We start from the raw sequence: 57671 nt of genomic DNA, 5'->3' as shown, positions 1-57671 counted from the left end.
TCTTTGATTATCATATTCTCTATATGAAATCTCTATATCTAAAAGATCAATATCTTTCTCATTTAAAACTTCTTCTTTTAATAAAAATTCTAAATATTTGATATGTTTATATACATTCCCTTGATTATCTTTTTCATATTGATCTTCAATATGTATTTTTTTAATTTCTTCTCGATTTTGAAACTTTTCTTTTCCGAAAAGAAAATATTCATTGAGTAAAAATGTTACTTTATCCATAATTCATATCTTATGTACAGGTAACTTTGCATCTTGTAAAGCTTCTGTAAAACTAGACTTATTACCCTATAACCCGACGGGCTCTTTCCGCAAATAAAACCCAGTATTTGCGGCGTAGTATCTGAAACTGTCACAATAGAGTCCTGCTAGTTCCTCATCCTCATAATGACCAAGCTGCCTGAAAGGTTAGAAATGTTTATTGTAAAAGCTATCTTCCCAGATCCTACCATAAATATCAAACACTACCTGCAAACAAGCTTTCCTTATTTATCGTAAACCTGATCGGGTCTTTCAAAATAATCAGATAGAATAAAGTAGCCGTTTTCATCCGATATTTTTAGCAGTCGGCGCGAAACTTCCATCTGCATACAATCAAGTAGTAACGTTATGGATTTATTCAGATTTATCCAAAATAAGTAATCCTAAATCATCAGGTAGAATTTAAGATCGCTCACTTAGCTCATAGCTCTATTAGGTAATAGAACATTATGCCCTCAAAAAAGGAATAAATTTTTGAATTAACAGTTTAGCCGTTCTTCTTAAAGCATCATAGGCAAAGGGAATCAATTGGCCTTTAGGATTGCGTACGGCTTTGAGCATGCCAATGTAACGAACTTACCAACAGTCATAAGATTTTAGCCTTATTAAAATCCTTATTCCCGAGGACGAACAGGAACTATTGGATAAGTTGGACAGTTAAATAAACAAAAAATCCTACTCTTTGATTTGGATTCTTCTTTTTTAAGGCATTCTCATTAGACTTTCTCTTAATCTATTAATTAAGTCTTTTGATTTAAGACATTCCAGTGGAGTTAAATAATCTAATACAGGGGCTTTATAATTTAACCATTCTTCATAATTTTTTCCAATTTTACCATATGCAACTTTAGCTAGATCGGTATGGTTGTTTAATAAAGTTAATAAATTTATCTTTTTTTCATCTAAATAATTCTTATTCCATATATCTTCAAATGAATGAACAAAACTTTCCCATTTATCTTCTATATAGTATTTTTCTAATTCATACATAATTTATAATCCATTAAATATTATAATATTATTACCTGCAATATCTTGTGCAGAAGGCGCTAGTATCCAGCAAAACCGTTAGATTTTGCAAAATCTCCAAGTTTTGAGTAACATCATAATTACCGCTTAGGGCTATAATATCATCTAAAGATACATTAAGTTTATTCCTAACATTTGGATCTATTAAATCTAATACATTCTCTAATGAAAATTCTTTTGTTACTAAAACCTTATCTCCTAATGGAAGGTAACATGTAATTTCTTTATAAGCTGTTTGTAGGCTTATCCTAGCATAAACACCACCTACTCTAGATTTAGTATCTCTATGATTAACCACAACATTCCATTGATGGCGAGTCCAAATTGAAGAAACTCTATCCGGCATATCATCTCAATATTCACTCTCTTCCACTTTTTTACCAGATAACCCACAATTTTCCAACCCGAACGGGCAACCTCGGTATTCGAGTCGAAGACATACACATATAAATTTGGGTTATTCCTACCAAGTCCTATAGGATCTTTGCTTATATTGCGATGATTCCTTTTTGTTAATGAGAAAATAATGAGCCTACGCAAGTTGTGCAATATCCTTAACAGTAAGGTAAAAATTAACGTTTTTTCATCCTAATCAGTCATCAATATGCCTCCAAATTATTGGGTTTAATGGTCAAAATAAAAAACTGCAAATGGGGCCAATGATCTTAAAACTTGCACGAATTGATAATTAGAAGAAAAGAATAGCTGACCAAGAGTTAAAACTGATAGATACATATAAAAACCATAACACTTAATTGTTGTACCCCAAAAGTAGTACAAACGATTTTTAGCAAATACATTTAACATAGTTAAGCTATGGCTGTATTAATGATTAATGTAAGTTCGCAACTCCAATAAAATTAACATCAAATCATTGGTACTACAGTTTGTTACCTGATAAGGAAAGAAAAGTCATGTAAAAAGGTATTTTTTAATTAATGTTTATTATGATTGACATTTTTTTTAATATTTTTTGACTTTAATGGACTGGTGAAATATTCTACATTTAGATTTATTTATCAGCAATTAAAATACTAGATTTTAGTTTATATTGATTTTTTAGTGAAAGGTCTAGCATTTTTTCATAAAAAAATTAATTTTAACTTAATTTTTTATAAAATATATCGGTTTCTAATACTCAAAACTAACTGGGATTAAGATGGTTAAAACATTATATTCAAGACAAAAAAGAAAAAAACTGAAATTTTATGAGGGAATTTTATTCAAATTGATTAAGCCTTCAATCATATTGTCACCCTCTATTTTAGGGTTCGTTTTAGTATGGTGTTTTTTGAGTAGTATAGATCGAGCTGATGTTTTCCAACAAATCGCTTTTGGTAATCAAGCTACCTTTATGCTTTTTATTGTTTTTTGTATCTGTATGTTCTCTATTCTTTATTTAAGCGCCATCCCGAGTTTTATGTTTGTATTTTTTCCTAAAATTCTTATTAGTAAAGATTTACCTTTTGGTTTTTCAAGTAAACGGCCATTGATAGAACAAATTATAGTACTAATTATTATACATTTTTTTGTTATTTTAATTTCTATACCAGCGATATACTATTCCTATATATATATAACCTTAGTTGTTTCCGCTTTGGTGTATTTGTTTTATTCAACTGTTTACTTTTATCTTAGATATGGGAAAAAATTGTATATAAAACTAATTTTTCTTAATTCTTTATTCGCGTATATTTCATTTTTGTTAATTACGTTTTTGTTCTTGCTTATCGCGGGTGGTAAATTTGAATCATCTAATGAGAGTTCGCTTTGGGGTTTGCTTGGGATTTTTCTTTGGCTTACATTGATTTATGCTATATTGCTAATTGTTTTATATCTTCCTGCAATTATATATTGCATGTTCTATAATTCATATAAAATAATTCTAAGTTGTTTAGCTTTTTTAAGCTTAGTTATTACGTTTGTTTTAGCTATTTTTTATAATAACCTTTTTCATAATGCATTTGAAAAATACTTAATTATAGATAGAACCCCTTATGTAGCTATTTTGAATAAAAATGATTTTGCGAAAAATATTTTTAATGATCCAATTTGGGAGCTTAAGGATTTAGATGAAGATAGTAATTTTTATCTTTTAAGAGGAGAAAAATTTTTCAATTTATCTTCATACACTCTTTTTTGCCCATTAGATACTTATAAATATTTTAAATCTAGCCCATCTAAAATAAACTTTAAAGATTATACAAAACATTGTAGAGTGCTAAATATTGATGAAGTTATGTTTGAAGAACTTAAAATAGGTAAGCTTAAACGTAGAGTGAGACATATAAGTAAATTGAAGTATTTTACTCGCTAGTTTGTTAATTTTGATAAAGTGATTTTAATATATGGATATTTGAATTATAAATATAAATTTAAGAATATATAGTCATAAATTTTATAGCCAGCTTATAGATAATAGCTGTCATAAAGTTAAATGCTTTTAATTTATAATTGATATTTTAATATGCATAATTGATCTTAAGTTAGTTTAGGTGTTTATATCAATAACTAATAACAAAATTAAAGATTATTATTGCTAATTATAGTTATTCAACTTTCTCGATTGCTTTCAATACTCACTGGAAACTCAGTTAGTCATAACTGTTTTAATGTTATAAAAATATAAAACAATTGATAAATTAGCTTCAGTCCAATTAGATACAAGCCCTAAAGTCACAATATTGTATAACAATTAAAATGAGTTACACTATTGTGAATTTAAGTCGCGTTGCTTACTACTATCAACCTAAATCGGCAGATAACACTATGATTATTTCGTATGTTGGGAATTTCCTAAGTGTTTTTATCGAACCAGAAAACTGGGATATACGTGAAATCATAAACGGGTTTATTGTCAATTAAAACTCAATACTCGCTTTAAAGGCAATATACGATTGCCCCAACATTATCTAGAGCCATTATCAGTACCAAGTCGCCTAGCAGAATGTTGGTCAATGGATTTTATGAGTAATAGTTCTCAAAACCACCGTCGTTTTAAACCTTTAATGTTTTTGATGACTTTAATCGTCAGGCATTAGGTATTGATATAACTGTGAGTTTATCGGCAGATAGAGTTACCCGTTATTTAGATAGACTAGCTCGATACCATGGTTATCCATTAAAATAGGCATTGATAATGGTGTGGAACTTACCTCAAACAGATTCACAAACTGGCAAAATCACATGGAATCACCCCAGCAGATAGTCTTTTTCAAAACCGCTTTATAGAACGATTTAACTGCACATATCGAACAGAGGTGTTAGATTTGTATTTATTTAAAAATCTGAAACAAGTAAGAAAAATAACCGAAAAGTGGTTAGTGTTGTATAACAAAGAAAAACCGCATGAAGCCTATTAAATTGAAACCATGTTTTCGTAGGAATATAGCATATCCTAGTTTAGATTTAGATACAGGAGTATTGTCTCTGATCCTCGCCAAAATATTAGACAGAGCCTACCTCTATCATTTTTTCGTTTTGGTAATATTGTTGTTGATATTGCTGCGGTGATACCCAGCCATTGGCTGAATGACGGCGTATCCGATTATAATAGATTTCAATATATTCAAATAGTGCTTAATTAGCCTGCTTCCTCGTTTTGTAGTAACAGTCATGAATAATATGTGTTTTGAGTGTATGAAAAAAACTCTCAACAACCGCATTATCAAAGCAGTTGCCTCTTCGACTCATGCTTTGCCTTAGCCCATATTGTAACAATAATTGCTTGAAATCAGCACTGCAATATTGGCTTCCTTGGTCACTATGAATGAGTACATTTTTAGGAAAGTGACACCGAAATAAAGCTTGTTTTAATGTATTACACACTAAATGGCGGTCTATGTAGCGACTGGTTTGCCTAGCAATCACTTTTCGTCCATATAAATCGATAATCACCGACAAATATAACCAACCTTCACCCGTTTTAATATAAGTAATATCGGTTACCCATGTTTTATTAGGCTTATCAGGATTAAATTGCCTATCTAACGTGTTGGGCGCAATATTGTGATGAGTCTTGTCTGTTTTATGCTTGAATTTACGTGCTGCTTTACTCCGTAATCCCAATTGTTGCAAAACACGGCTAATTGTCCTTTCTGAAACTTGATAGCCTGCTTCTCTTGCATCATGAAGCAGGCTTGGCGCACCCAAACGGGCTTTATGTTGCCAATACTGCTTTTGGATATACTCGCTGAGTTTAGCTGATTTGTTTGCTCTTTTTAACCAAGCATAATAACCCGATGAACTGACACCAAGTAATGAGCATATCCTAGTAACGGGATAGCAGGTTAAATGATTTTTCATATAAGTGTACTTCATCGACTTGGATTGTTGATGAAGTACACATGCGCCTTTTTTAGTATATCATTAGCCATTTTCAGTTCTTTAATCTCTTTTTCTAACGCCATAATCCGCTGTTGCTCAGCGGTTAACTCTCGACGGCTGGTTTTATTCGGGGAAAGTTGCCTAATCCATTTATCTAGGGTTGATTTACCCACACCTAGATGATTGGCAAGTTCGCTGATAGAAAGGTCTGCATTAGATAACGCATAATCCACTGATTGTTGTTTGAATTCGATATTAAATTTTTTGACCATGATATTTGTCTCCTATGATTTTTGTTTATATCATAGAGGCGACTTTTGTCCACTTTTTTGGCGAGGATCATGATTCAGACGGAAAATTTACAAAATTTGCATGGCCTCCAAATGATGGATTTTCAGGTGGTAGGAATACAGTAAATTTATCTGAAGGTATGTTGTTAGATAGATATGGTGGTTGGTTTGACACTGAGGGAGTTTTTAATGATAGAGGTAAATTCTTAGCAGAGTCAGGAGTTCCCTTTACAAATAGGGCTATGTTACCAGTAAAAGAAGGTACCATATTAACAACATATAGAGTTAAGAAATTATTTGAAGTTGATGCTGGAGATATAGCCCCTTGGTTTGGTGAAAAAGGAGGAGCTCAACAATTCTTTACTAAAAATAAAACAATAGGAGAATTAATTGATTCAGGGCATTTGGAAGTTGTTGATCGAAAGATAGTATGTCCTTAAAATTATAAAAATGGAAAAAGAATATATAACTTATCAAAAAGAGAAAGGCTATCCTACAGGAAAAAATATTTATTATGAATGTACATTGTGTAATACCAATGTAAATAGTTTGCCCGAAACATTTTCTGAATGTAAGTGTGGAAATATAATGATAGATGTTCCTATGGCAAGATTAATGATAAATGATAAAGAACATTTCAAAATATTTAAGTTTGTTAAAAATAAAAAATAGATATATATAATTGAAATGATCTAATTTTTTATCATGATAATGAGTATGAAGAACTATATTCAAACTCATTTTCTGAACTAATTGAAAAGAATTTATAAAAATGAGGCTATCCTTCTTTTGGGACAGCCTCTTCTGTTTAATCGTTGAGTTTATCAAGCAATTCCAATTCGTTATTAGGAACCAGGCTTTTGATAAGAGATAGAAGATTGTACATATCCCATTTGTTATGGTTGGAATATTTAGGATGTTCCATTTCAGCCAGTAAAGCCGTTTGCATAATATTACCAAGTAGATGCAGCGTATAACCTAGCTGCTGGTAATCTTCTAAATGTTTAAAATGGTTTAATGTGGTTAGAAATTGTTGAATTTCTTATTTTGAAAAATCGACCTTTTTGTTTAGGGTTGTCATAAAAATATTATAGAGAAGTTTCTACTTTTTTATGTGCTATTTTAGGGGATAGTTACACTGAACCGCCCCATAACGTTACTACTTGGCTGTATGAAGATGGAAGTTTCGCGCCGACTGCTAAAAATATCGGATGATAACACCTAGTTTATTCTATCTGATTATTTTGGAAGCCCCGCTCAGGCTTACGATTAATAAGGAAAGCTGGTTTGGCAGGTAGCGTTTGATATTTATGGTAGAATCTGGGAAGATAGCTTTAACAATAAGCATTTCTAACCTTTCAGGCAAATTGGTCAGTATGAGGATGAGGAACTTGGAGGACGCTATTATAATCGTTTCCGTTACTACTCCCCCGAAACAGGCGCGTATATTAGTAAAGACCCGATTGGGATAGATGGTGGGCTGAATGTTTATGGATATGTGAAGGATAGTAATTTCTATATTGATCCATTTGGGTTGGCGAGAAAACCAATGAGTAGTAGATTACCAGAAGGAAGTAGAGCAGGTGTCTATGGTCCTAGTAATGGAACTCTTGTTAAAACAAATCCATAAACAGGAGATATAATTCAAATAAGGACTTATGATTCTAATGGTAATCCTGTAAAAGATATAGATTTTGGACATGATCATGGTTTTGGAGATCCTGATGCTCATGATTGGGATTATCCATCAGATAAAGCCCCTAATAAAGTAAGGAGTGATGGAAGAGTTATTGATTCTGATGATTTATCGTTAATAGATGATGCAAAAAATAGAAAATTTACATGTGTATAAAGATTATCATGATATAAGTATTAATGGTATTTATCATGATAAAAGCCAAAATATTTTAAAATTACTTTGTGATAACTCTCAAGAGATTATTTTTTCAAATATTCTTCAGTTTGAATTGAATTTCTTTTCAGATCAAAATGTTATATTTGAAATCAATAGTTATAAAACAAATGAAATGCCAGTTCCCATAATGGAAGATTATCCTTTTTTAAAAAATTATATAAATACTGATTTATTAATTTTTTATATAAATTCATCAGTAGGATTATCAGGTGTAATTATTTGTGAAAATAAGTACAAGTAGTTAGTAGTCGAATAGAATTTAAATAACAAAAAGCCAACTTTATGGGGTCACTTCAAAAGTTGGCTTTTTTTCTTTTATTTTTGCCCTATGCAATCAGAAAGCCTAATAATAGAAATCCAACTACTCAATACTTCATTACAAAACTGGCTAGTTTTAAAAAATATTTTAGAACAGAAGTATGCTATTGAATATTTTGAAAAAGGAGATTTAAATTTAGAGCATTCTAATATTGAAAATCAATTAAAAATAACCTCACTTAATTTGGAGCTTACCTCAGAGTACAAAGGTAAAAATGTTATCTCTCTATTCACTAATTCTGTTTATTCATTAACAATGGAAGAATTAAAGTCTGTATTTGATTTTATAGAATATATTGGTAGTACAATAAAAAATGAAATTTGGGTTTATGAAGCAGAAAGTAAAACTTTACTATTTACCTATAAAAATAATAATTGATTATTAAAAGGGGAAGAATAAAACTTATTTTAAAAAGGCATTCGTAGGCGCTTAAACTCTGTTCCGGTGGTTGCGCTCCAGCTTTACTAACGCTTGCTTACCCTTGCACTCTTCACGTGTTTCGCTTCTCCTCATCCGCTTTTTCTTCGTTTGCTGACGCATCCGCCACAGCTTATCTTTTTTGCTTGTAGGCTGGTGCAGCGCGCCACGGCGACGAAGTTCATTTGAAAATAGGTAAACCACCTGTGACGCCGTTCACGGGCAGTATATTCGCCAAAATAGTCTAAGGAATGGATTTTATTTTTGGCAAGATCTCACCGCTTGCACTCTCGCTTTACTGCTCGCAACACCGCTTAAAACTCGTTTTTGTAACGAGTTACAAAAGACCTCGTACGTTTTTTAGTTGTTTATCAGCCAACTCCTAAAAGCATCCCCTGATCCTCGCCAAAAAAGTGGACAAAAGTCGCCTCTATGATATAAACAAAAATCATAGGAGACAAATATCATGGTCAAAAAATTTAATATCGAATTCAAACAACAATCAGTGGATTATGCGTTATCTAATGCAGACCTTTCTATCAGCGAACTTGCCAATCATCTAGGTGTGGGTAAATCAACCCTAGATAAATGGATTAGGCAACTTTCCCCGAATAAAACCAGCCGTCGAGAGTTAACCGCTGAGCAACAGCGGATTATGGCGTTAGAAAAAGAGATTAAAGAACTGAAAATGGCTAATGATATACTAAAAAAGGCGCATGTGTACTTCATCAACAATCCAAGTCGATGAAGTACACTTATATGAAAAATCATTTAACCTGCTATCCCGTTACTAGGATATGCTCATTACTTGGTGTCAGTTCATCGGGTTATTATGCTTGGTTAAAAAGAGCAAACAAATCAGCTAAACTCAGCGAGTATATCCAAAAGCAGTATTGGCAACATAAAGCCCGTTTGGGTGCGCCAAGCCTGCTTCATGATGCAAGAGAAGCAGGCTATCAAGTTTCAGAAAGGACAATTAGCCGTGTTTTGCAACAATTGGGATTACGGAGTAAAGCAGCACGTAAATTCAAGCATAAAACAGACAAGACTCATCACAATATTGCGCCCAACACGTTAGATAGGCAATTTAATCCTGATAAGCCTAATAAAACATGGGTAACCGATATTACTTATATTAAAACGGGTGAAGGTTGGTTATATTTGTCGGTGATTATCGATTTATATGGACGAAAAGTGATTGCTAGGCAAACCAGTCGCTACATAGACCGCCATTTAGTGTGTAATACATTAAAACAAGCTTTATTTCGGTGTCACTTTCCTAAAAATGTACTCATTCATAGTGACCAAGGAAGCCAATATTGCAGTGCTGATTTCAAGCAATTATTGTTACAATATGGGCTAAGGCAAAGCATGAGTCGAAGAGGCAACTGCTTTGATAATGCGGTTGTTGAGAGTTTTTTTCATACACTCAAAACACATATTATTCATGACTGTTACTACAAAACGAGGAAGCAGGCTAATTAAGCACTATTTGAATATATTGAAATCTATTATAATCGGATACGCCGTCATTCAGCCAATGGCTGGGTATCACCGCAGCAATATCAACAACAATATTACCAAAACGAAAAAATGATAGAGGTAGGCTCTGTCTAATATTTTGGCGAGGATCACCCTATAAACAACTAAAAATACGTCTAATCTTTTTATTTCATTTGGAAGAAAAAATTTATCTTTGATTCTATGAAAAGGTATCTGTTTTTTTTCATTGTACTTTTATCTTTTTGTTTCAACTGGAACAGAGTTGAAGCTAAAAGTAAAACCTCGCGCGAAGAAAAAAGATGCACAGGGTTAGACCACAACCGTTTCCGATATTACGATAGTCATTCAGGAAATTATATAAGCAAAGACCCTATAAGACTTGCTGGGAATAATCCAAATTTGTATGCTTATGTATACGACTCTAATGCAGCGGTTGACCCAATGGGATTGAGTGAGTGTGGAGTTCATTCAGATTTTGATTCTGGAGCTTCTTTTTTGATGACCGGAGATGCTTATGATTTTTTTGATAAAGGAAAAAGCCATTTAGCTAGACCAGATGGACAGCTCGTCGCTCCAACAAGTCATCTAGATGATTCATTGAAAAAAAGCAAATGGTGATATTTCTGTGATTGAAAAAAGGATTAGGTATACTTGCAAAAGATTGGCAAGGTAAAAGAGAGTCATATAAGATAGCTATACCTAAACCTACAGATCATAATTTTAGACTTCCATCGTCTGATTTATCAGGAGCTAATGCGTTATTTATACCGGTAGGTACAGCCTCTGGAGGTATTGCAGAAGTAGTGGTAGATCAGGTACCGTTTATTAAGTAATAATTACAAAAGTATTATAAAAATGGTTATAAGAAAAGACATTAATGAATTATTTATTCAAGCAGTTCAGAAAGATCAAATATTTGATTATTTGACAGGTCAAAATGGATATGAAATTCGATTGAATGAAGCATACATGCCCACAGATATTATTTCTGCAACATTTAAAATAGATGAATATTTGAAAAATAATCCAAATTTTGATAAAAAAAAGATAATTGATGCTTTTTATAAAATGAGTAGTGATTCAGAATGGTCTTGGTTGATAGTTTATTATTCAGCATATTTTGAACGAAGAAATATGCAGTTTTTGCCTCTTAATGAATTATATGAAAATGTAAGGAGTAATAAGGCGCAATTGTGTAAAAATAATAATTGGATATGTTTTAATTTTGCGCCAAGATATAACAATTTATGGGATGTAATAGTTTTTGAGAATAATAGATTTATAAATGATGGTTATAGGCTACCAAAATTAGAATAATTAAATGAACAAGCCAACTTATAAAAGTTGGCTTTTTTCTTTTATTTTTGCTCTATGCAAGTAGAAAGCCTAATAATAGAAATCCAACTACTCAATACCTCATTACAAAACTGGCTAGTATTGCAAAGTATTTTAGTGCAGCAGTTTGATAGCAATACGTGGGTCGCTCCATTTAGGTTATGTTAGAAATTAATTATATATTCTAATACTCACGACTTTGTGGCCATACCCTAATAGGATTAACAGAGAATGGAACTACTACTTATATTGGACAGTGCCTAGAGATGGTTTTAATTATAATAAAATACCTAAAATTAGGATTGCAGATATTCCTGGAGAACTAAGTTATAATCATATACAGTATTTAAATAGTCCTGATTTGCATTCAGTATCTTATGAAATAGATGGAATACAACTGTTTAATTTGAAACAATATATTAAAGAGTTTAAAGCTAGTAACGCATCAACTAAAGGATATAATTTACGAGATAAGCAATGTGCAAGTTTTGCCTAGGGTGCCACTCCAGTAGCAGATATAAAAGAAATAAAAATGCCTTGGTATAAATGGGTTACGCCTGCTACATTAGCTAAAAAATAGATTCTTTAACATCTAAAATTAAATGTTTAAGTTAATTTCACTAATAATTTTTTAATAATATCTTTATTAATTATGTTTTCATTTTTAAAACTTAAATTTTATATCAAATCTTATGAGGAAGATTATCACTCCTTAAACCTAACTATCTATTCTCAATCTGAAGCATGTGGTTTTATTAATATAAATGATGAAAATATTATATTTCAATATTCATCAAGATTAGTTGGAAAAAAAGGTTTAATTAATATAAGAGATGCTAAACTATATTTTAATAAAGATGCGTTTATGATTAAGAATCAAAAAGATAAGATTATTTTTTCTCTTCAATGCAATGAAGAAATATATAATAAAGCTGTAAACTATTTTAATATAAAAAAAGAGAGAGTAAATGATGCCAAAAATAAATCTAAACGAGATTTATTTTTGGAAAACTAAAAAACACACTAAAAATATTAGACTATGCAAAAATATTTAAGATTATTAGAAGAAATAGCAAATGAATGGGATATATTCTATCAAAATCTTGATGCAACTTATGAAGATAATGTCAAAGAAAAACAAAAAATAAAAATTATAATTGAGCAATTTTATAATGATAATTCTTTAACACAAGAAGATAAAAATGAGTTATTAGTTAAATTTATAAATTTTTTAACAAAACACTCAGGTTGTGCTGAAGATTTAGAAATATCTGAAAATCTACTTGGTTCTTTAGAAAGTATGAAAATAATCGATCAGAAATATTTTGATTTATTTTATGCTAATACTTCGACTAATAGGTGGATGTAGTTATTTATTATTTGTTGGTAAAACCAATGTGATAATAAATTTTCAATTTAAAATAACAAGCCAACTTTTATAAGTTGGCTTGTTGTTTTTTAAGCATTGAGCTTATCTAAGAGTTCGAGTTCGTCCTCGGGAATAAGAGAACGCATGAGTTGTAGAAGGCATTTGTCAACGCTCAAACTCGGTTTCGATGCTTGCGCTCCAGCTTGGCTAACGCTTGGTTAATCTCGCGCTCTTCACGTGTTTTGCTTCTCCTCATCCACAGTTTCTTCATCTGCTGACGCATCTGCTATAGCTTCTGTTTTTTGCTTGTAGACTGGTGCATCGTGTCACGGCGACAAAGTTCATTTGAAAATAAATAAACCACCTGTGACGCCGTTCACGGGCGGTTTATCCGCCAACTCCCGAAAGCATCCTCTATAAACTATTAAAAATACGACTAATCTTTTTATTTTATTTGTAAGAAAAAATTTATCTTTGATTCTATAAAAAGGTATCTGTTTTTTTTGATTGTATTTTTATTTTTTTGTTTCAACTGAAACAGAATTGAAGCTAAAAGTAAAACCTCGCGCAAAGAAAAAGGATGCACCATGTTAGATCACAACCGTTTCCGGTATTACGATAGTAATTCAGGAGCTTATATAAGCAAAGACCTTATCAGACTTGTGGGAATACTCCAAATTTGTATACGTATACCGACGACTCCAATACCGAAGTTGCTCCCAGGGGGCTTAGTCAAGGTAAAGCCATAATAAGCCAGTATAAAAATGGACTGCCTGAAGAACATTTTACGATTCAAATACAGACTCAAGAAGGGTGAGATCTAAACACTCATCAAGTAATTACTTCATCGGATCATAGTAGTACTAAAATTATAAACAATATAACTGGATTAGGAGAGGCACCTTACGAACTTGTTCATTCTATTGAAATTGATTTATCTGATGCTGATGCAGCTCTAAAACATCAAAAAGAATTAATGAAGATTTCTGATTTAAGGAAATATGATGTTTTAGAAAATAGTTGCCTATCTCATATTACTGATGTTTAAGAAAAAGGAGTGATCCTCGCCAAAAAAGTGGACAAAAGTCGCCTCTATGATATAAACAAAAATCATAGGAGACAAATATCATGGTCAAAAAATTTAATATCGAATTCAAACAACAATCAGTGGATTATGCGTTATCTAATGCAGACCTTTCTATCAGCGAACTTGCCAATCATCTAGGTGTGGGTAAATCAACCCTAGATAAATGGATTAGGCAACTTTCCCCGAATAAAACCAGCCGTCGAGAGTTAACCGCTGAGCAACAGCGGATTATGGCGTTAGAAAAAGAGATTAAAGAACTGAAAATGGCTAATGATATACTAAAAAAGGCGCATGTGTACTTCATCAACAATCCAAGTCGATGAAGTACACTTATATGAAAAATCATTTAACCTGCTATCCCGTTACTAGGATATGCTCATTACTTGGTGTCAGTTCATCGGGTTATTATGCTTGGTTAAAAAGAGCAAACAAATCAGCTAAACTCAGCGAGTATATCCAAAAGCAGTATTGGCAACATAAAGCCCGTTTGGGTGCGCCAAGCCTGCTTCATGATGCAAGAGAAGCAGGCTATCAAGTTTCAGAAAGGACAATTAGCCGTGTTTTGCAACAATTGGGATTACGGAGTAAAGCAGCACGTAAATTCAAGCATAAAACAGACAAGACTCATCACAATATTGCGCCCAACACGTTAGATAGGCAATTTAATCCTGATAAGCCTAATAAAACATGGGTAACCGATATTACTTATATTAAAACGGGTGAAGGTTGGTTATATTTGTCGGTGATTATCGATTTATATGGACGAAAAGTGATTGCTAGGCAAACCAGTCGCTACATAGACCGCCATTTAGTGTGTAATACATTAAAACAAGCTTTATTTCGGTGTCACTTTCCTAAAAATGTACTCATTCATAGTGACCAAGGAAGCCAATATTGCAGTGCTGATTTCAAGCAATTATTGTTACAATATGGGCTAAGGCAAAGCATGAGTCGAAGAGGCAACTGCTTTGATAATGCGGTTGTTGAGAGTTTTTTTCATACACTCAAAACACATATTATTCATGACTGTTACTACAAAACGAGGAAGCAGGCTAATTAAGCACTATTTGAATATATTGAAATCTATTATAATCGGATACGCCGTCATTCAGCCAATGGCTGGGTATCACCGCAGCAATATCAACAACAATATTACCAAAACGAAAAAATGATAGAGGTAGGCTCTGTCTAATATTTTGGCGAGGATCAACCTACTCTAGGTTTAGTATATCTATGATTAGTCGCAACATTTCATTGATGGAAAGCCCAAGTTGAAGAAACTTTATCCGGCATATCATATCAATATGTAGTCACTACCACTTTAGAAGAGGAATGGGAACTTTTGGATAAGCTAAACTCTTAAAATGATAAAAGCCAACTTTTATAAGTTGGTTTTTGTTTTTTTGTAAACTTCAAAAAAGTAATAAGGTAGTACCTTATTAATGTACCTTTGGTGAACTAAACATAATTGATGTTTTGAAATCGGGTTGTTTTTTAGTGATGGATTCTTTATATAAAGTAACTCCAATAAGTTTTTCATCTAAAAAGTAATTACACTCATAATCACACTATTAGAAAATATACTAACTAACGTCATAGTCGGACTACCACTTTTTAGGCACACTACATCACCTTTTTTTATTTCTTCATAATTTTTTGATTATAATATTATATATTCATTAACTAATTCATTATTTTAATGAAACTTTATTGATCAAGAAAAAAACGACTTTTAATATTTCCTTGTCTACATAGGTTACATATACGTTCAAGTATTAGTTTTTTGTTCTTTACTACTGAGGTAGTATTATTTTTATTTATTTGAATTAAACTTTCTGGATAAATTGCAATATCATAATCTTCAGTTACTACCATCTCACTATCTATAAAGTATTCATTATTATTTGTATCAAAATATTCTATTCCAGATCTTCCTTTAATTACAATATAGTCTTCTGCTATTTCATCTTTAATTATGGGCATGTTCATGTCTTTAATTTGTTAGAATTTATATCTCTAATTTCTGTTGTTAATCCTTTTTTGTCAAGAATTGTTTTTTCTATTTTCTCCCATACACTATCAGCCCCTCTATATCGAGAAGAATCAATAAAAGCAATTGCATGTGTTTGAGATTTTGGAGTAGAAGCAGCAAAATCAGCTGAGTTTTTTTCCATAATGGTTCAGGAATAACCTAGTCCATATCTTTAGTCCAAGCTTCCAAAGCTTTCCCTTGTGGTGTCATTTCAAGAATAGTTCCTCCAATACTTTCTGCATATTCTTGAGCAGCTTGTTGAGCTAGTCTGCCTCCAGACCAAAAAACTTTCATTTTTTTCATCCAACCCAAACGGGTCAACCCATGAATTACTATCATGCGTATACGCATACAAATTTGGGTTATTCCCTGCGAGTCCGATAGGGTCTTTGCTTATATAAGTTACTGAATTACTATTGTAATATCGGAAACGATTATAATAGAGTCCTCCAAGTTCCTCATACTCATTTTAATTGGTTATTATTGTTTAGTTATTAATTTTTTTTACCCATTTTTCATAATTTTGAATAATGGATAATAATTCAGTTGTGAGACTTTCTTTATAATTCCATGAATCAATTATAAAATATGATATTTGAGCGCCATCGATTAGCTCAAAATAATTATTCGATAACATATTTTTTTTACATTATCTAAATAATTCAAAATAATATCCCTTTGATTTTCACTTACTTTAATATCATGAATTGAAGAATTTGAAATTTTTTCAATTGCTTTATCCACTTTTAATAATAAATTATTCATACTTTTCGCTCTAAAAAAGATCTAACCATGCATTATCTGCTGAATCTACTAGATATTTTTTGAATTTTGCTAAACAGATAGGTGTTTAAATTACGGTTGTTTCCTGTAAAGCCAACCTGCTTTTATTCTTCTATAATTTTATATTTATGCTGGTTTTGCCAAGAAATAATTTTAATTTTACCGTTAATAATTCCTTGATCTCTATAATATAAGATTAATTGAGCGGGACTCCAATCTTGCCCATCTGCAAATAATACTTGATAATTTTGCATTAAATTTTTAATAATGTGGATTCTTTGTTGCTCAGTATCAACTTTTTTAATAAAAAAATCATTCTGTTCTTTTATAAAACCTAAAGCTATTAATACTTGCTGTAATTTTACATCATCACATTGTACAACAATACGTGAACCAGCTAACTCATGAATTAAAATATAACTTTTCATTTAAATAATTTTATTTAATCTTTTAAGACTATTTAGAACAATAGCTTTTTTCTTTATACTTTGCAAAAATCTTCGCTAGCCTAAATTAAAACTTTCGCTAACCAATTAATTGCTTTCCATTTTTTAGGGGGAATAGATATCTGGGCTATCGCTAATCATTCCATATAGCTAAATCGAAATTTTAAACCTGACAAACTTATTCTTTTTGAGTTCTAGGCTCTTTTGTTTCTACAATTTAAGAAGCAATTGCTTGATCTTTAAAAAACGAGTTTTTAAATAGACTATACATGGTTCTGTACAATTAACATAATGATTTTTTATAAGAAAAAATGTAGTATCTTTTGATGTAGATGATGCAGTAGCAAAAGTTGCTTATAAAGCAGATCACTTAGATGGAATAGGTGCCGTGAGAGCTATTGAGGTTGCAGATATAAATGGAAAGATTGAAGTTAAAAAGTTAATTCAATTAAAGTAGATATGAATAATGAAATAACTAATTAATTGAGATAAGACTATATTTGACGGAGAAAACGACTTTTACCCTCAACGAAGGTTTTACATACTCAAATTCATTTACCAGAGTTAAAAGAAAGTTGGATTATCGTTTTTAAATTTAATATTTCGCCGAGAGAGCAGGGATATAGGACAATAGCCGAGGAAGTATTTTTTTGTCAGAAAAAGCGCTGAAAAAAAATATTAAAAAAGGGTTCGAATTTAACTTTATGGATGGTCCAAACATTATTGGAGAATGTATATTGTTTCAAGAAAAACTTATTTAAATGGACGATGTAATGGATAAAATTAAATTCAATGAACAGGAAAACATAAATAAAAAATGCTCATTACCTGCGTGAATAATAATTCTTTAAGTTATCCAACAAATGAACTTAGGTTTTAATTAAATAGAGTTCGGATTAGCCATACAATTTTCTTTTGTGCTAAATATTGTTAAAAATATAGCCATAAAATAGCTATCAACAATTAGTTAGTAAAATTGAATAATGTTTTAGAATCACTCAATTTACCTATACTATTATTAAATATTGTAAATGTTTAAGGGAAAGAATGAATTGATAGCTTTATTAATAACCTTTCTAACGGAGTAACAACTGGATTGTATATTTTTGATTAGCTATTAAATTTTCGAATGTTCAAGAAAGTGCCATTAAAAATACCGTTTAGTGTGTTTGAATTTATTCGAATCTTCTCAAAATTCTAGATTACAAATTAATATAAAAATAGTTGCGCTTATAATAAAGAAAACTGACTATTTTTAATCTTATAAATACATTAAAACAAACTTAATCGATTTATATTAGAATAGATGACACCCGACAATTACGAAACAGTACTGTCGGGCAAATGCTGTATAATCAAAAAGCACGACAATCACCACTGCGTTTTTTATTAAACTAATTACGCTTGGTAGGAAATAGTAGGTTTTGTGATTTTGTCTGATGCTATTTAGTGATTATAAGTTGAAGAATGATAAGATGGTAGATTACTCGATAGCGGCTTTTCGAAAAAATAATCTAACATTTATGTTGATAATTGAGCTCCATTTTTAAATAAGTCATCAATTTCGGCAGCAGAGAGATTCAAGTGCTTTCGTATCTCCGAAACAAGCAAAGATTCTCGTCTAAATTCGGATGCCGAATCCCATGCCGTTTTGATAATTATATTATCAGGGGAATCATCTGATAGCTTATTAATAAAATTATCTACCACTTGATACATAGATTTCCCGCTATCAAGTTTTGATATTTTTAAAATTGACAGCATTTGGAATCGAGATAGAGTATCAGGAATATAATCTTCGGTCTCTGCTCGGCTCATTTCTTGCGCTTTTTCGATAAGCTTGTCAGCTTCCTCTTTACTGATCGCAATTAATTCAGATGATATATATTCATTTTGCGATCCGTCTTCTTCAAATGCATACACGTTATCATCTTTATCTTTGTAATATTTCATATTTTATACCTATCTTAACTCAGCCCACGTAACAATATCACCTTCAACTTTATAAGCCATCCCGTTAGGAACCACTACAGACATCGCAAACGTACCCGTAGCGCCATCAAGTCTGGCTACTTCCACATTGTCGCCGACCCAAATCCGGGCGGTCTTCCTACCTTTGCTAGGGTATGCAACGCTGATTAAGCCGCCTGATATAGCCCCACCGCCTCTAGCATTATTGTTCCCTGATGTTGAAATCGAGCACGTAACAGCAACTACAATCGGTCGGCCAGTAGTGTTAGTATAAATAACACCGCTTCCCCTTTCCCTCATAACATTATACCAATTTTGATAAAAGCCTAACGCGCTAGCTATGCCTCCAACAATTAAATTACCGGAAGCATCAAAAAGAAATTTCCATCTATTTTCAGTGTGAGACCATAAACCGAAAAGACCGTTATCATGAACCGTTACCGTTGATTGATGCAAGTGCGAATCTAAGTCAATTCGACCATCACCGTTTTGATCGGCCACAACGAATACATGATCTAGAACAGGGGACGTTCGATCATTCAACCGTTTTATAGCTCGTGAAGTTGCGGCCGTATCACCTGAATCACTTGTTAAAGAATCGCTTAAATGCACTGCCGGGCCTTGCGGACCTTGTGGTCCTTTTTCACCTTGAGGTCCACGTTCTCCTTGTGGCCCTCGGTCACCCTGTGGTCCCTTTAAATCAAGCTGAGTAATCATCTTATATAACGAACTGCATGAGTCATCTAACGTTTTTTTATTTACTGCATCCTGCGGTAACTCAGGGTTTGCGAGATTTTCAATTTTTCGATGCTCAGCATCATAATGCATCCCATTTAAAGGGTACTTTAATGCGTTATTACTATTAACTGTTGATACCAATTCTTTTGCTTTGTCAGCACTCTCTTTTGCGGCTACCGCTGATGATTTTGCATTAACTTCAGATGTATTTGCGGATTTAGCACTATTTGCCGAGTTTATAGCCGACCGGTTAGCCTCTTTTGCTGCATTATTTGCATTATCTGCATAAATTTTCGCAGTATCCGAACTTGTAGTTGCAGCACTTGCTGCATCTGTTGCTGTTATTGCCGATTTTGACGCTAATTGTGAACTTGTTGCTGCCTCATCAGCACTTGCTTTCGCCGCATCGGCAGATGATTTCGCATTGGTTTCTGATGTATTAGCATGGTTAGCACTATCTGTTGATTTTTTCGCTGATGTATATGAATCTATTGCTGATTTTATTGCTTCATTTCGAGCATCAAAAATCTGCTTTAAAAATTCAGGAGTTAAGTCACTTTCTTCGGGATTAATTAAATAATCGTTTAATGTACCATCTACTGAATCAGAATAAACATTGATTTTTCCAAGTCGCTTTTTGGGGAAACCGTTAATGATTAAGCTAACTTCATATTCACATGGCAATACATTCATTGAATATTTGCCGTTCTCAGACACTTGAAATGTTTGCGTTTGAGTTAATACTTTGTTAGTCGTTTTTTTTGCATATAGTTCGATAGTGCAGTCATTGATAATTTGACCTGCACCATCGGTTAAGATTCCTGATATTTTTGCCATATTTTCTTCTCATTTGTTTAATGACATTTAGGTGTTTAATGTCATAATAGATATTAATCGTTTAGTCAGGTAGAAAACCGTTTGAGTTTTTCATTAGAAAAACTAGGGAGTTAAAAGATAATGTATATTTAATTGAAACCGAAGCAGGTTTATTAATAGTTAATGATATTTTAACTCGTTCACCATTGGAAAATGGAGGAATAGGTAAAATTAAATTACGAAATCCCACCCCTTTTATGTAAAATTTATTAACTTCATAGGGGTATTGATCATTAAATAAAAAACGCATACTCCCACGAATATTTTCAGAGTCAGATCCCAATCCCATTATCCCTCCGACAACTTTAATTTCTTCAATAAAACATAATTTTTGCCACTCTCCAGATGCTTCTATGTTCATTACATGAACGTTTTGGTTTGGGTTTGCCTCTATAATAGTAATCACTTTCTTGAAAAGTTTTGCTGAAAGAACGTTACCCCTTATTTGATTAACATCCAAAGTACCTCTTATTTGACAATTCTTGTTGATGATTACATTATTTAGTTCTCCAGAATTAGCATAAATATTTCCTGAGATATTAGCTTTGCGAGCATTGACGGTGCCATCAGGCAGTAACTCAAATACTGGAGGTGTCCCTGCGCTTATTACACTACCGGCAACCATTTTACCGCCGGTTATTAACGGTGCTTTGATTTCAGTACCAGCAATTAACCTATCACCACGCATGGTTCCTGTTGCAATTAAATCACCGTCAATGAACATTTTCGGCTCTATCCACTGTGCACCGTTATATAGCCTAGCTTCTGAGTGCGAGACCTTCCCGTCAGCAGCTAATGAGTAAATGATTAATGTTGTATCACGAGCGGGATAAAAGCCGAATTCACGATAAAACATTTGTGTTGCAGTATCATTATCAGGAAATTTACCATCACCTGTTTGAATTCTAAATAGACCACCTGCGCCGTTTTCTGCAACTAATGTTCGAGTGTTAGCGATATACATCTCTGAACGCCCAACAACATTAATAGCATTCACACCGTACCAATATTCGGTATCTGGGGTGCAGTCAACATCAGTTAATGACATGGCTCGACCCAAGTAGTTGGTCTGTGCCTCGACCTCTGCTTTGGTTGTGCCTTTATAAAATTCAAACTGAGTACCTAAGCTAGATGTTGCTGTCATAACGGGGCGAACTGCAATATTAAATGCACTTGGCGTTAATACTAATCCCGAAGGTTTTGCTGGTGGTAATATTGAAAATGCGATAGTCCGTTCATCACCTAATCGCCCGTCTTCTCCTCCAACACCCCTAACTGTGGCGCTAAATTTGCCCTGTTGTAGGTCTGATATGTAATACTCAGTATCGGCTACGACTTCACGACTAACTAATTTATCATCACGATAAATCTTAACCTCAAATTTGAGATTTTGAATCGTGCGTGGCGTAGACCAATATAACCTTGCTTGGTATAAATCAGATTCTGGCGTGACTTCAACTTGCAATTGTTCAACGGGCGGAATAGCCCAGTTAAATATAGTGTTACTTTCTTTTTCAAATACTGCGCCATTGTCAACTATTGCCTCTTTATTTGGATTATGTTCTAGCGCTGTAATTGAATATGTGCCGTCGTCATTTTCAGCTATAGAGAGTGCTTTAAACAGACGCGGTTTTATTTTGTTATCGTATAAACTCCATACTGAATACTGATCAACTTCAACTTCTTTAGTTAAAACAACCTTATTTTTAGCAATCTGTGCCTGTATTTTAATTTTCTGAAGCTGCATTTGGGTATCAGTAACACTTAAAAACGCATCTTTGATATTTTTTATCTCAATATCTCTATCTAAGGTAATGGAGGCACCATCAACCGATTTAATTCGTCCACCTATTGTTGTACCCGCATAATCATTATCAGCAATGCCAATAATATCACCAGGTAAATGGCGAATACCTTCTCTACCAACAGAAAATGTAACAGTTTGATTTTCGAGTTTCTCAGTCTTAATTAGCCATTTTCCAACTCGATGAGCCTGACCTCTAGAGGTACAACCGAATGCATCAATTTGAGCGACATTTAAACCAAAACGTTTAATAAGTTCATCATCTGCAACGTACTCGGTCATTGTCTCCCAATTGTTATGCGGATCTATGTATCGAACATGCACCGCAGTGTGACGTTCTTTTAATGCAGCAGACATATAGTTAAATTGACCATTTACGACATTTGCATTTGAATAAATTGCAACCGCATCAGTTGGTCTATCCATCGAAACAGTATATTGCGTACCGTTCCATACTGGCATCGCTCGAAATACTGAGCAAAGGTCATTGATTACTTCATACGCTTGTCTTTGTTCAGTTAAATAACAATTACAGGTAAATCGTGGCTCTTTACCACCAAAACCATCATCGACTAGTTGGTCACAATATTGTGCAACAGTATACATCGTGAATTTATCAACACCGAATGAGCCCAATCGTTCACCCATGCCGTATCGGGTTTTTATTAGTAAATCGTACAATACCCATGCTGGGTTATCTGTCCATGCTTTTTTGAAGTTACCTGACCAGAATCCTTTATATTCTCGCGTTTCTGGATCGTAATTATCAGGAACATTAACAATAAAACCATCAATTAAATAGTTACGACGAGGTACGCCACTAAATTGTTGGGAATCAAATTTCAAACCAATTAATGCGGTATTTGGATATGAGAATTTTGTATCATAAATTTCAGTGTACGAACTCCAAAGAGTGTCATTTGATAACGTTTGAGTGGTACTATCTGGTGTATTTCTAACAACTCGTATATTAAATGGCCTTTCAGGCAATTCATCTAAAATAACGGATGTTAAATATTGCGAATTGGTTTTTTTATTATTTAAGTCAACATTTTTAACTGTTTTCCAGGCACTACCTTTACCAACTTGCACAGACAAAGAAACATTTGTACGATTTGTATTGCCGTTTTTATCAACAGATTTAAGTGCCGACACACCCACAGTAACTCTAACCCTATCGATATTTGGATCGGTGATGGTTCTAGTAATTGGTGTGCTTTTTTTTACCTGTAAATTAATGGGAATTTCGTTTTCTGTGTAAGAAAAACCCAATAATGGCTCTTGAGTTTGCGTACCTGCTACCCACTCCGCCTCGAAACCCTTAAAATTATATGAACCGTCGGGAGCTTGAACCGGGGTATCATTTAGAAATATACCTTGAAGATCGCCGACTAACCCTTTGATTTGCCCCTCGCCCCACATGTCAATGATTCGTAAACACTGGTGGGATTTAAGATTGTCAGGCGCTTCATACGGTGTTTTTGCTTTTTTTGAGCCCTTACCCATTTTTTTTGCCTTTTCCTATTGATGGTCTGCCGATTGATATACGGTCAGAAGTTGCAGAGACATTGTCTTCAAGAAGTTCTAAGCCTTGTGATAAAACTTTTGAACCAATTTTCATTCGCCCATAAATGAGAGGAACGGGTGCACCTTGCGCTATAGTATTATCCAAATTGGAGAAATAAGTGTTTCTATTGCTTTCACTCGATTTTATTTCTGTTTTTGGCATTTTTGTTAACATCTGTGCAACACCACCAATCATCATCCCAATACCTGCTGCCATAAGTGCACCACCACCACTCCACGAAGTCAGCGCGCCTACAACAACCATGATTGCACCAGCAATAAACTGAAATATGCCGCCATTTTTAGCGCCAGCGACTTTTGGTACGATATGAATCACTGCGTTTTCAGGTAATCGACTATGCAATCCGAATTGTAAATTATCTGTCGTCATATCGACCCGATTTATACGAACTCGGAACCAACCGTCTATAATTCGCTGTTGTAGCCCTTTAATTTGGCAACACAGCCCCCTCAATCCTTCGGCGGCTGTTTCGATATTCATATCGAACTTATCGCCATATTGTTTAAGATCGCCATAAAGCCGAATTTTTGCCATTTTTTATGTCTCCATATTGAATGCGTATAATCCATCCAAAAACCGCCGTACATATCTCGTTTAGATAGACGATTTGGACAGTGATGTAAGATTTGTTGGTTGCCTATGTAGATGGCTGCATGGTTAGGTGTTGATGAGCCGAGACAAATGATGATGATATCGCCTTCTTGCAGTTCTTGCGCATCAACTTGCTCAAACCCATTTTGGGGCAGTAAATCTAGATAGAGGTTTTGACCGTTGTGCCACCAATCGTCTTGACGCTCATAGTCTGGTAGTTCAATACCTGCGAGCATATAGGCGTCACGTACTATTGTTAAGCAATCGATTTTTCCGTGTTCAAACTCTCGACCTAATAATGGTTTTATATATCTAAACTTATGAATTTGGTTATCACATAACAGCCACCAATCTAAACCTGTATTCTGTTGATAAATTTGATCAGCCTCACTAAGAATTGGCTCACCGTCAGGATGAGAATGTACAACTGCTGTAATCACACCCTTTTCTTCAGCTTTTATCCAATCATCGGGGGATATTTCAAATGTTTTTGTCGGTGTTGTTGATATGTTGTTGCATGGCATGTACGTTTTATTGTCAATAACCAAACCGCAGCATTCAGCCTCACCGCATTGTTTAGCGTGATTGAGTATCTCTTTTTTCATTATTTAACCTGATTTTTAGGTATATTTAAGGGGGAAATAGATTTGTAATTATTGAGTTTTAACTAGGATAATTTTGCAGCAGTAGGAAAACCACCAAATGGTAGAATACCGTTTTGACCAAACCTGAGTTTACATCCAACAACACAACGACTGCACTTATCTTTGGTAATATCATTAGTCGGCTGATCGAACTCATCAGCAACTGCGCCACCTGTATATCCGCATTCAGCACTACGATATATCCAGCTACAAGTATTTGCAATAATAACTCGAGCTGGTATTAGCGCACCATCCGTCTCGCAAGGTAAAGCAAGTGTAAACGTGGCAATTGAAGATGGTTGACTAACTTGTTCGATTACATATTTTGAAACTATTTCACAATACGGATCAGCAAATCTATTACCGTTTTTGAAATTAACAGCATCAAGATGCTTAGTTGCGACTTCATGTCGAGTTACAATAGCACCTATCATGCCCTCATAGCTCTCAATCAGTCCATTTAAAATACCCTGAACATTACTTGCTGTCAGCTTTGGTCGGTTACTTGTGCCTTGTCCGTTCTTTTCAAATCCCTCAGCTTTAATCGGATACGGTTCATATACATTACCCTGCCAAGTTATAGGTCGACGTAGCTCATTCAATCCATTGTGAAAGCGCAAAATTGTTTTATTACCAACGATTTTACTTAAATCTAGGTCATACAAATCAATCACAGCACCTTGCTCTATTTTTGCGATATCCAGCAACATTTTTTGCGGTATCATACGATAACCTCCTCAAATGTTGTGGTAATTGATACTGAAGTGTTTTTAACGTTTGTTGACCAACTAGGACATTTAACTGTGATTAATCGATTGGTGTTTGGCTCTCTCCATTTAAACGCATGTACACCACCTTGACGAGTTAGGAATGCATCTATTACAGGCGCATCATCTCGATGCACATTTAACGTTACACTGTATGTGCGCAAATCATTATTGATTCCATCTTTTATACGCTGCTCATAACCATCGCCAAACTTGATTATTTTAACTTTCGGCTCTGCTGTTACGCTCATACTCGGTGCAACTTCCCAATTAAATGTTTCCATATTTTCTCCAGACATAAAAAAACCGCCAGCAGGCGGTTTGTGTGAATTTTAAATTTAAATTTTTAGCTACCTAAACGCAGTGAACCAAAATATTGATAGTTTCCTTCTTATGTGGAATTTCTAAACTAGCTATACGGCAATGCCCTCTCTCGGTACAACTTTACTAGTTAAATTTTTTTATTTTCTCTAATAACGTTTCAAGTTCATTTACGTTTTTATTTACTAGGGTTTCCATGATTGCAATGGGTAATTTTGAAATACCCTCACTATGCGCCATCACATAGTCAGCAGTTACACTCATTATGTCATCTTGAGCGACTAAAACTAAACACACACCCGCAATTCTGGTTTCAGATTGAATATTCTTGATATTTATTTCACCAGTCATGTCAATTATTGTTGCATAACTTTTGAATGCATCATCACCAAGGTTTTTATATTTTTCTATTAATTTGTATTTGTTTATATCTTCACGTGAAATTTTCCCGATAGTACTTTCGCTATTATCCTTTATGATTAATCCATTCATTTGTTGTGTGAAATAATAAGGGGTTGACTTGCATATGTCAGCTAAATATGTAGATATATCATTTTCGGTTAAATTGGAATTTGCGCTAACTAGAAAAGGGAAAAACAATAAACAAAACAAAATCCTTTTCATACTATCCATCCTAATGTGTTCATTTTTTAAATGGTATGAAATTTCGACAGTTAAATCAATAAACTTTTAGTAATTCTTCTATTCGTTATTCTTTTTGTAACTGTGCACCTATTATCCCAGTACATAAAGGGTACACTAATAAACGCCGATTAGCTCCCTCATAAAAACCGGTTTATCCCTGTGTATACAGGGAACACAGTACTTAGTTGCGTTATGATTTCGCTGCCGCCGGTTTATCCCTGTGTATACAGGGAACACTTTAGGTTTAACCCATTCCCGAACCAGCTTGCCGGTTTATCCCTGTGTATACAGGGAACACTATGGATAATTGCTTCAAAGCATTATTTGATTCGGTTTATCCCTGTGTATACAGGGAACACTCATAGCCTAAAAACATTTCTTTTAAATCATGCGGTTTATCCCTGTGTATACAGGGAACACCCAGTTTTGAATATTCGGCACTTGGCTCGGAGCGGTTTATCCCTGTGTATACAGGGAACACATAAATAAATGGTATTTCATTAATAAACTCAGCGGTTTATCCCTGTGTATACAGGGAACACAGCTGCTATAGTAATCTGGATTCAGTATGTTACGGTTTATCCCTGTGTATACAGGGAACACTCATGACCTGTACAAACTATCATACTCTAAAGCGGTTTATCCCTGTGTATACAGGGAACACTTTTAAACGTTTATCATCCGTCATAATTTTTCCGGTTTATCCCTGTGTATACAGGGAACACTCTTATTATAACTTATTGTTTATTAATTAAAATACTAAACTATAAATTTCCACCAACTTTTTTACTGTTTTTTTGCATGATTTTATTGAGATGTTTTTAGTGATTTATTATTAGCAAAATGACTCTATTTTTTAGGTTATTTGCTTATGTAACTTGGCTATAAATGGGTTTCTGATCAAGTAAGCGATTTGACTAACCACATTTGCACGCCTGTAATTCTTTAATGGTGATAAAACATAAACGTTTTAACGCTGACGATTCTATTTTTTCTCGCAAATCATTCAACGGATTGATAGCTGTGGCTAATGTTTGTTTACAAATATTAAACAACTGTAACTCAGTAGGGTTAAAATTCATCTCTATTATTGATTAATTTCTGTGAATACAGGCAACACAGTTTTACGCCACTCGTCGCATCATAACTACGCCTTAAATTACTCAAAAGGAGATCTGGAGCACAAAACTGTAACGAGATAGCAAACGTATTCTCTCATATGGGTATTGTGTTAGACGCATTCCCGATCTTATGATCGGGAAATAAAAGTTGGAGATCTACAATTAATTTAGTTGGTTATATTTATCGTTTATACTCAAACTCTATATTCATTAAGGTTTTTATCTTATCTATTAACGAATATTTTATCCCATGTTTATTCAATGTTAATTCAGCATAAATATAATCCAAGCTATCTTTTTTGTAATTATGTCCATCAATATCTATTTCTCCAATTTCATCAACTCTTGGTTCACGAGTGTTGTCAATATAATATTCGCATGAAGAATAACCGACTAAATCAACACCCATTCGGTTTTTGGATGAAAATTTAACCAAAGCAGTTGTGTTGTAGAAATTTTTGGGATCATTATACTTTTCTTTTAATGATGAATATATTCGATTTCTTGAAAAGTAATTATCAATTCTATCTTGGCTCCAGTTTTTCTTACTAGTCAAGGATAATTCTAGAATTTTATACGACGATGGCGCCACCATACGTTCTTTAGTTGCAAAGGAACATCTTTGCTTCAAGTCATATAAAAAAACATCATCATAGCTAACACTTTCATGTACATATATTAAAAATGTAGATACTAATGTACCTACAACCAAAATTGATATGATAAACCATTTCATTCCATTCATCCTTATGTCACTAATATATAATGAATGGTATGAAATTTTAGTTATTAAATCAACGACGATTTAATTTACCACCAGGTCGCATTTGTTCGTCTAGTATTGATAACACTGATTGTTTTATCATTATACCGATTTCTTTGCCGTCCTCCTCGCTAATATCACCTCCGCCAACATTGACTGGTACATTTACAGTAATACTGCCGCCAGATGATTTAGATGTATTAAGGAAATTTTTTAAATCAGCATTTGTGCGCGCATCAACAACTCTCTCGCCTTTATCGAGTAACCAAGTTCCTTCGCGTGGTATATTATCAATACCACTATGAGCCATACCCGATATGGTTTGGGAAGCAATTAATCCAACGTTAGCCATACCTAGCCCCATTACAGTGGCTGCTGCTATTTCACCCATAGGTTCACCTAGCTCTCTTGCTTTATTTGCTGCAACCAATGTACTTATCGTTGCCTGCGCAATCGCCGCTGCACGGCTTGCTAAAAACATCACTTTATATGCTGCTGATGATTCGCCAGCCGTTTGTTTGAACATATCAGCAATTGAACCAGTTAATGTTGAAAATGTACTTAACGCCGCCATTTTGTATGCAGATTGCAACTCTTGTTGCTTATTCTGCATAGTTTCCTCGATGCTCACAACAGCATCAGCATATTCCTGTTGATTTATTAACTTTTCCTTTAACAAATCACGTTGAATTGCTATCTGCTGTTCTTTCCAATCTCTTAGATTTTTTTCATCTTCAGCAACTTTGATTAGCTCACTACCTGGTCCATTATAAGAATTTTGAATACTTAACGTAGGCGCTGATTGAATCATTTTTTGATTCATTTTTTTAAGCAACTCTTCACGTTCTTGCAAGGAAACGTTACTTTTTTCAAGAACTGACAAATTTTGTTTGTAACTATCAAATTGTTGTTCGGTAGGACTACGCATTGAATCAAGAATAGATTTGTATTCTTTTTGGGCATTAAGTTGATCAATCTCAATGGCTTTATTTTCTAAAGCTTTTTTTTGCTTACCAGATAATACTTTTAACTCACCCTCTGCTAATTGGCGTCGGATTTTTTGAAGTTCAGTGATATCTTTATAGGCATTAATTTGATCGTTAAGTTTTCCAAGTTGGGATTGATAAAGATTAGTTGGATTTTTATCCAAACTACTACGCTTTAGCTTCTCTTGTTCTTGATAAGACTTTCGTAACTTCTCAATGTACTCTTTCAATTTTTCAGCTAATTCATCTGACATTTCTGCTGATAGTTCCTGATTGGTCACTAAAGCAATAAGGTCTTCTGAATGTGCCAATGCTGCATTACCCGCTGCTTTTTGTAAACCGGCTAATATGTAAACCTGTTCCGCGGATAATCCTGTTTTTTGGCTGTTTGTTTCTAGATCTTGGTTTAATATACGAAGTTGGTAACCGAGGTTTGGAAAATCTGCTACGTCAAGCTTTTTAAGACCTCCAGCCGTTTCCTCTGACGCTTTTTTAGTGGCATCTATCTTTATTTTGGTTTCTGCTAGTGCTGCTATATTTTGCAATAACGAGCCTGTTATTGTGTTAAGAAGGTTTGTGAACTGTTCTCCACCACCCGTTGCATTAATTAAACTTATACCTGCTTCATTAATTCCCTCTCCGAACTCTTTTGAGGTAATTTCCCCCTCTATAACTTTATTTTTTAACACCTCAATTTGATTAATATATTTAGCTATTGCTTTTTCATTTTCTGGCGAGAGATACGGCAACATACTTGAATAATCAAATGACGGTATTAGCTCTGTTAATTTGTCACTTAATATATTTTTAATTTCTGATACGTCGCTATTAACAGCTTTTACATTGACTTTAATTTCCGCGTCAAGTCCTGCTCTAATGTTACCTTGACGTGCTTTATCAAGTTCTTTGTATTTTGCAATCAATTGATCAACAGGTAATTGTAGCTCTTCGATTGGTTTTTTAGCACTATTCGCGCCATCTCTCATTGAGAAAAAAGCTGTCCCAACAGCTAAGGCTGTCATCGCTAATCCTAATGGGCCACCAAGCACTCCTAATAAGCTACTACCGGCACGAGTTAAAATAGTCATTGCGCTACTTGATAACTTAAGTCTCTCATTTGCTGCCCTAAGTCCATTTTTAGCCTGCGTTTCCCTTTCAGTTAGAGCAATTTCTTGAGCTTCAAGTGCTAAAACAGCTCTACGTACATGCATGCTAGAACGAATACCGGAAATTCTTTGTAATCTAGCAATTGTCGCCTGTTTGGTGCTTGCAATAGATTGTTTTTCAACTGCTATTCTTTGCAGTTCGGACTCAGCAAGATGTTTTTGAGCTAATGCTAAATTTCTGGTTGTATTAATTTGATTTACTATTTGGGCTGAAACTTTTTTTAATGAAGTATATGCACCATTTAGATAATTGCTAAATTTGGCCGATACAACTGCCGCTCCAGCTACCGAAACTAATCCAATATTATCAGCTAAAATTTTTAAAGCTTTGGATATATTATTAGTTAATCCAAGACTATTATTTAATTCGCCGACTAATTGTCCTAAATCATTAGATATTGCATTAAAGCCACCTTGAAGCGTATCACCCATGGCATCTGCCATTTTACCCGTTTCATCTTTGGCGTTAATCATCGCTTCAGAAAGTTGACGCATTGAAATTTCACCAGACATACCGAGTTGGATAATGGTAGCTTCAGATTCTCCCATGGAGTCAGATAATGCAGTAGCAACATTAGATGTTGATAACAATATTGTTTTAAAATCATCACCGCTTACTTTACCCGTAAGCAGTGATTCATTAATTGCTTTTATACTTGTCGATACGTCATCTGCTGATGTCGCATTTATTTTATAACTATTTGACATCGCCTCGATAAAATCGACCGTTTCATTAGTACTGTAACCTAAATCAGACATTGATGAAGCAGTCGCAATATATAACTTTTGGGAATCTGAAATCGCTTTACCATTTCTGTTACTTATTGCAAGTAACCTGTCTTGAACTAATTGATAATCATCAGCAGAACCGCCAACTGAAGCTATTGCCATTTTGACACGATTGGCCATTTGCCCATAGTCATCGGCCATTTTCAAAATACCAGTAATTGAAAAATCAACTCCAAGTGTTTTGGTCATCTCGGAGGCTGAAATTTTTAACTTACTTAAATGCGCATTGATTGCTTGAATTGATTTCTTATTGTTAGCAATGTGTTGATCAAAACGCCGTGAATATTTCTCCATTGTTTTATAATAATCATTACCAAGACGGGTTGCTCTTTTAATTTCTCGTTGATACGATTCTGAATTTGCACTGAGTCGTATCACCAATTCTCGCGGTATAGCCATATTATTTTCCAATTAAGTTAGATAATGCGTCGAATAAAGTGACTGGTTGCTTTTTCTCTTCTCTAAATTTAATTAAACAGTCGTCGAAAGAGACTTTTCCACCTTGTGAGCGGTATATAGATGAAGAAATTTGAGCTGCATGCCAGTCATTTCGCTCGTCACTGATAGGATTTAATTTATCAAATGCGACCCAGTAGTAAAATTCACTAGCTGAAAGTGATTGCTCAAGTTCAGCTAGCGTTTTACCAAGCCTTAATGCTAGCTTTAATTTAAAGAAAAGCTCTGGTTCATTTTCTACTTTTTTTCAGCCTCTTTGAGAGGATCGTTATTTAACTCTATCAATTCGAGGGCTTTATTCAGTACTCGAGTATGAACAGGACCATAACTTTCTACTAACGCCTCCATTTCTTTACTGTCATTACTATTGAAAATAAGATTACCGTTTTTATCAATTACGGTTGCAGCAAATAATAAAGTTTCAGCTTTGATATTAAGTAAGTCTTTTTCTTGCTCAGTTAATGAGTCATCTTTTGACGTTTTTTCAATGGATTTTACATAACGATAAAAATCAATATGTAACGGTTCTCGAACACAAATTGTTGTATTCCATTCTGCCACCTGAAACTCTTTAGTGCGAAAGCCTGAATTTTTAGCAGTGATAATTTTCTTTAAATTCATTATGATGTTTTCTCCACAAATTAATTAGCTGGAGTCGGTTCATTAAATACAAATGAGCCTTTTACTTTGAATGCGAATGAACCAGTTAAAATGCCATTCTTTTCACCTTTAAACTCAAAATTGGTAACACGCGCAATCCAGTCAACAGAACTACCATCCTCATGTTGGATTTTAAATGCGTAATTATTACCTGACTCATAGGATTCTCTTAAAGCTTTTTGACCATCATTTGCAATAACAAAATTAACGTTCATTGATACAGTTGGTTCAGCCGGTAATCCACTAATGGTTTCTTTGGTACGAGATGAAAGTGTTGAGACATCAATCTCTTCACCTTCTGGTGATGTCATGGAATAGTCGGTTACCGTACACTCTAAACTTAATTTTGGGGTGGTATCAGTGATGAATTTTGTTGAAGGATCTTTACTAATAAATACACCGATATCTCTAGTTTTGGTATATTCGCTTTGTGATTTTTGTACTTCAGTCATGTTAGTTTCTCCAAAAATAAAAAAAACCGCAATTAAGCGGCAAATAGGTTAATTTTTACTTACTGATTATTAAAGGTATAGCTCTTATGATGCTCGATAGAGTTATATATTTAATTCGTGGTTAGGGTGACTTTTAACATTGAAAGGTTTCAATTGTTATTAGTATATTATTGCATCTGTCTTTCCTATAGATTAAAAATCTATAAATATCATTATGCAAATCAAATAGTTAAATTATATAAACATGGTTTATTTGTATAGAGTGAAAGTTAAAAACTAAGCTCTATTTAATTGATTACGCCAATTATTTTTTTTATTGCTTTTTTATCTTGATTGCACATCTCAATAACATTCAAGAGATGCTCGTTATAGCTAACACTATCGCCGAATGTCATTTTTTGTGGTGGTAAATTTGCTATGCAATCACTGAGCAGATTTGCTGGAATTGGCTGATTCACGTAAACTTTTCGCTCGGTTGTACAGGCTACCAGAGATAGACATAGGTACGAACTGATTAGCGCAATCATTATCTTTGAGTTGTTCATTGATCTGCTCCTGACGTGAAATAGATTGATTTTCTAGCTCACGTTTTGATTGTTCGTTAGCGGCAATAATCTGATTATTTCTCTCGATAGTTTGCTGTAATTGTTGCATCTGTGAAGATAATTCAGTCATTTTCTGTTTTGCTGTTTGTTCATCTTCAAAACATTGATAAGCAAAATAAATGCTAAAAATAACAATAATTAATAATATTATCGGAGACAGCTTATAAAGTAGTTTTAATTTATCCATCAGACTAACCCATTGACGTAAACTGTTTTACCGCCCTGTTTAACCGCAGTTAACACGATTTGGCGGTTATTGCTCGGACTAAATCCAATATGAACCCACTGGTTGTGCTCCTGGATTAATTTGTCAAACTGCACACCGGCATCAATTAAACGTTGGCAAATCGCTTTCGGCGTCCCATATGCACAATGAAAATCAACGGCAAGCCCTTTGGTGTGCGCGCTAGTTGGTGAACCGCCTACTTGAGTATTGAGTGCCGGACAACGATAGCCTGATGTGATAATAATCGGGAAACCTAAAACTTTTCTTACACACTCCAATTTATTGGCAGTTAGCTTGATATTGGGCATTAATTGAGCTGGTACAGAATTGTTTATTTTGGCTCTCTCGCCTGTGGTTGAGCGGGTAAATTCCTCAAGCGTAAAATGTTCGGTTAGTTGCATTAGTTATCTCCTTTGGCTTTTTTAATCAGTCTTTCTTCCAGCGCTTTAATTAGTGTTGCGCCTGACCAACCGGCCAACCCAGCTATACCGCCTGCTAGTTCAAAATCCCAGTTAAAATAACTAGCAGCAAGAACCACAAGAGAACCAGCAAAAGTTGATACACATATCTGACCTATCAACGTACCAACTCTGAATTTACCACCATTTATAACATGATAAGAATAGCTTGCTAATGAACCGAGCGAAGTAATGATAAATAGGTATACAACAACCGTCCAGTTGACGTTGTTTGGGTCTTTTATTGGCATGATAAAATCTTTATGTTAGTTAATAGAAATGACAGCGTGCTAGCTAAGCATTGGTTGGTTGTGTGTGTGTCTAGCGTTGCTGTCGATGCTGTAGCTCTTCACTAAGGTATCTAATTTTGACTATGTCAAAAATTAGTAGAAGTGATGAGAGAAACTTTATTTAAAATAGATAATTAGCGGAAATATAGTGTCTGCCATGAATTAAAATTAAGGTTAATTGTCTATAAACAAGCATAAAAAACCGCAATTAAGCGGTTAATTTAGCATTTTGAATTAGTTGATTTTTCTAAAAAATAATCATTTCCAAATCGTATCGTTAAGTTAGTTATAACTCTTTTATGATAAAGATCTTTAATGTAAACAAATTGATACTTTTCCTTTTTCTTAATTAGAGAGTCATAGAAGAAAAGCGCTAAAATTCAAAAAATGTAGCTTCGCCACTATAAAATAGATAGTGGTAATCCGTTAAATTATTGAGCCACTATTCCGAAAAATAGATATAAAAGAACAGATTGATAACAAAATAAATCATCAAAAACGAATTACATATTGTTAATCTTTTCATTTTATTTTTATTTAAAAATATATTCTCACCTTCAAAAGATAAGTACTTATCCCATCTCTTAAATTGATTATAGGGTATTCTCTGTTTGAAAATATTACTCAAAACTAAAAAACAAAGCGCTAACTTTCAATATCTCGATTCAGTTAGATTTATTTGCTATATAATCGATAATTCTTTTATAGAATCTTAGACTAAATTTATATTAAATCTTTAGTTAAAATAATCCCTAACTGGAATTATAAAGTTAACTAGATAATTTTTAGCATTATTTAAGTTTTACGAATATAGTTATAAAAATTATACAAAAGATGAGCAAGGTAATTTTTTAAGAAATCTATTTCATTAACAACTAAAAATAATTAAATTATTTTTGATTAAGCGTTTGAGCTTTATTATAAGTTAACTCACAATGATAACCATCAATAGAACGCTGATAAGCTCCTATCGACCTAATACTAGGACTTAAAGAGAAGTAAAATAAAAGGTAAAATAGTCATTTTAATTCTGCTACATTGATAAGCTCGCCAATATTCAATAGTAGAAATAAAATATAAATCATTGAATAAAATTAAAAAAAGATTGTAGATTTAAAAAATCAAGATGAATAATATGGCGTTAACTAGAACTGAAATTAATGAGCGTAGTAACGAAAAACGTGGTATAAAAAATAAAGCATTTAAATTAAATATAAACGATATAGCAATGATTAAACAAACTGCTATAGATTTAAATATGTCGGAAGCAAAGCTAGTAGTAGAAGCTATTAAATTCTATAAAGACAATAAAAAAGCCTCATGAGAGGCTTTCTTGGTAATTCAATATTGAACGTTGTTCTTGTAGAGTGATTTCATTTAGATGTTTTCTTGGGTTACCACACATCCAACAAGAACACGCTGCGGGTGTTACTACATGCCTTTTTAGAGCCTTTCTTGAAGTAGCACCATAAAAGTCATTCTTTCTAGTATCTAAACATCGTTTAATCTGATGTCGTCTATATGCTCTTGTTCTCATATTTTTCTAATTAGTTAACTAATTAGATAATAAAAAAAGCTCTTTTTTAGAGCTTTATATACAACTATTGCATTCTGAGTACTTTATATCACACCTCTCTTAAGAAATCAAATTTTTTATAAAAATTTATTTTTTAACATCTCTAATTCAATCCCGGAATTGCTTTTTATTGCGGCAAAATACCCTGTTAAAAAATCCTCACCACTTTTTTTTCAGTTTATCAATTGCATTCCAATTGGTTTTAAATCTTTTGGCAATATCAACAATCGGTAATGGTTTAACCATGTAGAGTTTCTCCTCTCTAATACCTCGGGCAATTTTTTTAGAATTTGGTAAATTATGAAAACCTTGCGCTTGTCTTTTCCTTCCGCTTTAACGCATCTAGCCACAGCTATATAGTCAGTAAACTCTTGTTTTTTTTTCACCCAATAATAGAGTATCAATGTATTATATATATCTTTGGATTGAGGCATTTTCAGCGATAAGATAGTCAGATGTAGGCATCTGCATTGGTAAAATTTGAATTTTCGTGTACTTGTTAATGGCGTCGCCTACAAGATTAAAAATAAAAAACAACCAATTGATTAATAGGGTTAAAAAATAAAATAAAAATACCGTAAAAAAATACCGTTTTATTTATTGGTATACCAACATTCAAATCGAGTAATTTCAACGCGCATCGTTTTAGCCTCACCTTTATCGATTCTTCGGTAAACATTGCCCGCAACACCTGAGGTAACGGGCTCTATGTTAGGTAAGACTCTCTCAAATGACATTGTTGCGATTGCACCTTCGCTTTCTATTTGTATATTCGCGTAACCTCTGTTATCAATGAATGACGTTAAACTTACACTATACCGCGAGTCCGATTTTTTAATATTTAGGTAGCCCACTTTTTCATAGCGATTAACATTATTTAAAGTATCAAATGTATGTATATATATTGATATGTATCCAGAGAAAAAATACAACATAATGCCGTTAATGGTGTTCTTATATCTACCAGGTGCTTGACATAAGAACACACCCGAACCGTCATCGAAAAGCCCTTCAAGTATAATATGAGTATTTTTATCTCGAGTGAACAGTTGTACAACGTTCTCTCCGTATCTATCGTAAATATCTGATGTGCGGCAAAAACTAGTTTCTATAAATGGTTTATCAGCCGGTGCAACTAGGTCTTGCTGATCCCTAAACGTTCTATAATTTTTTAGCAAATCTTTAGTTGTAAGTTTAGCTTGATAGTTCACAATAAAATCGAAATGACCAAAGAACACACTATTTGTCAGGCTCATATCTCCTATTAATTGAATTCTATTTAGCCCATATTTCAGATCTTTAATGTATTCTGGGGTATCCACCGCCGAGTACTCACCATACCATAACATCGAACCTACGATTTTTGATTCACTATTACCCGTTAGCACATCCGTTACTTTAATGCTCGATGTTCTGGCATCCCCCAACATCCGGCGGTAAACAATGGAAGCGTTAGGATGCTCACACCAAACCCAAATATCGAGCAGTACTTTGTTTTTGCAATCAAATTTTTGGGGATTAACATAAGGATTAACACCATATTTACAACTTGTTGTCGTAGATGAAGTATTAACACCTATGGGTGAATTACCCCTATCATCTAAAAAGTGTACGCTTTCATACGTGTTGCTGTCGTTAATTTTAACAATGCGATTATAAAATAGATTGGCAATCCAGCATGCCTGAAACGAATGTCCCAAATCCAACCAGTGTGTATTATCTGGTTGGAGATCTGCGTAGTTATACTCATTTGTATTTGACATCCACTTTTTCATCTCGGCGTCTAAGTCTAACAAGGGAATATTTCGAGTACACGCAATGTACCTTTTCATACTATTTATGCGTTCGATCTTAAAGGGTTTGCTATCCATATCCCCCGTTGATTTTAAACGGACAACGTTGCACGTCAATATAATAGGTAAGGCGCCAATCTTTTCTATTTTATCAATTAATAAATTTGTTTGCTGTAATGTATCCGCCAATAAGTCTCCTTTGTTATGACCAGCATCGTTAATGCCAAATCCAAACATTACAATATCGACTTTGCCATAATGGGGATTATTAGTTATCGCATTTTCAAAATTTTGCACTGCCCAACCGTCATCCAGTCGTTTACCTGAATACCCCGCGTTATAAACATGGATATTGTCATTATTGTACATTGTCCGTAATATCGCTTGTAATATCACAGGCCAAGAATTTGGGGCATTATCGTTGTGATTTGTACCAAATTTATTTCGCGTCCATCCAGTAGTCGCATGCCCATCTGTTGTTGAATCACCATAACATGCGATTTTTACTGTTTGACCCGCAGCCATCTGAGCAATCCAATAATTTAGTTTACCTTTGTTGTCGATTCCAAGTGGTGTGTTAAACTCTGACATTTTTACCTCGTTAGGATTTTATTATAGTACTTAATTTATTAATTATTTGAAAAATAAAGATAAAGAACAAATTAAATACCGTAAAATTTTTTGAATTTATTCGATCTGTTTCTCAATCTTTTTATATTAGAATAATGCCCGACGATTACGATTTAGAATTAGCAGGCGATATGCTACATAATTAACAGTCACGACGATCATAACTACGTTTTCTATCAAAATGATGATGACATGTTTGATATCGCCGATTTTGTGATGTTGTCTGATGTTGTTGAGTATTGAAGATTGAAGTTCGTTGCGATGATTGTTAACTCAATTCTGGTTTTGTTGGAAAAATAACATTGATATCCAATGCGTCTAATTTTTTTAGACTAATTCGATATAGTTTCCATTTTTTTTACATTGTTACATCTTTATCAGTCGCCTGGTCGAACTCTATTTTATCGATGAGTATATCTATTTCGTTGTTAGCTTCATTCAATAACGATTCTTTAATTTGCTGATTTTGAAAATTATTTGCTCGTCCGTAAAACTCATTGTTTCAGGATTAACAAGAACTAATTTACCATTTTCACATTTTAACTCTTTCCCCTTTTTATTAGCTTTAATAGCCATTTCAGCATATTCTTGATTTGTAAATATCATATTAATATCCTCGTATTGTCCAACGAGCTAAAATTCTATCCGGAAAGCTGGGTGTAAATGATATTATTCAAAATTCATGAAGTTCGAGATGAGTATATGCAAATTCAGTTTGAGCCCATCAACCATTGTCTACTTTATCAATACTTTTCCCATATCTACATAATTTCATTGGTTTTAGCAAGTTAATAAATGTTGTATAAACCGTGTTTTTAATTGGTGTCTCTATAAATTGGACATCAGATTGCTCTACAAATCCGTCAGAATAAATACGATACCACGAATTATCATTGCTATATAATTAAATGATATAAAATTTATTATCAAAGTCACGTTACATTTTATGTATCGTTCTCTGTAGTCTGCCGAACCTGTCGTAAGATGAGTGGCGTTCAATTCTACTTAAAAATATTAGCTCCTTTAAAAAAACTTGCTTGTATTTCGGTATCCTTGAAACCAGTAACGGTAAAACTTCACTTAGACAGATGTTTGCAAATCGTTTTTTGTTTAATACTCAGGATATTATGAACCTTCTACAAAAAGGTAAGAACGTTTCAAGATCTGATCTGATTAAAATATTTAGTTCCCCAAAAAGAGATGTGATAGTTGAAATTGTGGGACCTTTAGTAATATTTGCTACTTTTAATTCAAGACTTAATCTTGAGATTAATGATATTATTAAATGGATTAACTTTCTTAAGAGTGTTTCAATTGTGGGAAAGTTATACGATTTAATAGATTTCCCTAATCCAGAAGAAGATGCGTATTTATACGTTCTTATTAAACTGATTCAGTAAAATTTCCTTTAATATCTGCCGTGAGATTGGTATTGTGATTGTAGAATTGGTTACGGTGCGTTTTCGCACCGATTGAAGTTAAATTTGCTGAATTTTAGGCACAAAAAAACCGCTCTAGGCGGCGGTTGTTTATTGTTTGTTAGTTTTTTTTAATGTTTCAATTTCTTTTGATAATTCCTGTATCGCTTTTACAATAGGAGGAATAAATGAATCGTAGCTCAATGAATAAACATCACTTCCTCCTTTAACTGAGGCATGGTGTAATCCTGAAAAATCAACTCCCATTTGTTTACAAAGAGCTTCTACTTCTTGAGCTATAAACCATTCGTGTTCACGAGTGCGTTTTTTAGTTTTTGCTAAATAATCAGCCTCATTAAACTCTAGTTTTGTTTTATAGATTGGTTGTTTATTTTCATCTAAGCCAACTTGAATTTTATGATCATCAAAATAATCATCTCTTATATTCCATTTTCCACGAACGGGGCGTAAACCTAAAATAAAATCTAGACCTAAATCACAATCTCTAATATCAGTTTTATCCCTAATGTCAGAACGTAATTGTAATGATTGATAGGCATAAGGTGTTGTGAATGAATTACCTAGTTGAATTTCATTACTGCCTTTTACTGATGATTTATATCCTATTGCTGTTGAATTATAAACATTAGTACATTCTGAACCATCTATCATAAACTCCATTGCTCTAGAGCCAATTGCTGTATTTCTTATTTGATTGCCATTTTCACCCAGATAGTTTAGAGCACGAAAACCTATAGCTGTATTATCAGATTTACCACCACTAGTTAATGCTCCTGCTCCAACAACTGTGCTATTTTTTGCTGTCGTACCAGATGCTAAAGCGTTATATCCAACAATTGTATTGTAATTGCAATTAGTAGTTGAATCGATTTCTGAAAAATAATTAACGACTAACGTTGTTCCTTCACCAACAATATTTTCGGGAGCAGTACAAGTATATGTATTTTCATCGATAACGTTTATAACTAACCAGAGATAATCTGCAGTTATAGAATTTAATATTCCCGTTTTAAATAAAATTTTAACTGTAAAACCAGAAGTATAACCATGATTTGGTTGTGTAATAGAAATTATGCCATTTGCAACAGTATATTCACCATTTGCTTTTTCACTTGTTAACTCTTTCCCTGTCGGACTGACATTGGACTCTAATAATCTACCAGCACAAAAACCTACAGCTGTATTATTCAATCCTCTTTTGAGGTATTGTAAAGATTTATCACCTAATGCAGTATGCCCATCTGAATGTGTATAAAATAGTGTTGATGCACCCACTGCTACACAGTTATTTTTATCCGTTGGGAAAGTATTAATTATTTTTTTATCAAAATTGACAGGGCAATCACCAGCCCCTGATGCTACACCAATATGAATATTACTATTTCCAGTTACATTAGTTTGCCCTGCATTTCTACCTATGGCAATATTGTTATACCCTGTTGTATTATAACGCATAGTATTATCACCAAAAGCTGCATTGCGACTACCAGTTACATTATCTCCAGTGCCGTTATTACTAAATAAACTTTCAAAACCAAAAGCGGTATTATAAACACCGTTCTCCATTGAATAGAGTGCTTGATATCCGATTGCGTAGTTATTTTTAACATTAACAGCATTAAACATAGCTCTCGGCCCAATTGCTATTAGATTTGTACCTATTGCGCCATTTGGTGTTTCTTCTATTTTACTCAACGCATCCTGACCAATAGCTTGTATATATCTTCCCGACCGAATAGACATCGAATGATACAACGCAGGGATTAAAGTACCATCTTTTCTACGAAAGAAGCCATTACAATATTTATTACCCGTATAAACCTTAGTGACAAAATATGTCAAACCGCATAAATCAATAAGTTTATCTTTTAAAGTTTCTTCAATCTTACGGAATACTTTATCTTCATTTGTTAAACCATCACCAATAGCGCCAAAATCTTTAACAGAAATATTATCAGCGTTTTTATCATGTAGTGTTCTAACAATTGCGTCAGGAAATGAATGTTTTACCATAATGTTGGTATCATCTATTACATCATTACTAATATTACTTAAATTTGATTGAGTGACGTGCTCTAATATTACCTGACTACCTTTAATTGGAGCGTTATTAAATACTATTTTAACGCCTAATGGGTTATTTAAACCCTCAATGTGATAATTGTTAACCTGAATACCTTTAATCTTTACAATAAGATTTGATGCATTGACTATTTGGCAGAAAAATGGAAAAACAGCAGTACTACCATCGGCTATATATTCAAATTTGGTTAGTTGCTTAGTGACTGACACTATTTATCTCCTTTCATATTCATATTGTATTATTTTTTTGAAAGTGTTTTGATTTTAAATAGCTACGCCTATTCTTGCTTCAGCAAACTGGCAATCTTTTACTGCTGTCATCAATGCGAATGAACGAGTTTTAGCGCTACCTCGATCAGCATGAGCGCCACAATATCTGACGTTCTCGGCAACAAATACAGATATAAGTTTTTTTGTAATTGTATTTGTGCTGTTATCATAATTTACTCGTCTGATGAAACTAACTCCACCCTAATTGGTTTAGGAGACATACTGCCGTTTGATAATTGATAATTGATAATTGATAATCGATTTCTTGTTTTTCGCTATAGCCATGATTATAAAGCATTAGCTTTGCAATAATAGACTTAAACTCGCCGTTTAAACCTTTATTAACCATTCAGATAGTTGACTTGGGTGACCTATTTTTTTCTTATCACCCTTTTTCATAATCTTTCCTTTAATTAACTTAAATATACATGATTGCAGGTATTTTTCTTTCTCCTTCACCTAAACTAGGATTATTTATAATTTTCCCTTTGTACCACAATGATGCGCTACCACCGCCATCAAGATTAAATGCATGAATGCAACCAAGATCTTTCATTTTTCTAGCTACTTGCTCCATTGTACAACCAGCAAATCCAGATTTACCATCAACAGCAAGCAAAATATAACTTCCATCTTTTTTCTGTCCTAAACACATTCTAGCGGATAAATATCCAACCCAACCATTATAATCTAACAATTTATTTGGAACTGGATCATATACCTCACCATCTACAACAAGTGGGGCTCGAAATATTGCTGTTTGCCATGCGTTTTCAGCAATACTAGCTGAGGCAATCATCAAAGGGTTATTGGAACTATAACTAGGTGTTGAAAAATCGCGACATGTTAAGCTATTGTATCTATCAATGACAAGCATGCTGCGTGCCCACCAAAAGTTTTCTGTTCCATATGTATCATATACAGTTCCATTGACGACGATATCACCAAGTTTTTTACTTGGAACATGCCAAGCACTGCTATTCCATGCTAAGGTTGCATTATCAATAGATTTCATCCAGTCAGATAGTGTTTTAAAATCGTTAGTATTAGCTGCTTGTTGTATTTTTCGATAATCATTGACTCGAAATTCAATAAGGTATGAGGTTGCCTCATTTAGATCTGAATCATGCTCTTTTATAATTGGCTCTGAAATATAATCATTGATTGACGGCTTAATAATATTTAATTTCTGTTCATTATAAGTATTTGTTACATCAGCAGAAGAATCATTTCTAATGGTTTTTATTTCTCCAGGGGCATAAAATTCATTGTTAAAGTATTGGCCATTTGTTACCTCTTTACTAAACCATAATAATCCTGTATTTGTTTGTGTAACGTCTGTGTAAAATTTATTATTAAAAACAGAAATACTATCAGTGTATTCAATTTTTATACCTGATGATAAACAATGAAAACTACAATCATGTATTCGCCAGAATTTACTTGGGTAGGTATTTCCTCTTGTTTGTGCATTTAAATTGGCATCACCAATAATAATTGCATAACCTGTTTTAACAGCTCGATCAAATACACAATTGAATAAATCAACATTAACACATCCGGTTGCCCTAATATTACAAGCTTTTTCGTTAGAAGTTAGATTTGAATTGTGAACTTTTACATCAGTACATGCCTCTAATTTTATTGTATCTGTTATGGTACTGGCTGTAATATTATTAATCATAAGACCATTACAAAAGTATGCTCTAATCCCGCCATGCTTTAACATCTCCTTATCACGCAATGAACCTGTAATAACCAAATTATCTAAAATTATTTTAGATAATCTTGCGGTACTCGTACCAATTAAAGATATACTAGAAGCGACACAATTTGCTATACGGGTATTGAGGATACGAATTTCAGTAGCAGCAAATGACATTGTTGGTTCAATATAAATCCCATTTAGGAACTCTTGAAATTCACAATTGTCGATTAATACGTGATTAGCATTTAGAACAGTTAATCCATTGAATGCTCGACTCTTAATCGAAGTAAATTTACAACAACGAATAGAATACCCACTTGTTATCGTACGCGATTGACCAATTTGAAGGCTCGAATGTAAAAAATTCACACCGTTTAACGCAACCGGAGTATAGATTTGTTCATTATCTTTTGGCGCAAGTTTCACTACCAGATTATTAAATGTTACATTTGAAACATTCATTCTACGTCCAATATAAAAAACCACACTAGGAGAAAGATCTCCATTGTCAGGAGCCTTAAAAGAAACAGCGCCTGTAGAAATAAATTCTCTTTTTAATTCAATATCTGACGAAATAATATAAGTGCCGCTCGGGAATAATAAAATTCCACCATTTTTATACGTTTCATCAATTGCTTTAGTAATGGCTAAGGTGTCATCCTGTAGTCCATCCCCTACGGCTCCGAACTCTTTAACTGAAAAAATATTTGATTTTTTATCATACTCTTGCGATGAATTCATTTAATTATCTCCTTAATAGCCTTTTTAATTTGATTACACATTTCAATAACATTGAGTAAATGCTCCTTGTATCTGATGCTATCGCCGAACGTCATTTTTTGTGGCGGTAAATTTGCAATGCAATTACTGAGCAGATTTGCTGGAATTGGCTGATTCACGTAGACTTTTCGCTCGGTTGTACAGGCTACCAGAGATAGACATAGGCACGAACTGACTAGCACAGTCATTATTTTTGAGTTGTTCTTGGATCTGCTTCTGACGTGAAATTGATTGATTTTCTAGTTCACGTTTTGATTGTTCGTAGCGGCAATAATCTAATTATTTCTCTCGATAGTTTGCTGTAATTGTTGCATCTGTGGAGATAATTCAGTCATTTTCTGTTTTGCAGTTTGTTCATCTTCAAAACATTGATAAGCTCGCCGGCATTCTATAGTAGTTTAAATTTTAGGTAACCTATAAAATAACCTTAAAAAAATGATTGTAGATTTAAAAAATCAAGGTGAATAACATGGCACTAACAAGAGTTCAAATTAATCAAAAAAGTGACGAAAAGCGAGGAGTTAAAACAAAAGGTTTTAAATTAAATATAAACGATATAGCAATGATTAAACAAACTGCTATAGATTTAAATATGTCGGAAGCAAAGCTAGTAGTAGAAGCTATTAAGTTCTATAAAGACAATAAAAAAGCCTCATAAGAGGCTTTCTTGGTAATTCAATATTGAACGTTGTTCTTGTAGAGTGATTTCATTTAGATGTTTTCTTGGGTTACCACACATCCAACAAGAACACGCTGCGGGTGTTACTACATGCCTTTTTAGAGCCTTTCTTGAAGTAGCTCCATAAAAGTCATTCTTTCTATTATCTAAACATCGTTTAATCTGATGTCGTCTATATGCTCTTGTTCTCATATTTTTCTAATTAGCTAACAAGTTAGATAATAAAAAAGCCCTTTTTCAGAGCTTTATATACAACTATTCCATTCTGTGTACTTTATACCACGCCACTCTTAAGAAATCAATTTTTTTATAAAAATTTATTTTTTAACATCTCTAATTCAATCCCGGAACTGCTTTTTATTGCGGCAAAATACCCTGTTAAAAAATCCTCACCACTTTTTTTCAGTTTATCAATTGCATTCCAATTGGTTTTAAATCTTTTGGCAATATCAACAATCGATAATGGTTTAACCATGTAGAGTTTCTCTTCTCTAATACCTCGGGCAATTTTTTTAGAATTTGGCAAATCATGAAAACCTTGCGCTTGTCTTTTCCATTCCTCTTTAACACAGCCATCCACAGCTATATAGTCAGTAACCTCTTGTTTTTCACCCCAATAATAGAGTATCAAGGTATTATATATATCTTTGGATTGAGGTATGTTCAAAGATAAGATAGCCAAAAGTGCATCGTTAATTAGCATTGCATCATTATCAGAACAGACTTCTTTAAGTTTTTTTGGCTGTGAATGGTAATATAATAGTGTATTTTGTTTTAAATAAAGGTTTTTTCTTGACCAATTGCCAAAACGCATACATACATCAGTAATATCATAATCAGCTTTAAATCTAACTTTTGCGATCGACTTAACCGCTGTTTTTGGTTTTTCATCTTCTTTATATTTATACTCTGTCACTATTTTCACCCTTAAAATTTTTCAATTTCCTGACACTACTCTGTTTTTAATTCGATATTTAGTTCGCTTTTTAATTACTAGGAACGTAAATGGTTAAATATCAGCGACGATTGCTATTGTTACTCTTACGTCAGCTGTTCAAAGTCCTTTTACTGCTGCGAATCAATCACCCCACCTTTATTAATCATTATAAAATCAATAAATTATGCCTCCCTGTCAGCTTAAATGATTTTTAATTTCACAAACTCAAATCGTTATTCCATTTGCTCGCTGTGACTTTTTTAAATATTGGGAAAACTGGAAATCAATTCCGATCATCCTCCCTGGTTACATTTGCTTCTCGCATAGTGGATGTCTTGGCAGAGATCACGCTATTTTGTTTAGCAGGCGATTCTGACCTGAGCGGTGATTAACTAGCTCTGGCATATTTACGCTCTTTTTTTACTGGCTCAGGATTTGATTGTGCGTATGCTTCAGCTTGATTTATCTCATAAATTCGAGCATGTTTAATTCCAGCATATACAGTAAAATTACCGATACCATGGCGATTCAACGCCACGATGATCTCCATTACGTTTTTATTTGCCAGATCGTTGTAAACCGAATCACGATAAATACCGAGCCAATAATCACAATCCTGTTCAATTTGTCCGGTATCTCGGCTATCGCTTGGTACAGGTCGTTTATCGGCTCGCGATTCAAGATTACGGTTTAGTTGTGTTAATAAAACAACTACACAATTTAATTCTTTAGCCAGCGCTTTAAGCCCTTTAGTTATCGCGGCATAAGCTAAATCATTACGTTGTTCATCACCTTTCTCTTTATCCATCAGCGTGAGGTAATCCACCATGATCATGCCAATCTGTCCTTTAGCTTTTGCTATTCTTCTTGATTCAGATCGAATGTGTGATAGCGTGATTGCCGGTGTATCATCAATATAAATATTATCCGTATCAGTTAACGCTTTAAGATGACCTATAACTCGTGCAAACTCTTTATTAGTAGCTAAACCATCGTCATAAAAAATATCGCTATTTACACCGGATTCCTGTGCCAAAATGTTTTCAAGCATTTGTTCGTCTTGCATTTCAAGTGAGAACATAAGTACCGGTAATTTTTCTATCATCGCACAATGACGAGCCATATTGATTTCAAATGTGGTTTTACCCATTTTAGGACGAGCACCAACGACCAATAGCGAACCTCTTAATAATCCTTTTGGCGCAAGTTTTTCGTCTAATGCTTTAATCCCAGTAGACAAGCCTCTGGCGTTATCCGAATTAACCAATCGTTTTTCCAGCGTCGCTTTCCATTTTTCACCAATACTTGTGAATGATTTAAGCCCTAGCGTTTTACCGGTTTTGTTATAGTCGTCAATTTGCGTAAATAACATTTGAATGGCTGATAACTTCTCGTTAGTTGATAAATTGGATTTTTCAAAAATCATTGCGCTGCAATCATTTAATTTTTTTAAAGTGTAACGTTCGACCGCTTTATCACGAACAATTCCAGCATAGGCGATAACATTTACCATTGACGGGGTGTTTTTCGCTAGCTCTGCCAAATAAGCGAAACCACCACATTCTTTCAAGGTGCCTTTGGCCTCCATACTGTCTGACACGGTAATTAGATCAACAGGATGATTCTTTCTGCTTAGTTCGATAATCTGATTAAAAATTATCTGATGATGCCTACTATAGAATGAATCTACTTTTAACTGGCGGATCGCCTTTTGGCAGCGTTCTGAATCGAAGTCCAACATCATCGTACCTAGTACTGCTTGCTCTGCGACTAAATCGTGAGGAGTAATATTCATAACGAGCCCTCGATAAATTTTAAATATGTCGTTGTTTTTACAATGTAATCAAAATCAGCACGCCATCCCCTATCATTTTCACCAAAATAAAAACGGTTGGCTTTTTCAGCGAAGTCATAAAAATAATTTGCTAAGTTCTGAAAAGTCGGAGCATCAAGTTCTTTGAGTAATTTTTTAACGGCGTTTTTTCTTGCTGTGGTCATTTTTACGACTTTAGGTAATTTATCTTCCACTGCGTCGTTATATGCATCAATAATTAGATCAAAATCAATAATATGGTTTTTTTTAGGATTACGCTTGTCATCGCAAGATGACCTGTTATTATTTGTAGTAATTTCTGTAGTAATCTCTTGATCTAACGAACTTGATTTTGTCGCCATCACGGCATCTACAATGTTGAGTTCGGGTTGCATACTTTTTATATCCCGTGACAACTCAATCATAGATTTGGCGAAATTACTTAAAACTTTATTCACTGTTTCATTATCAATTTTGTAATAAGTTTTATGGACCAAGCGCTTTTCAGTGACAATTAACACACCTCTATCACTCAGTTTTTTTATTGCCGTTCGCTGTTCGTTATGGCTTAGACCGGTTTCATCTTCTAATTCATCACGCGTTTTATATACGCCTAACTCAGAAGTTGCTTTATCCTGCCAATAAAATAATTGTGAGAATAGAATGGCAGAACTAACACCGCCTAAAGGTTTAGCTAACTTGGGATAATAGGCAATGGGTTTGCCCATGGTTAGAAGATACTCTGTTGCTTTCAATTTACACCTCTCATCGAATACTTAGCGTATTGAACACCGTTTTCGCCAATCAAACGGCTATTAAGTTAAATCCAGTTTTTTTAAGGTCGTAAAAACGAACGCTAAATCCACAGCAAATGTAGAAATTCAATACCTGATTGGATTAATAATTCTGCGCTGCAAATGAGTTAACAGCCGTTTGTACTGATTTTGTTTATTAGGTTTTTAACATATTTTTGCTTGCCTAATGCTCAGCAGTTCCGTAATACAACCACTCAACCGAGCAATTCAACGCTTTAGCTATCTCTACAATATTTCTTGGCTTTTCAATATGTCCAGCTTCTAAATCACTAATTGACTGTTGTTTCATTCCGACTAATTCAGCCAATGACGCTTGGCTAATATTAAGTTCGATGCGTTTATTTTTAACTCGTTCCCCTATTGTCATTTGGACCTCAATATATTTTACAGTTATAACTGTATTAAATAACAGTTTTTTCTGTTTGTCAATTACAGATTTATCTGTATTATTTTAATAATCATCAAAGAGGATTTTTAAAATGAACAATCTCGGTCAAAGAATTAGAGCCAGACGCGAAGAATTGGGATTAACTCAAGAACAAGTTGCGCAACAAGTAGGAATTAAACAACAATCCTATCAAGCTATAGAAAGTGGTAGTGTTAAAAAACCTCGCCATTTATACGAAATTTCAGTCGCTTTACAATGTGATATGGCGTGGCTATTAAGCGGTAAAGATAAAGATGTAAAAAATGTAGAAGTTATAGACTTTAAAACTTATCAAGTTCCATTAATAAGCTATGTACAGGCAGGATTATGGACAGAGTCATGTGAACTTAGAGATTCAACTGGATTTGAGTATATTATGACATCATTAGAATTATCAGATGAAGCATTTGCATTAAAAATTAAAGGCGATTCAATGGAACCTGAGTTCAAAGAAGGTGATGTGGTTATTATTGATCCTGCTATTAAACCAATGCCAGGTGAATTTGTTGTAGCGGTAAATGGTGAAGAGGACGCTACGTTTAAAAAATATCGGGAATTAGGACATGATGAACACGAAAGAATGCAATTCGAGCTTATTCCGCTTAATCCTGACTACACAACGATGAGTTCGTTAAAACAACAGATTAGAGTAATTGGTACTATGGTTGAGCATCGGATATTTAGAAGGAAAAGGTAATAAGTTTAAATTGTAAGTTAAACAATTTGATTATGATGTGAATTATGCATAAATAACTGCTATGGTGGCCATTAAAAAATAACAATTCAAATTCAGCTGCATAAGGAATAATATTTAATGACAGATAACATGGTTAAGATAGGAAGAATCATTAGTGATTCAGAGCCAATCGGAGAAGGAATAAACGGTTCTTTTAGATGTGTTGCTTGCTGTGATGATGAAGAATATCCTGTAATTGCTAAATATTTAAAACCTATTGAAATTATTAAAGAGTTAATATGTTCAATTTTAGGCAGATCACTAAATCTTCCTATTCCTGAACCAATCTTGTTATTAGATAGTAACGATGTTTTTTGCTTTGGTTCCATTGATATCGGTTACCCTAATCTTTATCATTTTTTGAATTTCAAAGATCCCTATTATCTAGAATTTCATTCAGTAATAAAAAACTGGGATGATATTGAAAGCGCTGCATTTTTTGATGAATTTATCATAAATGGTGATAGGCATTCTGGAAATTTATTATTTAATGGTAAAAATATAATGATGATTGATCACGGTCTATCAATTCCATCAGATAGGTTTAATCCAGAATTCTCGGGTAATTGGAATAATATATTATTCAAACATCTCCTTTGTAACTTTGTTGAACTAAACTGTAATCATCAATTAGACAAAAATGAATTATGTAACAGACTTAGCAATTGGTGCAAAGAGATTACAGATAATGCACTTATAGATAAAGTTGCGAATAAAATACCTGTTGCTGAATCAACAAAAAGTGAGTTATTATCGTTTCTCAAGAAACGAAGTAAATTTATTGCCAATATAATAAATAATAAAATCACTCCACCTCAGATGGATTTTGTAAATGATTGATAGTATAAAATTATTATCTACATTACCCAAAGTACCTAGCTATAAAGCTGCATGGGCTCCTATTTATTTTGAACCTATTATGGGTTCTGGTGAAAGACTGACTGTTGCTGTAGTTGCAATTGCCGAAAATGGTGAATTTAAAATAAATCAATCAATACGACAAGATGTTGTAAAGGCAATGTATGGCAATAAATCAGAACAATTTAATTCATTGATTGAGTTGATAATATCGAATCTTACGCTACATTTAAGTAAAATTAAAAATTTAGAGAATTGGTGTCCTCCAATGCAAGGCGTAACTTTAGGTAAAATAAAACAAACTTACTCTACAGATATAACTGGAGTTCTTAGACAAGCTGTAATGCTATCTGCTAGCATGTCATCATTAGACTTCTACTCAAATGATGAAGAAAACGAACAATATTCGTCAGAAAACACATGGTCAAAATTGGTAAAAGATGCAGTTCTAGTTAAACACGCACATTTTTCTCATTACTTTAATCAACAATTTAAAGTAACAAAAGAAGCCAGAGCTGCAAAAATCTTTTTCTTGAGCGACCGCTCAGCCATCAACACTGAAAGATTACGACCAAGTAATATTTCTACTGATTTAGATAAAAGTAAAGCTAGATTACTAGATCTATTTGCCGTAAAAGATCATGAAGATTTCTTTCAAAGACAAACTCATGAACTCATTGTTTACAGACCTTGTGATGATGAACCCATATACAGTAAACCGCAAATAAAAAGAATGAAAGACGCTTTTTTAACTCTTGAAGAGATAGGAGATAAACACTCAATTATCGTTACCTCTGTTCATACTGTTCAAGAAGCATTAAAAAGAATAGTGGGTGCCGAATTAAATTAAATAGAAAATGAAAAAATTTTCAAATAGCTCTTTGTAGAGTTTTTTTATCTTTGCAAAATACCAAAAACCCAATATCTAATCAAAAAAAACACCTCACCAAATAAAATACAGTTTAAATACAGTTTTAACTGTTTACTTTAAACAGTTTCATCTGTATAATTATTTCATCAAAACAAATCAACTCATCAAAAACAGGCATGGCTAGAAGTTACCAGTCAGGTGATATGATTTGTAGTAGAAATATATGAATATACTACAGTTTTGATAGCAAATCGGATGTACGAGGTAATCACTCTCGGCCTTTCGAGAAGCTTGTTAAATACAAATCGTTTAGGAAACAGATTGCTAATAAGTATTCAAATCAAAAACTAGTATAAAAGTGGGCTTTTGTTGAGTGGATTAATAACAACAGGTTAGACAACAGTTTCTACATCCATTTGTCGCAGTAATCGGGCTTTATTCGAGGTAATTATGACTAATAAGGATTTTGTCAAAGTAAAAACTAAAGATAGGTTTCGCAATGACTATCGACTAACTGATAGCGAAGTTAAGTTTGCCCTATTTTGTACCGCGATGATTTTATTGAGGGTCATATTGGGCCTATTTTATATGACTTTATCGATAGCAACGAGGTGATTTATGTCGTTACAAAGAGCGGTAGAAAATCATTACCAAAGAGCATATTGCAAAATGATGAATGATGCTGAAATGCAAGATGCTCGTGATAGTTGGATTGAAGATCGTGCAGAAGAGCTAATCAGAAATTTCGGTAATGACAATGATTGGCAAATTGTTGAACTACTAAAAATCAAGCTAGAAAGTAAAACTATTGATAATGATATCTATAACCAATTTATTGTTGATATCTGCTATTCACAGGCTAAGTATCAATTCGAGACTAATTACAAATGAGCACTGGCATTTATTACATCATATCTCATAAAAACTATCACTACGGTAAAAACCTCAGCAAATCACAACTAGGTTGTATAGAAGTATGTCCTGACTCTAGCTGTAAGTAAATTACCCTGTTAATACCAATAAAATAACAATGTAAATCTTCGGTTTGGATGTTGCTTGCTGATTATCAGAAGCCGATGAATTGCCAGAGGACTTTTCAGTTAGTCGATCAATAAATAGATTAATTAAAATGGCCAAAGAAAAATACACTGAAGTAGTCAATCACCTAGCATTACAAAACAAATTTATAGAAAATCATCACATTAGTGAAACTAATTAACTTAGTCAAGATTAACAATCAACGCTCATAATGTACCCTATACACATAAGTTCGGAGCGCTTGGCAAAAATTCCATAGTGATAATTAATCTGACATCAGCATTAGCAAAGCGAATATACAGAGGTTTTAGCTACTATAGTGCAATGCTTGCTATTAGATTTAGAATCCAATGTAACGCTAAACAAGTTTATTATCCTTTGGTAGTGATATATTTAAAGAAGGTAAATCAAACGTTCAATTGATTATTAGTTATCGAGAGATGATTAACTTAGCCAGGCAATTAATTCGATTAAATAGTATATCAGTTAGAATGATCAGCAAGTGGCAATTTTCATTATCAATATGGCTTAACTCAAGATGTAAAACTCCAACCAAAAGCCGATGAGTTATCCTTAACTATTTTTGGTTTATGCGGTTGGACGATTTAAAATAAAGGTCTCCTATTTAGAATGATAACATTGAATCACATTGAATCAATGCACAAGCAAACTAAGACTTGAGATAATAATCTACGCAAAACTCAGCGAAAAGAAATGACTAGAAAAAGTTAACAGAAAGCAATTTAAATATCAACTTGTAGCAGTAGAAATACAGCAATCGGTTATTTACAATAAGAAAGCCGAAACTGAAATTGGCCAGCATAATGCAATGATTTTAGATACTACTTTTGTGTAGTTGTAACATAAAAAGAGAGTAACTTAGAGCAATTAATCCAATTACGATAATAATGAAAAGAAATAAAAAAATTAGCAGTATTTTAAAAAAGCAAAGAAAACTTCTGTTTTGTGATTTTATAACACTAACAACATTAATAAAATTGATTATTAATAAATCTAGTGTCGTTATAGTGTTGTATGTTGTTAATAATATGTTTGTATAATATATAAAACAATTACTATTTTGGAGATTATTATGGATGTAGGTATAGCTCAATTCTGGGGTGGGATTGCTGTAGTGGCATTAACATCAATAGTTAATATTATCCTTACTTTGTATAAAGCTAGCAAGACTTCTGAGGATCTTAAAAAAGAATTAAAAACTAAAGTAGGTGTTGAAGTTTTATCTAAAAATAGGCAAGAATGGGTTAATATTTTAAGAGTTAAGACTTCAGATTTAGAATCAAATTGTTTTTTTCTTATAGATTTATTTATTGAAATGACATTAATAAATAAAGAATATAACCGTAATGAAGAATTACTGCTAATTTATAATAATATAATGTCTAATTTAGTTTTTTTAGAACTTTTATTAAGCCCAAAAATAACTGAAGAACAGAGTGATACAAATAATGTTGATACTGATTTAAGAGAAAAATCGAATAAATTGATGAATGATTTAGATTCATTATTTATAGAAATAAGAACTAGCACATTAAAAGATTTAATTCTTGGTTATGAAAAAGACTTATTTAATCAAATTGAAAATAACAAATTAGAACAATTAAGAGAGTCTTTAGAAGATAAAATATACAAAGTGCATACAACAACGAAAGAGTTAGTCGCAATAGAATGGCAACGAATAAGCAAAATTGAATAGTTTTTATCTATTAGAATTTATAAGTCAATCCCTTTAAACTCGTCTAATTCTTATTTTTGTTTATCTGATAGATTGATATCTATCTCGCCATATTCTAGTAAGTAGGTATCGAATGACATAAGGAAAGCAACGGCAGGATCTATCTTGTTGGTTGCTTTTTTTGTTGGATTTGATATTGGTAAAGTTTGAATTTAGCTAAATCTTATTGAATTTAGATTAACTGTAAATTAAGGATTAGGCTGGTATTCACTAAGTTTTTTGAACGTTTTTGAATTTTCTTGAGCTTGTTAATGGCGTCCCCTACAGGATTCGAACCTGTGACCTACGGCTTAGAAGGCCGTTGCTCTATCCAGCTGAGCTAAGGAGACAAAGATTGGATTTATTAAATAATCGTTGAGTATTATATAAAGCTATTTTGATCCGTCAATGCTTTTTAATGGTTTATTCATCTATATAGACAAAATATCGTCAATTTAACGAGATAATCAAGTTGAGATTAAAGTTCATAACCATAAATGCCATACTAATTAATAATGGGAAATTATTTATTTTTACCTCATCCCCCCCTATTGCTCCACTTTTTTGCAATTTGGATTAAATAACTTTTAGTAGCAATAAGACAAATTGAGATAAATCCGATTTTACGATTTATTACTTTTATAATCTTTTTTAGAATAAATTTGCTGCTTTTCATAACCGCAAACCCCTCATTCGTCAATTTTTTCTATTTATCTAAATTTAATTGGATTTAGATGGAGTAAGACAAATTAGAATGAATTCGATTTATCACTTTTCATAGTTTTTTTAAGATAAATTTAGTATTTTTTATAATATCAAAAACCGCGTTCCTCATCGCAACAACCTCGGTCCTCGATTGTTTTGAATTATGGCCTAGTCGGGTAAGTGAATCCCCGCTTGATAATATTTAATATGTCGATAAGTTATTTGGCGTTAGCGATTTGCGCTTTTAGCATAGCTAAGCGGCTTTGGCCTTGTTGCATTTTTTTCTCGGGTGATAATTCATTACGTTGATCTTGCCAAGCTAAATCATCTTGTGGCAGTTCGAGTAAAAAGCGGCTTGGTTCAACATAAACGGTTTCACCAAATTGTTTTCTTTGGCGGCTAAATGAAAAGGTTAACTCTTGTTGAGCCCGAGTGATACCGACATAAGCAAGTCGTCGCTCCTCTTCAATGTTATCTTCATCGATACTTGTTTGATGCGGCAATAACCCCTCCGACATGCCAACCAGATAAACATACGGAAATTCAAGGCCTTTTGAGGCATGCAAGGTCATTAATTGCACCTGATCGAGCTCCTCTTCTGTTTTATTACGTTCTAACATATCGCGTAAAGTAAATCTGGCTACAGCCTGCTCTAGCGTCAATGCTTCATCGATTTCGTCACCCTGTAACATTTCTTGTAACCAGGTCACTAATTGTTCAACGTTTCGCATTCGCATCTGTCCCGCGGTGGGTGATGTTGACGTTTCATAGATCCAACTTTCATAGTGCATGCCATGTAGTAGCTCATGTATAGTTTCCATTGGCTCAGTGTGTGATTTTTCAATAAGAGAATCGAACCAGTGAATAAAAGTATGCAATGTTTCTAAACGTTTACCGGAGAGTAATTCCGTTAATCCCATATCATGGCTTGCATGATATAGGCTCACTCCACGCTGATTTGCCCATTCCCCTAATTTTTGGATAGTTGCCGGCCCTATTTCGCGTTTTGGCGTATTGATAATGCGGATGAACGCGTTATCATCATCTGGATTGGTTAATAAACGGAGATAAGCCATTAGATCTTTAATTTCAATGCGGGCAAAGAAGGATGTTCCTCCAGAAATTCGATAAGGAATTCGATATTGCATAAGCATTTTTTCAATTAAGCGAGATTGGTGATTTCCTCGATATAAAATAGCATATTGACCATATTGGCTATTATTGGCAAAGCGATGACCGATCAGATCGTTAACCACCTTTTCAGCTTCGTGCTCTTCGTTATCGGCAGAGATCACTTTTAAATGTTCACCATAACCCAACTCTGAAAACAATTTTTTTTCAAAGATATGCGGGTTGTTTTCAATTAAAATATTGGCAACTTTTAGTATTCTTCCTGATGAACGATAATTTTGTTCTAACTTAATCACTTCTAGCTTCGGAAAGTCTTCTTTTAGTAAGATTAAATTTTTGGGACGGGCACCCCGCCAGGAGTAAATTGACTGATCATCATCACCAACCACCGTAAATTTAGCTCGGCTTCCTACCAATAATTTAATAAATTCATACTGACTGGTATTGGTATCTTGATATTCATCCACGAGTAGATAGCGAATACGGTTTTGCCATTTTTCTCTAACTTCTTCATTAGTTTTCAGTAATAAGGTGGGTAATAAAATCAGATCATCAAAATCTAAAATACTACAAGCTTTAAGTTGTTTTTCGTAAAGTTGATAGC

The 57671-nt window shown here is 33.5% G+C and carries 58 protein-coding genes, 1 tRNA gene, 6 pseudogenes and 1 CRISPR repeat array (2 of these 66 running past the window's edge); of the genes and pseudogenes, 22 read left to right on the top strand and 43 right to left on the bottom strand.

Annotated features, from left to right (window positions below; translation table 11 throughout):
• The 3 genes from AC5LXV_RS08625 to AC5LXV_RS08615 form a co-directional block, all read right to left on the bottom strand.
• On the bottom strand, window positions 1–237 hold the 5' portion of the coding sequence (locus AC5LXV_RS08625; protein WP_493460348.1) for a hypothetical protein. It extends 162 nt beyond the left edge of the window; 237 of the gene's 399 nt are visible here — the first part of the coding sequence; its start codon is at window positions 235–237; its stop codon lies beyond the left edge, outside the window.
• A 741-nt stretch (window positions 238–978) separates the two neighbouring features.
• On the bottom strand, window positions 979–1266 hold the full coding sequence (locus AC5LXV_RS08620) for a hypothetical protein (protein WP_493466152.1): 288 nt from the start codon (window positions 1264–1266) through the stop codon (window positions 979–981).
• A gap of 31 nt (window positions 1267–1297) precedes the next feature.
• Window positions 1298–1651, bottom strand: coding sequence for a hypothetical protein (locus AC5LXV_RS08615; protein ID WP_493466151.1), 354 nt, complete (start codon window positions 1649–1651; stop codon window positions 1298–1300).
• A gap of 813 nt (window positions 1652–2464) precedes the next feature.
• On the opposite strand from AC5LXV_RS08615, the gene AC5LXV_RS08610 reads away from it, so the two are divergent.
• The 3 genes from AC5LXV_RS08610 (at window position 2465) to AC5LXV_RS08600 (ending at window position 4667) form a co-directional block, all read left to right on the top strand.
• A complete protein-coding gene (locus AC5LXV_RS08610; protein WP_493466150.1) occupies window positions 2465–3622 on the top strand; it encodes a hypothetical protein in 1158 nt (385 codons plus the stop codon).
• Between the two features lie 383 nt (window positions 3623–4005).
• Complete coding sequence (locus AC5LXV_RS08605) at window positions 4006–4170, top strand: hypothetical protein (protein WP_493466149.1); 165 nt, start codon at window positions 4006–4008, stop codon at window positions 4168–4170.
• A gap of 299 nt (window positions 4171–4469) precedes the next feature.
• A complete protein-coding gene (locus AC5LXV_RS08600) occupies window positions 4470–4667 on the top strand; it encodes an integrase core domain-containing protein (RefSeq protein WP_493467981.1) in 198 nt (65 codons plus the stop codon).
• A gap of 85 nt (window positions 4668–4752) precedes the next feature.
• Here AC5LXV_RS08600 and AC5LXV_RS08595 read toward each other — a convergent pair.
• Window positions 4753–5903: pseudogene (locus tag AC5LXV_RS08595) on the bottom strand (IS3 family transposase).
• 14 nt (window positions 5904–5917) lie between these two features.
• Here AC5LXV_RS08595 and AC5LXV_RS08590 point away from each other — a divergent pair.
• The 12 genes and pseudogenes from AC5LXV_RS08590 (at window position 5918) to AC5LXV_RS08535 (ending at window position 15058) form a co-directional block, all read left to right on the top strand.
• Window positions 5918–6361: a TNT domain-containing protein gene (locus AC5LXV_RS08590; protein ID WP_493466148.1), complete on the top strand. Its 444-nt coding sequence runs from the start codon at window positions 5918–5920 to the stop codon at window positions 6359–6361.
• Between the two features lie 10 nt (window positions 6362–6371).
• The gene (locus tag AC5LXV_RS08585; protein ID WP_110433858.1) at window positions 6372–6593 is read left to right on the top strand and encodes a hypothetical protein; all 222 of its coding nucleotides are present in this window, start codon (window positions 6372–6374) and stop codon (window positions 6591–6593) included.
• A 694-nt stretch (window positions 6594–7287) separates the two neighbouring features.
• A complete protein-coding gene (locus tag AC5LXV_RS08580; protein WP_493467980.1) occupies window positions 7288–7551 on the top strand; it encodes an RHS repeat-associated core domain-containing protein in 264 nt (87 codons plus the stop codon).
• 190 nt (window positions 7552–7741) lie between these two features.
• Window positions 7742–8077 (top strand): hypothetical protein, encoded by a 336-nt coding sequence (locus AC5LXV_RS08575; RefSeq protein ID WP_493466147.1) that lies wholly within the window; start codon window positions 7742–7744, stop codon window positions 8075–8077.
• A gap of 87 nt (window positions 8078–8164) precedes the next feature.
• On the top strand, window positions 8165–8533 hold the full coding sequence (locus tag AC5LXV_RS08570; protein ID WP_493466146.1) for a hypothetical protein: 369 nt from the start codon (window positions 8165–8167) through the stop codon (window positions 8531–8533).
• Window positions 8534–9038: 505 nt separating this feature from the next.
• Window positions 9039–10189: pseudogene (locus AC5LXV_RS08565) on the top strand (IS3 family transposase).
• Between the two features lie 87 nt (window positions 10190–10276).
• On the top strand, window positions 10277–10693 hold the full coding sequence (locus AC5LXV_RS08560) for an RHS repeat domain-containing protein (RefSeq protein WP_493466145.1): 417 nt from the start codon (window positions 10277–10279) through the stop codon (window positions 10691–10693).
• Window positions 10694–10704: 11 nt separating this feature from the next.
• The gene (locus AC5LXV_RS08555) at window positions 10705–10908 is read left to right on the top strand and encodes a hypothetical protein (RefSeq protein WP_493466144.1); all 204 of its coding nucleotides are present in this window, start codon (window positions 10705–10707) and stop codon (window positions 10906–10908) included.
• Window positions 10909–10930: 22 nt separating this feature from the next.
• Complete coding sequence (locus tag AC5LXV_RS08550) at window positions 10931–11392, top strand: hypothetical protein (RefSeq protein ID WP_493444531.1); 462 nt, start codon at window positions 10931–10933, stop codon at window positions 11390–11392.
• 670 nt (window positions 11393–12062) lie between these two features.
• Window positions 12063–12425, top strand: a complete 363-nt coding sequence (locus AC5LXV_RS08545; protein ID WP_493466143.1) for a hypothetical protein — start codon at window positions 12063–12065, stop codon at window positions 12423–12425.
• Window positions 12426–12449: 24 nt separating this feature from the next.
• On the top strand, window positions 12450–12779 hold the full coding sequence (locus AC5LXV_RS08540; protein ID WP_493466142.1) for a hypothetical protein: 330 nt from the start codon (window positions 12450–12452) through the stop codon (window positions 12777–12779).
• A 1128-nt stretch (window positions 12780–13907) separates the two neighbouring features.
• Window positions 13908–15058: pseudogene (locus AC5LXV_RS08535) on the top strand (IS3 family transposase).
• 348 nt (window positions 15059–15406) lie between these two features.
• Here the strand turns inward: AC5LXV_RS08535 and AC5LXV_RS08530 are convergent.
• The 25 genes and pseudogenes from AC5LXV_RS08530 to AC5LXV_RS08410 form a co-directional block, all read right to left on the bottom strand.
• Window positions 15407–15508 carry a DUF2158 domain-containing protein gene (locus tag AC5LXV_RS08530; RefSeq protein ID WP_493467979.1) on the bottom strand — a complete coding sequence of 34 codons (102 nt, stop codon included), beginning with the start codon at window positions 15506–15508 and terminating at the stop codon, window positions 15407–15409.
• Between the two features lie 65 nt (window positions 15509–15573).
• Window positions 15574–15849 carry a hypothetical protein gene (locus tag AC5LXV_RS08525; RefSeq protein WP_493466141.1) on the bottom strand — a complete coding sequence of 92 codons (276 nt, stop codon included), beginning with the start codon at window positions 15847–15849 and terminating at the stop codon, window positions 15574–15576.
• A 2-nt stretch (window positions 15850–15851) separates the two neighbouring features.
• Window positions 15852–16040, bottom strand: a complete 189-nt coding sequence (locus AC5LXV_RS08520) for a hypothetical protein (protein WP_493466140.1) — start codon at window positions 16038–16040, stop codon at window positions 15852–15854.
• Between the two features lie 17 nt (window positions 16041–16057).
• Entirely contained in the window at window positions 16058–16201 is a 144-nt protein-coding gene (locus AC5LXV_RS08515; RefSeq protein WP_493466139.1) for a hypothetical protein, read from the bottom strand.
• 13 nt (window positions 16202–16214) lie between these two features.
• Window positions 16215–16352: pseudogene (locus tag AC5LXV_RS08510) on the bottom strand (RHS repeat-associated core domain-containing protein); the annotation flags it as partial.
• A 155-nt stretch (window positions 16353–16507) separates the two neighbouring features.
• On the bottom strand, window positions 16508–16663 hold the full coding sequence (locus tag AC5LXV_RS08505; RefSeq protein ID WP_493466138.1) for a hypothetical protein: 156 nt from the start codon (window positions 16661–16663) through the stop codon (window positions 16508–16510).
• Between the two features lie 122 nt (window positions 16664–16785).
• A complete protein-coding gene (locus AC5LXV_RS08500; protein ID WP_493466137.1) occupies window positions 16786–17109 on the bottom strand; it encodes a hypothetical protein in 324 nt (107 codons plus the stop codon).
• A 1539-nt stretch (window positions 17110–18648) separates the two neighbouring features.
• A complete protein-coding gene (locus tag AC5LXV_RS08495) occupies window positions 18649–19080 on the bottom strand; it encodes a hypothetical protein (RefSeq protein WP_493466136.1) in 432 nt (143 codons plus the stop codon).
• 9 nt (window positions 19081–19089) lie between these two features.
• Window positions 19090–20673 carry a M14 carboxypeptidase N/E family protein gene (locus AC5LXV_RS08490; RefSeq protein ID WP_493466135.1) on the bottom strand — a complete coding sequence of 528 codons (1584 nt, stop codon included), beginning with the start codon at window positions 20671–20673 and terminating at the stop codon, window positions 19090–19092.
• 61 nt (window positions 20674–20734) lie between these two features.
• Window positions 20735–24022, bottom strand: coding sequence for a TipJ family phage tail tip protein (locus tag AC5LXV_RS08485; RefSeq protein ID WP_493466134.1), 3288 nt, complete (start codon window positions 24020–24022; stop codon window positions 20735–20737).
• The gene (locus tag AC5LXV_RS08480; RefSeq protein ID WP_493466133.1) at window positions 24015–24638 is read right to left on the bottom strand and encodes a tail assembly protein; all 624 of its coding nucleotides are present in this window, start codon (window positions 24636–24638) and stop codon (window positions 24015–24017) included. Before AC5LXV_RS08480 ends, AC5LXV_RS08485 begins: the two co-directional genes overlap by 8 nt.
• Window positions 24581–25303, bottom strand: coding sequence for a C40 family peptidase (locus AC5LXV_RS08475; protein WP_493467978.1), 723 nt, complete (start codon window positions 25301–25303; stop codon window positions 24581–24583). Before AC5LXV_RS08475 ends, AC5LXV_RS08480 begins: the two co-directional genes overlap by 58 nt.
• Window positions 25304–25362: 59 nt before the next feature.
• Window positions 25363–26064, bottom strand: coding sequence for a phage minor tail protein L (locus AC5LXV_RS08470; protein ID WP_493460370.1), 702 nt, complete (start codon window positions 26062–26064; stop codon window positions 25363–25365).
• Window positions 26061–26357 carry a phage tail protein gene (locus tag AC5LXV_RS08465; protein ID WP_493466132.1) on the bottom strand — a complete coding sequence of 99 codons (297 nt, stop codon included), beginning with the start codon at window positions 26355–26357 and terminating at the stop codon, window positions 26061–26063. The genes AC5LXV_RS08470 and AC5LXV_RS08465 overlap by 4 nt, the downstream gene beginning before the upstream one ends.
• A 196-nt stretch (window positions 26358–26553) precedes the next feature.
• On the bottom strand, window positions 26554–27051 hold the full coding sequence (locus tag AC5LXV_RS08460) for a hypothetical protein (RefSeq protein ID WP_493466131.1): 498 nt from the start codon (window positions 27049–27051) through the stop codon (window positions 26554–26556).
• A gap of 168 nt (window positions 27052–27219) precedes the next feature.
• A CRISPR array of direct repeats spans window positions 27220–27798; the repeat unit is 30 nt; unit sequence CGGTTTATCCCTGTGTATACAGGGAACACT.
• 191 nt (window positions 27799–27989) lie between these two features.
• Window positions 27990–28154 carry a hypothetical protein gene (locus AC5LXV_RS08455; RefSeq protein WP_493466130.1) on the bottom strand — a complete coding sequence of 55 codons (165 nt, stop codon included), beginning with the start codon at window positions 28152–28154 and terminating at the stop codon, window positions 27990–27992.
• A gap of 220 nt (window positions 28155–28374) precedes the next feature.
• On the bottom strand, window positions 28375–28929 hold the full coding sequence (locus AC5LXV_RS08450; RefSeq protein WP_110433879.1) for a hypothetical protein: 555 nt from the start codon (window positions 28927–28929) through the stop codon (window positions 28375–28377).
• 58 nt (window positions 28930–28987) lie between these two features.
• The gene (locus AC5LXV_RS08445) at window positions 28988–32296 is read right to left on the bottom strand and encodes a tape measure protein (protein WP_493466129.1); all 3309 of its coding nucleotides are present in this window, start codon (window positions 32294–32296) and stop codon (window positions 28988–28990) included.
• A gap of 1 nt (window position 32297) precedes the next feature.
• Window positions 32298–32498 (bottom strand): annotated as a pseudogene (locus tag AC5LXV_RS08440) (phage tail assembly protein T); the annotation flags it as partial.
• A gap of 92 nt (window positions 32499–32590) precedes the next feature.
• Window positions 32591–32974, bottom strand: a complete 384-nt coding sequence (locus tag AC5LXV_RS08435; protein ID WP_110433881.1) for a phage tail assembly chaperone — start codon at window positions 32972–32974, stop codon at window positions 32591–32593.
• Between the two features lie 20 nt (window positions 32975–32994).
• Entirely contained in the window at window positions 32995–33465 is a 471-nt protein-coding gene (locus AC5LXV_RS08430) for a phage tail tube protein (RefSeq protein WP_110433882.1), read from the bottom strand.
• Between the two features lie 287 nt (window positions 33466–33752).
• Entirely contained in the window at window positions 33753–33992 is a 240-nt protein-coding gene (gene lysC, locus AC5LXV_RS08425) for an Rz1-like lysis system protein LysC (RefSeq protein WP_493466128.1), read from the bottom strand.
• Complete coding sequence (locus tag AC5LXV_RS08420) at window positions 33889–34257, bottom strand: DUF2570 family protein (RefSeq protein ID WP_493451581.1); 369 nt, start codon at window positions 34255–34257, stop codon at window positions 33889–33891. Before AC5LXV_RS08420 ends, lysC (AC5LXV_RS08425) begins: the two co-directional genes overlap by 104 nt.
• Window positions 34257–34697 (bottom strand): D-Ala-D-Ala carboxypeptidase family metallohydrolase, encoded by a 441-nt coding sequence (locus AC5LXV_RS08415; protein ID WP_493444501.1) that lies wholly within the window; start codon window positions 34695–34697, stop codon window positions 34257–34259. Before AC5LXV_RS08415 ends, AC5LXV_RS08420 begins: the two co-directional genes overlap by 1 nt.
• Complete coding sequence (locus tag AC5LXV_RS08410; RefSeq protein ID WP_110433885.1) at window positions 34697–35005, bottom strand: phage holin family protein; 309 nt, start codon at window positions 35003–35005, stop codon at window positions 34697–34699. Before AC5LXV_RS08410 ends, AC5LXV_RS08415 begins: the two co-directional genes overlap by 1 nt.
• Before the next feature lie 1174 nt (window positions 35006–36179).
• On the opposite strand from AC5LXV_RS08410, the gene AC5LXV_RS08405 reads away from it, so the two are divergent.
• A complete protein-coding gene (locus AC5LXV_RS08405; RefSeq protein ID WP_110433886.1) occupies window positions 36180–36368 on the top strand; it encodes a ribbon-helix-helix protein, CopG family in 189 nt (62 codons plus the stop codon).
• Here the strand turns inward: AC5LXV_RS08405 and AC5LXV_RS08400 are convergent.
• From AC5LXV_RS08400 to lysC (AC5LXV_RS08370), 7 genes and pseudogenes are all read right to left on the bottom strand, one after another.
• On the bottom strand, window positions 36363–36581 hold the full coding sequence (locus tag AC5LXV_RS08400) for a hypothetical protein (RefSeq protein WP_493466127.1): 219 nt from the start codon (window positions 36579–36581) through the stop codon (window positions 36363–36365). The genes AC5LXV_RS08405 and AC5LXV_RS08400 overlap by 6 nt on opposite strands.
• A gap of 632 nt (window positions 36582–37213) precedes the next feature.
• Window positions 37214–39004 carry an SGNH/GDSL hydrolase family protein gene (locus AC5LXV_RS08395; protein WP_493466126.1) on the bottom strand — a complete coding sequence of 597 codons (1791 nt, stop codon included), beginning with the start codon at window positions 39002–39004 and terminating at the stop codon, window positions 37214–37216.
• Window positions 39005–39481: 477 nt separating this feature from the next.
• Window positions 39482–39649, bottom strand: a complete 168-nt coding sequence (locus AC5LXV_RS08390) for a hypothetical protein (RefSeq protein WP_493466125.1) — start codon at window positions 39647–39649, stop codon at window positions 39482–39484.
• A 923-nt stretch (window positions 39650–40572) separates the two neighbouring features.
• The gene (locus tag AC5LXV_RS08385) at window positions 40573–42774 is read right to left on the bottom strand and encodes a tail fiber domain-containing protein (protein WP_493466124.1); all 2202 of its coding nucleotides are present in this window, start codon (window positions 42772–42774) and stop codon (window positions 40573–40575) included.
• 57 nt (window positions 42775–42831) lie between these two features.
• A pseudogene (locus AC5LXV_RS08380) lies at window positions 42832–42984 on the bottom strand (PBSX family phage terminase large subunit); the annotation flags it as partial.
• A 268-nt stretch (window positions 42985–43252) separates the two neighbouring features.
• Complete coding sequence (locus tag AC5LXV_RS08375) at window positions 43253–45283, bottom strand: phosphodiester glycosidase family protein (protein ID WP_493466123.1); 2031 nt, start codon at window positions 45281–45283, stop codon at window positions 43253–43255.
• The gene (gene lysC, locus AC5LXV_RS08370) at window positions 45280–45510 is read right to left on the bottom strand and encodes an Rz1-like lysis system protein LysC (RefSeq protein ID WP_493451587.1); all 231 of its coding nucleotides are present in this window, start codon (window positions 45508–45510) and stop codon (window positions 45280–45282) included. Before lysC (AC5LXV_RS08370) ends, AC5LXV_RS08375 begins: the two co-directional genes overlap by 4 nt.
• Before the next feature lie 281 nt (window positions 45511–45791).
• Here lysC (AC5LXV_RS08370) and AC5LXV_RS08365 point away from each other — a divergent pair, with 281 nt between their 5' ends.
• Window positions 45792–45980, top strand: a complete 189-nt coding sequence (locus tag AC5LXV_RS08365) for a ribbon-helix-helix protein, CopG family (RefSeq protein WP_110433892.1) — start codon at window positions 45792–45794, stop codon at window positions 45978–45980.
• Here AC5LXV_RS08365 and AC5LXV_RS08360 read toward each other — a convergent pair.
• The 5 genes from AC5LXV_RS08360 to AC5LXV_RS08340 form a co-directional block, all read right to left on the bottom strand.
• A complete protein-coding gene (locus AC5LXV_RS08360; protein ID WP_110433887.1) occupies window positions 45975–46193 on the bottom strand; it encodes a hypothetical protein in 219 nt (72 codons plus the stop codon). The two genes, AC5LXV_RS08365 and AC5LXV_RS08360, sit on opposite strands and share 6 nt — an antisense overlap.
• A 115-nt stretch (window positions 46194–46308) precedes the next feature.
• A complete protein-coding gene (locus AC5LXV_RS08355; RefSeq protein ID WP_493467954.1) occupies window positions 46309–46917 on the bottom strand; it encodes a hypothetical protein in 609 nt (202 codons plus the stop codon).
• 409 nt (window positions 46918–47326) lie between these two features.
• Entirely contained in the window at window positions 47327–48733 is a 1407-nt protein-coding gene (locus AC5LXV_RS08350; protein ID WP_493467953.1) for a replicative DNA helicase, read from the bottom strand.
• Window positions 48730–49506, bottom strand: a complete 777-nt coding sequence (locus AC5LXV_RS08345; RefSeq protein WP_493467952.1) for a DNA replication protein — start codon at window positions 49504–49506, stop codon at window positions 48730–48732. The genes AC5LXV_RS08350 and AC5LXV_RS08345 overlap by 4 nt, the downstream gene beginning before the upstream one ends.
• A gap of 223 nt (window positions 49507–49729) precedes the next feature.
• Window positions 49730–49933: a helix-turn-helix domain-containing protein gene (locus AC5LXV_RS08340; RefSeq protein ID WP_110433897.1), complete on the bottom strand. Its 204-nt coding sequence runs from the start codon at window positions 49931–49933 to the stop codon at window positions 49730–49732.
• A 112-nt stretch (window positions 49934–50045) separates the two neighbouring features.
• Between AC5LXV_RS08340 and AC5LXV_RS08335 the strand changes: the two genes are divergently transcribed.
• The 5 genes from AC5LXV_RS08335 to AC5LXV_RS08315 all read left to right on the top strand — a co-directional run bounded on the left by AC5LXV_RS08335 (window position 50046) and on the right by AC5LXV_RS08315 (window position 55213).
• The gene (locus AC5LXV_RS08335; protein WP_110433898.1) at window positions 50046–50690 is read left to right on the top strand and encodes a LexA family protein; all 645 of its coding nucleotides are present in this window, start codon (window positions 50046–50048) and stop codon (window positions 50688–50690) included.
• A gap of 117 nt (window positions 50691–50807) precedes the next feature.
• On the top strand, window positions 50808–51569 hold the full coding sequence (locus tag AC5LXV_RS08330) for a HipA family kinase (protein ID WP_493467951.1): 762 nt from the start codon (window positions 50808–50810) through the stop codon (window positions 51567–51569).
• Window positions 51562–52437: a hypothetical protein gene (locus tag AC5LXV_RS08325; protein ID WP_493467950.1), complete on the top strand. Its 876-nt coding sequence runs from the start codon at window positions 51562–51564 to the stop codon at window positions 52435–52437. Before AC5LXV_RS08330 ends, AC5LXV_RS08325 begins: the two co-directional genes overlap by 8 nt.
• A gap of 639 nt (window positions 52438–53076) precedes the next feature.
• Window positions 53077–53349, top strand: a complete 273-nt coding sequence (locus tag AC5LXV_RS08320; protein WP_110433901.1) for a hypothetical protein — start codon at window positions 53077–53079, stop codon at window positions 53347–53349.
• A gap of 1240 nt (window positions 53350–54589) precedes the next feature.
• Window positions 54590–55213: a hypothetical protein gene (locus AC5LXV_RS08315; protein WP_493467949.1), complete on the top strand. Its 624-nt coding sequence runs from the start codon at window positions 54590–54592 to the stop codon at window positions 55211–55213.
• Between the two features lie 291 nt (window positions 55214–55504).
• Here the strand turns inward: AC5LXV_RS08315 and AC5LXV_RS08310 are convergent.
• Window positions 55505–55581 (bottom strand) — tRNA-Arg (locus tag AC5LXV_RS08310).
• A 573-nt stretch (window positions 55582–56154) separates the two neighbouring features.
• A protein-coding gene (gene rep, locus AC5LXV_RS08305; RefSeq protein ID WP_493467948.1) for a DNA helicase Rep crosses the window boundary here: on the bottom strand, window positions 56155–57671 show its 3' portion. Its footprint extends 499 nt past the window's final position; only the last 1517 of its 2016 coding nucleotides appear in the window; its start codon lies off the right edge, out of view; the stop codon is at window positions 56155–56157.

It is taken from the genome of Gilliamella sp. LMG 34359 (genome assembly GCF_984569085.1).
The sequence above is the reverse complement of the archived record's forward strand: the minus strand, read 5'-3'. Positions and strand labels throughout refer to the sequence as shown.

Excerpts from the sequence above, each read along its gene's own strand:
- AC5LXV_RS08620 (WP_493466152.1), bottom strand. The coding sequence starts at position 1,266 with ATGTATGAATTAGAAAAATACTATATAGAAGATAAATGGGAAAGTTTT.
- AC5LXV_RS08615 (WP_493466151.1), bottom strand. The coding sequence starts at position 1,651 with ATGCCGGATAGAGTTTCTTCAATTTGGACTCGCCATCAATGGAATGTT.
- AC5LXV_RS08610 (WP_493466150.1), top strand. The coding sequence starts at position 2,465 with ATGGTTAAAACATTATATTCAAGACAAAAAAGAAAAAAACTGAAATTT.
- AC5LXV_RS08605 (WP_493466149.1), top strand. The coding sequence starts at position 4,006 with ATGAGTTACACTATTGTGAATTTAAGTCGCGTTGCTTACTACTATCAA.
- AC5LXV_RS08590 (WP_493466148.1), top strand. The coding sequence starts at position 5,918 with ATGATTTTTGTTTATATCATAGAGGCGACTTTTGTCCACTTTTTTGGC.
- AC5LXV_RS08585 (WP_110433858.1), top strand. The coding sequence starts at position 6,372 with ATGGAAAAAGAATATATAACTTATCAAAAAGAGAAAGGCTATCCTACA.
- AC5LXV_RS08575 (WP_493466147.1), top strand. The coding sequence starts at position 7,742 with ATGCAAAAAATAGAAAATTTACATGTGTATAAAGATTATCATGATATA.
- AC5LXV_RS08570 (WP_493466146.1), top strand. The coding sequence starts at position 8,165 with ATGCAATCAGAAAGCCTAATAATAGAAATCCAACTACTCAATACTTCA.
- AC5LXV_RS08560 (WP_493466145.1), top strand. The coding sequence starts at position 10,277 with ATGAAAAGGTATCTGTTTTTTTTCATTGTACTTTTATCTTTTTGTTTC.
- AC5LXV_RS08550 (WP_493444531.1), top strand. The coding sequence starts at position 10,931 with ATGGTTATAAGAAAAGACATTAATGAATTATTTATTCAAGCAGTTCAG.
- AC5LXV_RS08545 (WP_493466143.1), top strand. The coding sequence starts at position 12,063 with ATGTTTTCATTTTTAAAACTTAAATTTTATATCAAATCTTATGAGGAA.
- AC5LXV_RS08540 (WP_493466142.1), top strand. The coding sequence starts at position 12,450 with ATGCAAAAATATTTAAGATTATTAGAAGAAATAGCAAATGAATGGGAT.
- AC5LXV_RS08525 (WP_493466141.1), bottom strand. The coding sequence starts at position 15,849 with ATGCCCATAATTAAAGATGAAATAGCAGAAGACTATATTGTAATTAAA.
- AC5LXV_RS08520 (WP_493466140.1), bottom strand. The coding sequence starts at position 16,040 with ATGGAAAAAAACTCAGCTGATTTTGCTGCTTCTACTCCAAAATCTCAA.
- AC5LXV_RS08515 (WP_493466139.1), bottom strand. The coding sequence starts at position 16,201 with ATGAAAAAAATGAAAGTTTTTTGGTCTGGAGGCAGACTAGCTCAACAA.
- AC5LXV_RS08505 (WP_493466138.1), bottom strand. The coding sequence starts at position 16,663 with ATGAATAATTTATTATTAAAAGTGGATAAAGCAATTGAAAAAATTTCA.
- AC5LXV_RS08500 (WP_493466137.1), bottom strand. The coding sequence starts at position 17,109 with ATGAAAAGTTATATTTTAATTCATGAGTTAGCTGGTTCACGTATTGTT.
- AC5LXV_RS08495 (WP_493466136.1), bottom strand. The coding sequence starts at position 19,080 with ATGAAATATTACAAAGATAAAGATGATAACGTGTATGCATTTGAAGAA.
- AC5LXV_RS08490 (WP_493466135.1), bottom strand. The coding sequence starts at position 20,673 with ATGGCAAAAATATCAGGAATCTTAACCGATGGTGCAGGTCAAATTATC.
- AC5LXV_RS08485 (WP_493466134.1), bottom strand. The coding sequence starts at position 24,022 with ATGGGTAAGGGCTCAAAAAAAGCAAAAACACCGTATGAAGCGCCTGAC.
- AC5LXV_RS08480 (WP_493466133.1), bottom strand. The coding sequence starts at position 24,638 with ATGGCAAAAATTCGGCTTTATGGCGATCTTAAACAATATGGCGATAAG.
- AC5LXV_RS08470 (WP_493460370.1), bottom strand. The coding sequence starts at position 26,064 with ATGATACCGCAAAAAATGTTGCTGGATATCGCAAAAATAGAGCAAGGT.
- AC5LXV_RS08465 (WP_493466132.1), bottom strand. The coding sequence starts at position 26,357 with ATGAGCGTAACAGCAGAGCCGAAAGTTAAAATAATCAAGTTTGGCGAT.
- AC5LXV_RS08460 (WP_493466131.1), bottom strand. The coding sequence starts at position 27,051 with ATGAAAAGGATTTTGTTTTGTTTATTGTTTTTCCCTTTTCTAGTTAGC.
- AC5LXV_RS08455 (WP_493466130.1), bottom strand. The coding sequence starts at position 28,154 with ATGAATTTTAACCCTACTGAGTTACAGTTGTTTAATATTTGTAAACAA.
- AC5LXV_RS08450 (WP_110433879.1), bottom strand. The coding sequence starts at position 28,929 with ATGAAATGGTTTATCATATCAATTTTGGTTGTAGGTACATTAGTATCT.
- AC5LXV_RS08445 (WP_493466129.1), bottom strand. The coding sequence starts at position 32,296 with ATGGCTATACCGCGAGAATTGGTGATACGACTCAGTGCAAATTCAGAA.
- AC5LXV_RS08435 (WP_110433881.1), bottom strand. The coding sequence starts at position 32,974 with ATGAATTTAAAGAAAATTATCACTGCTAAAAATTCAGGCTTTCGCACT.
- AC5LXV_RS08430 (WP_110433882.1), bottom strand. The coding sequence starts at position 33,465 with ATGACTGAAGTACAAAAATCACAAAGCGAATATACCAAAACTAGAGAT.
- lysC (WP_493466128.1), bottom strand. The coding sequence starts at position 33,992 with ATGATTGCGCTAATCAGTTCGTACCTATGTCTATCTCTGGTAGCCTGT.
- AC5LXV_RS08420 (WP_493451581.1), bottom strand. The coding sequence starts at position 34,257 with ATGGATAAATTAAAACTACTTTATAAGCTGTCTCCGATAATATTATTA.
- AC5LXV_RS08415 (WP_493444501.1), bottom strand. The coding sequence starts at position 34,697 with ATGCAACTAACCGAACATTTTACGCTTGAGGAATTTACCCGCTCAACC.
- AC5LXV_RS08410 (WP_110433885.1), bottom strand. The coding sequence starts at position 35,005 with ATGCCAATAAAAGACCCAAACAACGTCAACTGGACGGTTGTTGTATAC.
- AC5LXV_RS08405 (WP_110433886.1), top strand. The coding sequence starts at position 36,180 with ATGGCGTTAACTAGAACTGAAATTAATGAGCGTAGTAACGAAAAACGT.
- AC5LXV_RS08400 (WP_493466127.1), bottom strand. The coding sequence starts at position 36,581 with ATGAGAACAAGAGCATATAGACGACATCAGATTAAACGATGTTTAGAT.
- AC5LXV_RS08395 (WP_493466126.1), bottom strand. The coding sequence starts at position 39,004 with ATGTCAGAGTTTAACACACCACTTGGAATCGACAACAAAGGTAAACTA.
- AC5LXV_RS08390 (WP_493466125.1), bottom strand. The coding sequence starts at position 39,649 with ATGATATTTACAAATCAAGAATATGCTGAAATGGCTATTAAAGCTAAT.
- AC5LXV_RS08375 (WP_493466123.1), bottom strand. The coding sequence starts at position 45,283 with ATGAATTCATCGCAAGAGTATGATAAAAAATCAAATATTTTTTCAGTT.
- lysC (WP_493451587.1), bottom strand. The coding sequence starts at position 45,510 with ATGACTGTGCTAGTCAGTTCGTGCCTATGTCTATCTCTGGTAGCCTGT.
- AC5LXV_RS08365 (WP_110433892.1), top strand. The coding sequence starts at position 45,792 with ATGGCACTAACAAGAGTTCAAATTAATCAAAAAAGTGACGAAAAGCGA.
- AC5LXV_RS08360 (WP_110433887.1), bottom strand. The coding sequence starts at position 46,193 with ATGAGAACAAGAGCATATAGACGACATCAGATTAAACGATGTTTAGAT.
- AC5LXV_RS08350 (WP_493467953.1), bottom strand. The coding sequence starts at position 48,733 with ATGAATATTACTCCTCACGATTTAGTCGCAGAGCAAGCAGTACTAGGT.
- AC5LXV_RS08340 (WP_110433897.1), bottom strand. The coding sequence starts at position 49,933 with ATGACAATAGGGGAACGAGTTAAAAATAAACGCATCGAACTTAATATT.
- AC5LXV_RS08335 (WP_110433898.1), top strand. The coding sequence starts at position 50,046 with ATGAACAATCTCGGTCAAAGAATTAGAGCCAGACGCGAAGAATTGGGA.
- AC5LXV_RS08330 (WP_493467951.1), top strand. The coding sequence starts at position 50,808 with ATGACAGATAACATGGTTAAGATAGGAAGAATCATTAGTGATTCAGAG.
- AC5LXV_RS08325 (WP_493467950.1), top strand. The coding sequence starts at position 51,562 with ATGATTGATAGTATAAAATTATTATCTACATTACCCAAAGTACCTAGC.
- AC5LXV_RS08320 (WP_110433901.1), top strand. The coding sequence starts at position 53,077 with ATGTCGTTACAAAGAGCGGTAGAAAATCATTACCAAAGAGCATATTGC.
- AC5LXV_RS08315 (WP_493467949.1), top strand. The coding sequence starts at position 54,590 with ATGGATGTAGGTATAGCTCAATTCTGGGGTGGGATTGCTGTAGTGGCA.